We start from the raw sequence: 57,078 nt of genomic DNA on the forward strand, positions 1-57,078 counted from the left end.
AGCCCGACCACCCATCAACCCCGCAACCCTTGTCGCTGCTGCGTTTGCAGCGCGGTTTGTGTTGCGAGGGGGCGAATATTAAGGGAGCCAGCGCAGGCTGGCAAGGGGTTTGTCATCAAAACTTCAGATTTTTCTGGAAATGACGATCACGGCACCTCCTCGGCGCGATGTCGGCCCCCTATATATAGAATCATCAGTCCGGGACCGGTTCCCGCCCTCCCATCTCCTGAGGACAATCACCCATGACAATCGAAGCAACCTGGCTGGCCGCCTCGGGCGCGAGCGCCTGCGACCTGCGCAATGAGACCGCCACGTGGCGCGCGGACCTCGATGCCCCCGCAGGCGACCCGTCGCTGCCGAACCCCCACGATCTGCTCGACTCCGCGCTGGCAGCATGCACCACGCTCACGCTCCAGGTCTACGCCAAGCGCAAGGGCTATGACCTGCGCGAGGTACACGTCTCGGTCCGGCACGAGGAGGCACCAGGCACCTACAAGATGATCCGCACCGTCAGAATCGATGGCGAGCTGCCGCCGAACGTGCGCGAAGATCTGCTACGCGTGGCCAACAAGTGCCCGGTGCACAAATCGCTGTCCGCCCAGATTTCGATCGAGACCACGCTCACCGCCTGAAGGCGACGTCGTATTCATTGACCCGGCAAATGATAATGGTTATCATTTGAGTTCTCGGGTTTCTGACACGACCTGAGTCAGCAAATGGGTTACCGGACACGTTTCGTGTCCGGCCTTTTTTGCTGGCGGCTCCAGCGGCCGCTCCCCCCGTCATCATCCTGACCCAACCGTCGCGCAACGTTGTCCTACAGCGCGATCCACATCCCGCGATCCCCTCATACGTAGGGCCATCTGGTCTCATTGGTTCGCTCGCCAACCAAGCCTGTGTTGTAACGCGCTCCGGACGCCACTTGGGCGCTTTCTTAGCCATGTACCGCGGCTTAACATGAAGCCAAAACAAGACATGGCAGCAAGCAGCAGGGAAGCATTGGAGCGGGGACATCTTGGCGAACTACATCGAAGAGTATTGCGCGCGCATCCGGCGTGGCGGCGCGCGAGCCATTGCGGACAAACCCGTGATGGTGGATCAGGACGGGACGTACACCATGGCTTACGTGCCGTTCGAGCATCGGAACGCCGGTGCGCGCCTGGTGCTGGTGAGCACCACGCCGGGCCACACCCACGTGCGGCTCGCCGCGTCGGTCACGGAGGAACTGCTGCTCGCGCATACGCCCGGGCGGAGCATCCAGCGCGAGAACAAACGGCGCGTGGAACTGGGCGGCCGGCTCGTACGGCCCAACCTGATCCGCATGCTCGACCACTTCCGCGTGCCCGAGCTGATCGGGCAACCGCACGCGGCCGCCTTGTGGAACGATGGCTTCGACGCCATCCAGCCGCTTGCGCTCCTGCCCCATGCCACCACGCGGCGCGGGCTCGCGTTCGACGGCCCGCTCGACGAACTGCTCGATGTGCCCATGCTCCGCACCGTCTTCGAGTCGCTCTTCCTCGCGCGGCTCGGGCAGTGCCATCGACGCGCGCTCTATATTGGTCTCGGGCGTACGGCGTGGGCGGGACTGCGGCATGCCGCCGGGCTGGGTCTGATCGATCGGAGCCAGATGCTGGGCATGATGCCGGTGCCCGCGCGCGCCGGCAGCATGGTCCGGTATTTCCTGCGCGAGATTTCCGCCCACGATCTGTCACCTAACGACCCCGTGCGCCACCGCATCGCGTGGCTGGACGCCGCGCACGCGGAGATGGAAGCCGGCGTGCGGCGCGTGCGGGCCGCGACGGGGCCGGCCAATCATCCGGATCGGCTCATCGCCTGACAGAGGAAGGTCGTGTGACGCTGGCCCCACCTAAGTAGGGATTAGCGTCGCCCTGAGGTGCCGATAACACTTCTTGAGGATTCTGACCTCCTCGCATTCCCGATTTGCGGCCCCCCATGTTGGTGGAGGGCCGCTATTTTTTTGGGATAACCCGTAGCCTATGGGTGACAAAAAATGTGACGCGAACATGATCTGGATCTAGTGCGGCCCAATTGGGGAAATTTCACACAGCGATTGCGGAAACTTCCCACAAACGGAGCGGCGCTATCTCCATATACTGCCCAGTCAGTGATGACCCCTGGCCCGCCCGCGTGGCGCGGCCGCAAGGCAGTAACGCATGACAACCATCCTGATCGTTGACGATCACCCCGCGCTGCGGCTTGCCATGTGCGCCCGTCTCTCGCAGCTGCTGGGCGTGAATGTGCTGCTCGAAGCCGACAACGGCCAGAGCGCCATCGAGGCAGTGCGTCGACACAAACCCGACCTCGTTGTGCTGGATCTCGACATCCCCCGCATGAGCGGGCTAGATGCCACGCCGCGCATGCGCGCGCTCCACCCGGGCGTGCGCATCCTGATCCTGACCGCCCAGAACCCCACGCCGTTCGCCGCACGCGCCTACCAGGCCGGCGCGCAGGGCTTCATCAGCAAGACGCAGGACATGGACGCCATCGTCCGCTGCGTGGAAAGCGTGCTCGGCGGCTTTACCGTGTTCCCGAACGGCGCGAGCGCCAATCCCGCCACGGCCATCTCGTTCAGCGACTCCTCGCGCGAGTCCCGCATGGTCAGCGACGACGAAGGCCTGCGCAAGTTGTCGGACAAGGAAGTGGTCATCCTGCGCATGCTCGCGCGCGGTATGAGCAACAAGATCATCGGCAACGCGCTGTTCATCAGCAACAAGACCGTCAGCAGCTACAAGGCGCGCATCATGGCCAAGCTGCGCGCCGAATCCCTGGTCGATCTGGTCGACTTCGCCCGCCGTTGCCACCTGACGCCATGACTCGCGCCATGACCCACGCCGGGGCCCGCCGGGTTCTGCCCCGCGCCGAACGCGAGGCCATGGGCACGGCGGTGGCCAACGCGGCGCGGGACGACCCCGCGCTCTACCGGATGCTGCTCGCGCGGCTGATCGAGACCACCGAGGCAGACATGGCCAACCTGCAGCGGACGGTGGCAACGGGCGACTGGACCGGCGTGCAGCGCGCCGTGCACCGCACCAAGGGCAGCGCCGCGCTGGCCCGCTGCCCGACGCTCGTGGCGGCTGGCAAGTCGCTGGAGTCCGCCGCGCGCCAGGGCAAACGCGCCGTGATCGATGCGCTACTGCCGCGCTATGTCGCCATCGTGACCGAATTCAACGACGCGCTGATCGCCCTGCAAGCGGCCGCACCCGGCGCCCCCGCCCACGCCGGCAGCCCGGATCCGGGCGATGGCACGTCGCCGTCCAGCCACATTCAAGGAACTTGATGACCCTGTCCGCATCATGGCAGTGCACGCCGCCCGTGGCGCTGGCACACTGTGGGTCCATCCGGCCGCCCCCCTTCTTTTCGCGCCGGACCCCTTTTCTGGCGGGAGACATGTCGTGGGTGATTTGCAGGCCTTGCTGGACAGCCACGGGCTGTCCCTGGTGTTCCTGAGCGTGCTGGCCGAGCAGGCCGGCCTGCCGGTGCCGGCCTATCCGATGATGTTCGTGGCGGGTGCGCTGTCGATGCAGGAGTCTGGTCCGTCGATTGGCGCCGTGCTGTTCGCGGTGATCTCCGCCTGCCTGATCGCCGATACGGCGTGGTACTTCGCCGGCAAGCGGCTGGGCCAGCCGATGCTGCGCACGATCTGCCGCGTCTCCCTCTCCCCCGACACCTGCATCCGGCAGACCCAGTCGCTGTACCTGCGCGTGGGGCCCCGCTCGCTGGTCTTCGCCAAGCTGCTGCCCGGCGCCGGGGCGCTCTCCACGGCCATGGCCGGCATGACCTCCACGCCGTTCATGACCTTCCTGTTCTACGACGCCCTCGGCGCGCTGGTCTGGGCCGGCGGGGCCCTGCTGGCGGGCGTGGTGTTCAGTGATTTCGTCGATACGATCCTGGCCGCGTTCAGCACCTACGGCCATATCGCCGTGCTGGTCGCGGGCGGCGCGTTCGCGCTGTTCATTGCCTGGCGCTTCTGGCTGCGCTGGCGCCTGCTGCGCCGCACCGGCCGGATTCCGCGGATGACGGTGATGGAGCTGGAGTCGCGCCGCTCGGCGGGCGCGCCGCCACTGGTGGTGGACGTGCGCGCGCATGGCGTGGCCCCCATCGAGCGGATTCCCGGCGCGCTGGTCATGGAGCTGCACGCGCCGCTGGAAGCCCTGGGCGAACATTCGCCCGAACATGACATCGTGGTCTATTGCGCCTGCCCTCATGAGATGTCCGCCGCCGTACTGGCGGAGCGGCTGCGTGTGGCGGGATACCGCCGCACCTGGGCGCTGGCGGGCGGGTTCGACGAATGGAAGCGCCTGCAGGGCGCCTTGTCGACCCAGTCCGACGAGGCCAGCAACGACCCCACCAAGCAAGCCGCCGCGCACTAATCCACCCGCAGTCCCCCCGGATCAACCGCCGCTTCCTATACTTGGCCCAGGCCATTGTGCAGGGAGGGCGGCATGCCAGGCGAAGACCCGGGTTGGGACGATGAAGCCGCGCGCGTGGCGCACCGCCGGCGCATGCTCGAGATCCCCCGGCACAACGCCGGCCAGACCTACGCGCTCGCCCTCTCCGGCGGCGGCATCCGCAGCGCCACGTTCTGCCTCGGCGTCATGCAGGCGCTGGCCGAAGCGCCGAATCCTGCCCAGACTCCCGCCCGAACACCCCTCGACACCCCGCCCTCCCCCACCGTGGCCGGCACCCAATCGCTGCTGGCCCAGTTCGACTATCTCTCCACCGTCAGCGGCGGCGGCTACCTTGGCGCGTTCTTCGTCAGCCTGTTCGTGCCCGGCCGGCTGCGGCGCGGCACCGGCGCCGTGCAGGCCGCGCAGGACGCCTACCGGACGATGCAATACGAACCGCCGGGCCGCATCCACACCTCGGTCTCCTATGCCGAGACACCGGGCCGGGCCGCCGTGGCGTGGCTGCGCGAGAACGGCCGCTACCTCACCCCCACCGGCGCGGGCGACAACCTCTACGCCGCCGCCGTGGTGGTGCGCAACTGGCTGGCCATGCAATATGTGATTGGCAGCGCACTACTGGTGCTGCTGGCCGCGCTGGCGCTGGGCCTGCACCTGGCCACGGGCGCGTGGCACGGACTGGCCCGCAACGAGATGGACCTGCTCTACGCCGCACGCCAGGCGTTCTACAACGAACGGCTGGCCATCTGGTGGAGTCCCCTGCTGTGGCTGCCGGTGGCGTCGGCGCTGCTGTTCGCCGTGCCGCCCGGTATCGCGTTCTGGCTGGTCTACCCGCGTTCGGACGACCCGCGCCAGCCTGTACGGGTGCTGAACAACGCCGTGCTGCTCGCGGCGCTGATCGGCGCGGCCTTCCTGGCCACCGCATGGTGGTTCCAGCGCCTGCAGCCGTCGCCCCAACTGGCGTACGCCTGCTTCGCCATCGGCATCCTGGCCTGGCTGGGGGTGGCGGCTTGCCTGGTCATGGTGATGCCGGCCCCGCGCTCGGTGACCATGTTCCGCGTGCGCGCCACGCGGGCGCTGCGCACGGCGATGGGGGTCACCGGCGCGCTGGCCGCGCTGGGCCTTGCCGATACCGCCGCGCGCACCTGCTATCTCTATAGCTATCTGGCCGAGCACCCGTGGGGCGCGCTCGGCCCGGCCGGCTCGCTGGGCGTGCTGGTCTGGCTGGTCCGCTATGGCGCCAATCTGCTCGATAACGGCCACAAGGGCGCCGGCGATTCGTCCTGGCGCGCGATGCTGGGCCGCCTGCCCGTCTCGCTGCTGGCCGGGGCGCTGGCGGCGGTGCTGGCGCTGCTCGTCTTCGTGCTCTGGTCGTGGATCGTGCTCTGGGTGCGATGGGACGGCGGCGAGCCGGTCGACTGGCTCGTCTTCGGCAAGGCCTGGACCACGCCCGCACTGGCCGTGCTGACGGGGCTCGCGCTGGTCATGGCAATGGTGGTGGGGCGCTTCGCGGGCTTCCTGAACCTGTCCACGCTCCAGTCGTTCTATGCCTCCCGGCTCACGCGCGCGTACCTGGGCGCCTCCAACGGCAACCGCTTCACCGCCGCGGCGGACAGCCGGGAGACGCGCCAGCGCTTCAGCGTGGCCGAGCCCGCCCCGGACGACGCCCTGAGCCTCAACGACTATTACGATCCCCGCGTGCTGGCGCCGCTGCACCTGATCAACGTCACGCTGAACCTGACCGTCGATCCCGCCGAGCAGCTCGTGCAGCGCGACCGCAAGGGCAAGCCGCTCTGCGTCTCGCCGGGCCCCGCGCTGGCCCAGCCGGGCGCCCCGCAGCACCTGCCCGCCGACACCTACGTGCGATTCAGCGTCGATGGACGGCCTTGCTGCGCGATGTCGCAGGAACGCACCTTCCGCCGCCATCCCGGCGAGATGGCCCACGCGCGCACCGTGGGCGACTGGGTGGCGATCTCGGGCGCCGCCATCTCCACCGGCCTCGGCCGCGCCTCCACGCTGGGCACCTCGCTGCTGATGGGGTTCGCCAACCTGCGGCTCGGCGTCTGGTGGCCATCGCGGCTGGATAGCGGCGGCGCGCACGCCCCGATGCGCCGGCGCGGCACGGCAGGGCGCGCGCGGCCCACGCTCGGCGTGCTGACCGGGCTGTTCCGCACGCAGTACTACCTGGGGTGCGAACTCGCCGCGCGCTTCCACGGCACGCGCCGGGGCTGGCAGTACCTGTCCGATGGCGGCCATTTTGAGAACACCGCCGTCTATGAACTGCTGCGCCCGGAGCGGCGCGTGGCGCTGATCGTGCTGTGCGACTGCGGCTGCGACGCCGACTACCGCTTCAAGGATCTCGCCAACCTGATCCGGCTGGCCCGCATCGACTTCGGGCTCGAGATCGTCGTGGACACCGCCGCCGCGAGCGACCCGGTGCTCAAGACCGTGTTCGGCACCCTGGACGACTTTGCCGCCGATGCCAGCCCGGAAAGCCGGACGAAGGTCGGGCTGCTGCTCAATGCCTATGTGGCCGGCCAGGGTGGCGCGCCGGACGCCCCGCCGGTCACCCGCATCATCCTGCTCAAGCCGCGCCTCACGCCCACCGCGCCGGCCGATGTGCGCCAGTACGGCGCGGTCCATCGCGACTTCCCGCAGCAGGGCACCGCCGACCAGTTCTTCGACGAAGCGCAGTGGGAAAGCTACCGCGCGCTCGGGTTCGACATCGGCCGGCGCATTGCACAGGGGCCCATGGCGCAGCGGCTGTTCACCTAGCCCCCACGGTCAGCAGGGCTACTTGGCCGGCGCCAGCACGATTCGGCGCGCGTGACTACCATAGCCCCGTTTCCCTCTCCACATGGCGCGCCGGTCACCCCGGCCGCGTCCCGCATCCATGATTCCGTATTCCCTGCTCGACCTTTCACCGATCGTGGAAGGCAGCGATGCCGGCCAGGCCATGCGCAACACGCTGGACCTGGCGCAGCACGCCGAACGCCTTGGCTATCGCCGCTTCTGGCTGGCCGAACATCACAACATGCCCGGCATTGCCAGCGCCGCCACGTCCGTGCTGATCGGCTACGTGGCGAATGGCACGTCCACCATCCGCGTCGGCTCGGGCGGCGTGATGCTGCCGAACCACTCGCCGCTGGTGATTGCCGAGCAGTTCGGCACGCTGGCCGCGCTGTATCCGGGCCGCATCGACCTCGGGCTGGGCCGCGCGCCCGGCTCCGACCAGGCCACCGCGCGCGCGCTGCGCCGCCAGTTGAGCCACGACAGCGCCGACACCTTCCCGCAGGATGTAGAAGAACTGCAGGCCTATTTCGATGAGGTGCGCCCGGGCCAGCGCCTGCGCGCGGTGCCCGGCGCGGGCCTGAAGGTGCCGCTGTGGCTGCTCGGCTCGAGCCTGTTCAGCGCGCAGCTGTCCGCCGCGATGGGGCTGCCGTTCGCGTTCGCATCGCACTTTGCGCCCGGCTTCATGCGCCAGGCCGTGGACCTGTACCGGCGCACCTTCCGCCCGTCCGAACAGCTGGACCGCCCGCACGTGATGCTCGGCGTCAACGTATTCGCCGCCGATACCGGCGACGAGGCGCGCCGGCTGTTCTCGTCGCTCCAGCAGCAGTTCCTGGCGCTGGTGCGCGGCACGCCGGGCCAGCTCAAGCCGCCGGTGGACAACATGGACCCGCTCTGGGACGCCAGCGAGGCCGACCACATCCGCCGCTCGCTGGCGGTCTCGGTGGTGGGCGACCCCGCTGCCGTGCGCGAGGGCCTGCAACGTTTCGTGGACGACCTGCGCCCGGACGAACTGATGCTGACCGGCCAGATCTACGACCACGCGGCGCGGCTCAAGTCGTTCGAGATTGCCGCGAAGGCGGTGCGCGCCCTCTCGCTCTCGCCCGCGCAACTGGCCTGAACCGTCAGCGCCAGCGCCAGCGCCAGAAAGCAAAAACCGCGGCCCCGGCCGCGGTTTTTGTTTCAGTACGAGCCGGATCGATCAGGCCGTCGCCAGCCGGAACGCCGACACCGCGCGCATCATCGACTGCGCCTGCTCGGCCAGCGAATGGGCGGCGGCGGCCGCTTCCTCCACCAGTGCCGCGTTCTGCTGCGTCACCGAATCCATCTGCGTCACGGCCTGGCCCACCTGCTCGATGCCGGTGCTCTGCTCGGCGGAGGCCGCGCTGATCTCGCCCATGATGTCAGTCACGCGGCGCACCGCGCCCACCACCTCGTGCATGGTCTCGCCGGCCTTGGCCACCAGTACCGAGCCGTTGTCCACCTGCGCCACCGAGTTGTCGATCAGCGTCTTGATCTCCTTCGCGGCGTTGGCGCTGCGCTGGGCCAGGCTGCGCACCTCACCCGCCACCACGGCAAACCCCCGGCCCTGCTCGCCGGCCCGGGCCGCTTCCACGGCGGCGTTCAGCGCCAGGATATTGGTCTGGAAGGCGATGCCTTCGATCACGCCGATGATGTCGACGATCTGGCGCGAGGCGTTGTTGATCTCGCCCATCGTCGCCACCACCTCGCTGACCACGTCGCCGCCCCGGTTGGCGATATCCGAGGCGTTCACGGCCAGCGCGCTGGCCTGCCGCGCGTTGTCCGCGTTCTGGCGCACGATGCCGGTCAGCTCTTCCATGCTCGACGCGGTCTGCTCAAGTGCCGAAGCCTGCTCTTCGGTGCGCTGGGAGAGGTCGGTATTGCCCGCCGAGATCTGATCCGTGGCCGTGGCGATGGAGCCCGCCGCGCCGCGAATCTCGCCCAGCGTGCCCGCCAGGCGGGTCTGCATGCGCTGCATGGCGGCCAGCACGCTGTGCTCGTCGCCAGCGCGCACGACCACTGGCACGGTCAGGTCGCCGCCGGCGATGCGCGTGACCGCTTCCACCGCGTAGGCCGGCTCGCCGCCGAGGCTGCGTTTGACGGTGCGCATCAGCCAGAGCATCACCGCCGCGATCAGCGCGCCAATCAGCAGCGTGCTGACCAGGGCGTTGATCAGGTTGGCGCGGAACGCGTCTTCCACATCGACCAGGAACACGCCGGTGGCCACGAACCAGTCCCAGTCCGCCACGTGGCGGCCATAGGTAAGCTTGCGCTGCGGGTTCTCGGTGCCGGGCAGACGGCCACGGTAGGTCGAGAAGCCGGCCTCGGGGCCGGTGGTGCGGCGCGCGCCCTCCAGGATGGCGCGGTAGACGTAGACGCCATCCGGGTCCTTGAACTCGCCGACCATGTTGCCCTCGGTCTGCGGCAGGCCCGGGTTCAGGATCACCTGCGGCTTGGAATCGACGATGAACAGGTAGCCGTTCTGGCCGAAGCGCATCGCGCGCAGCGCGTCCTTGGCGGCGGTCTGGGCGTCTTCCTTCGACATCTGGCCCTTGGCGGCGCGCGCCGCGTACATCTTGACGATGCCTTCGCCGGTGGCGACCAGCGACTGCAGGCTCTCGCGCCGCTCGCCCATCATCACGGACCTGGCGTGGAAGGCGTTCCAGGTACCCAGCGCGAGCAGCAGCAGCCACATGACGGCAAGCGCCGCCCAGAGTTTGGTGTTCAGTGTGAGACGGTTCATGGTCGGGAGTCTGTTGGGAATTCCCTGGGATTAACGACGCCACATCCCCATTCCCTTAGCTTCCGTTAGCAACGGGTGGCCAATATGCGCGATGATCGGGAAAATTGCGCAGCACTGTCCACCTGGAGCCCCTGCCATGACCGCTCAGCCGTCCGCCTTCTCCTTCATCGATCCAGACCCGACCGAGGCCGATCCGCTGCAGGGCGAACTGGCGCTGCTGGACCACGCCGCCCTGCGCGGCCCGGTGGCGCAGCTGTGGGAGGCGCCGCTGTCGCTGGTGATTCCGCGCAGCTACCTGCGCCAGCCCGGCATCGAGGCCGCCCGCGCGGACTTTGCCGCCCGGGGCTGCCCGGTCTGGCTGCGCATGTCGGGCGGCGGGCTGGTGCCGCAGGGGCCGGGCATCCTGAACGTGAGCCTGGCCTACGCGGTGCCGAAGGGGGCGGCTACGTGGATGGAGCCCGTCTATATCCACCTGTGCGATGTGCTGGCGGACGGGCTGCGCCAGCTGGGCGTGGAGACGCACTGGCAGGCGGTGGAGGGGTCGTTCTGCGACGGGCGCTACAACCTGGCCTGGGGGCCGGGCGGGGGGATGAGCGTTCTCGCGCGCAAGATCGCCGGCACCGCGCAGTACTGGCGCCGCGCGCCGGCCGCCGCGCAGTCGGCCGATGGCCAGCGCCATCTGGTGCTGGCGCACGCCATCCTGCTGGTGAGCGCGGACCCGGTCGAGATCAATGCCCGCGCCAATGCGTTCGAGGACGCCATCGGAAGCGGCCGGCACTACGACCCGGCCAAGGTGGTCAGCGTGCGCGAGGCCGCCGGCATCGAGGATGATCCGCAGCTGGCCCCGCAACTGACCGTGCGCGTGGCCGAGGCGATCCGCGCCGCCATCGCGCGCACGCCGCCGCCCGGCATCTAGCGCGCGGTAAAGCGGATGTCGCCGTACCAGGCGCGCGCGTTGGCGCCGGTGTTGTCGGTATCGGTCATCAGGCCATAACCCAGCAGCTTGCCCGGCTTCTCGCGGAAGACTTTCTGGAAGTCCGCACTCACATTGCGGCGCAGCTTCTGCCATTTGCCGGCATCGGCCGCCCCGCCCACCACAATCATCTGCACCCGGTTGGTATGCGGATTGGCGATGACCGTGCCGACCGGGGCGCTGTTGGTCCAGATATACATCAGCGTGGCGTAGGGCAGCTTGTCGCCGACCGCGCCCGAGATGGCCATGCCGGCGCGCTCGCCAATCGACAGGTTGCTGCTTTCGCCGTCGAAGAAGAACACCAGCCGCGCGGGGGCGTCTTCGCGCTTGGCGTCGCGGTTGTCGGCATCCGGGATCGGGCCGGCCACCTTCCAGCGCCATTGCACGACCGGCGTGGCGGCGAGGTCGACATCGCCCGCGTGGATCAGGCCGGAGGCCGCGCCGGCGGCGTCGGCCTCGAGCACCGTCGTACCTTGGTCGGCCACCAGCGTGTAGCGCGTGAGGGTTTTGCCGCTGACCACGGGCTTGTTCTGCCAGCCCTCCGGCAGCGCGCCGCCGGGCCGGCTGGCCGAGAAGGCAACGCCGGGGCCGTCGGCACGGGCCGCCGTGGCGAAGGTCATGCCCGTGGACGCCACCATGGCGGCCAGCATCAGCAATATGGGACGAGTAAGACGAAGGACCGGGGCGCGCATCGTGACCGCCTTTTTGTTGTGGTAACGGGGGAAGAACGGGTGAAATTCAGACTATTCGCATGGACAAGCCAGTCCATTGTAGAAAGCGCCGCTGCCACGCACCGTGCGGCGTAAGCCGAAATCGGCTTCGGACGGACACTGACAGGATCGGGCGCACGCCCGCCATAAGTACCGCATTCACCACTTCACATACCTGCTTACAAAGTGGGCCACGGCCGGGCCGCAGGCCGGTGGTATCGTGCTGCCTCGCGCGGTGCGGGTCTGGCCGCGCGCTGTCGTCTCCGCTCCCCTGATTCCCGCATGCGTGCTGCTGTCGTTCGATCCTTGTTGTCCGCCGCCCTGTTCCTGGCCGCGCCCGTGTCCGGGTTTGCCGATTGGGCCTTCCCCGTGGCCGAGGCCCCGGAGCCGCCCGCCAGCGCCACGCCGGTGGCGTTCGCCAAGCCTGCCGCCAGGCTGCCGCCGCTGCGCTTCCTGCTGACGTTCGACGATGGCCCCGACGCCGGCCCGGACGGCAGCACGCCGCTGATCCTGCGCCAGCTGGCCGACAACCCGATCACGCCCGGCATCAAGGCCATCTTCTTCGTCCAGACGGCGCATCCGCGCCGGGGCGGCGGCCCGGCCGGGCGCGCCCAGATGCGCGAGACCTGCGCCGCCGGCCACCTGCTCGCCGTGCACAGCGGCCTGGTGGAGGGCCATGTCTCCCACACCAAGCTGGCGCCAACCGCGCTGGCGGCGTCGCTGCGCGCGGGCGAGGCGGACATCGCCGCCCAGTGCCGCCACGTGGCGCAACTGGTACGGCCGCCCAACTGGGCCTATAACGATGAGACGCGGGGCGTCTACCAGGGACTGGGCCTGGGCATGCTCATGGCCGACGCCAACGCGCGCGACGGCAAGATCTACGGCTGGCACATCAGCCTGCGGCGGCGCTCCCATATGGTGAGCGAGCTGGAGCAGGTGCGCGCGGCCATCGGCGCGCGGCGGCTCCAGCCGGTGAACGGCGTGGTGCCGGTGGTGGTGAGTTTTCATGACACCAACGACTACACGGCGTCGCACATGACCGAGTACCTCCAGATCCTCGTCGATGCCGCGCGCGAGAACGGCCTGCCGCTGGCCGATCCGCCGTTCTATACCGATGCGCGCGCCGCAGAACGCGCCGCTTTGGTGCGTGCCAGGGACGGCGACTACGCGCGGCAAAGCTGGCCCTGACCGGCGCCTGATCCGGCCGGGCCCGGTCGGCCATGCGGCACTGCACGAGGAATTCGTAGAAGTGCTACGCTAACGGCCCGTGGTGCCCTAACCGGAGAATCACCGTGCCCCGCAAGACCCCCATCGAACGCTATCGCAACATCGGCATCAGCGCGCATATCGACGCCGGCAAGACGACGACGACCGAGCGCATCCTGTTCTACACCGGCGTGAACCACAAGCTGGGCGAGGTGCACGACGGGGCCGCCACCATGGATTGGATGGAGCAGGAGCAGGAGCGCGGCATCACCATCACGTCGGCCGCCACCACGGCCTTCTGGAAGGGGATGGCCGGGAATTATCCCGAGCATCGCATCAACATCATCGACACCCCCGGCCACGTGGACTTCACCATCGAGGTGGAACGCTCCATGCGCGTGCTCGACGGCGCCTGCATGGTCTATGACGCCGTGGGCGGCGTGCAGCCGCAGTCGGAAACCGTCTGGCGCCAGGCCAACAAGTACAAGGTGCCGCGCATCGCGTTCGTCAACAAGATGGACCGCGTGGGCGCCGACTTCTTCCGCGTGCAATCCCAGATCGCCGACCGCCTGAAGGGCAACGCCGTGCTGATCCAGATTCCGGTTGGCGCCGAGGATCATTTCCAGGGCGTGGTCGATCTCGTGAAAATGCGAGCCATCGTCTGGGACGATGCGAGCCAGGGCGTGCGCTTCGAGTACACCGAGATCCCGGCCGCGCTGCAGGCCACCGCGCAGACATGGCGCGAGAAGATGGTCGAGGCCGCCGCCGAAGCCAGCGAGGACCTGCTGGAGCGCTACCTGAGCGGCGAGCCGCTGACCGAGGAAGAGATCAAGGCCGGGCTGCGCAAGCGCACCATCGCCGGTGAAATCGTACCGATGCTATGCGGCAGCGCGTTCAAGAACAAGGGCGTGCAGGCGATGCTGGACGCGGTGATCGACTACCTGCCGTCGCCGGCGGACGTGCCCGCCATCCTCGGCCACACCGAGGACGACAAGGAGGCCGAGCGCCACCCGAACGACGAGGAGCCGTTCTCTGCGCTCGCCTTCAAGATCATGACCGACCCGTTCGTCGGCCAGCTGATCTTCTTCCGCGTGTATTCGGGCGTGGTGAATTCGGGCGACACGGTCTACAACCCGGTCAAGTCCAAGCGCGAGCGGCTGGGGCGCATCCTGCAGATGCACGCCAACGTCCGCAACGAGATCAAGGAAGTGCGCGCCGGCGATATCGCCGCGGCCGTGGGCCTCAAGGAGGCCACCACGGGCGACACCCTGTGCGACCCCGACAAGGTCATCATCCTCGAACGCATGACCTTCCCGGAACCGGTGATCTCGCAGGCCGTGGAGCCGAAGACCAAGGCCGACCAGGAGAAGATGGGCATCGCCCTGAACCGGCTGGCCCAGGAAGACCCGTCGTTCCGCGTGGCAACCGACGAGGAGTCCGGCCAGACCATCATCTCGGGCATGGGCGAGCTGCACCTGGAAATCCTGGTGGACCGGATGAAGCGCGAGTTTGGCGTGGAAGCCTCGGTCGGCAAGCCGCAGGTGGCCTACCGCGAGACCATCAAGGGTGCGGCCAAGGACGTGGAAGGCAAGTTCATCAAGCAGTCGGGCGGGCGCGGCCAGTACGGCCACGTGGTGCTCAACCTCGAGCCGATGCCGCAGGGCGGCGGCTATGCCTTCGTCGACGCCATCAAGGGCGGCGTGGTGCCGCGCGAGTTCATCCCGGCGGTGGACAAGGGCATCAAGGAGACGCTGGAGGCTGGCGTGCTGGCCGGCTACCCGGTGGTGGACGTCAAGGCGACGCTGGTGTTCGGCTCGTACCACGATGTGGATTCGAACGAAAACGCGTTCCGCATGGCGGGCTCCATGGCGTTCAAGGAAGGCATGCGCCGCGCCAAGCCGGTGCTGCTGGAGCCGATGATGTCCGTGGAGGTGGAAACGCCCGAGGAATTCACCGGCAACGTGATGGGCGACCTCTCCTCGCGGCGCGGCATGGTGCACGGCATGGAAGACATCGCGGGCGGCGGCGGCAAGATCGTGCGCGCCGAGGTGCCGCTGGCGACGATGTTCGGCTACTCCACCTCGCTGCGCTCCCTCACCCAGGGCCGCGCCACCTTCACGATGGAGTTCAAGCACTACGCCGAAGCCCCGGCCAACGTGGCCGAGGCGGTGATCAGCTCGCGCAAGCACTGAGCACGGGTGTTCTCCCCTTCCCGGAGGGAGCGGGGAGAACACCATGCGCCACCCGTCATCGATTCATGGCATGATGCTCCGGCGGCCACACGCCGCCTCATCCACTGCTACGGGAGCGCACCATGATGGCATTCCTCGGTACTGTGCTGGTTGGACTTGTCGTGGGGCTCATCGCCCGCGCCATCAAACCTGGCGACGACAAGATGGGCTGGATCATGACCATCCTGCTTGGCGTGCTCGGCGCGCTGGCGGCCAGCTACATCGGCCGGTCGATGGGGTACTACCAGCCGGGCGAGGCCGCCGGATGGATTGCCTCGGTCATCGGTGCCATCGTGCTACTGGTGATATACGACCTGGTTCGCCGTAAGAACTGAACCCTCCTCCTTGCCGCAACGCTGCAGCGCAGTGGTGCTGCCCGGGGCGGCCATCGCCGCGACCTGCGGCGCCACCGAGCGCAGCACGCGTACGGCCAGCGCGCTCGTGAACGCGTAGCGCGCCGCGTACGGTTCGCGCACGTGGATCGTCACCGTGCCGAAATAGCGGTCTCCCAGCAGGAACACGAAGGTGGCCGACCGATTGACCGAGCGCGACGAAATCACCCGCCCGCCCGGGCCATAGGTCTGGAAGCGCTGGTCGCCCGTGCCGGTCTTGCCGCCAATCATCAGCGGCGCGCCGGGCTGCCCCGGCCGGCTGACCGGCGTGAAGGCCCCGCGGATCGACTTGGCCGTGCCGCTCTCCACCACATCGAACATCGAGCGCCGCACCAGCGCGGCAATCTCCGGCGCAATCAGCACCTTGCCCTGCCCCGGGCGCAGGGTGTACGTGGTGGCGTAGGGGGTGTCGGCGGCAAAAGCGAACGTACGGATCGTCGATGGCTGGGCATCCACGCCATTGCCGAGGATGATGCCGGCCAGCTCCGACAGCGCCGCCGGGCGGTCACCCGAAGCGCCAATGGCCGTGGCGTACGACGGCGTCAGCGAATCGAACGGATAGCCGAGCCGCTGCCAGCGCTTGGCCACCTTGTCGAACGCCTCTTTCTCCAGCAGCGTGCGGATGCGGGCGTCCTGCCCCAGCTTGCTGCGGGTCTTGAACAGCCACTTGTAGACGAATTGCCGCTCGTCCGCGCTGGCCTTGAGCACCTCGCTCAACGTGGCGTCGGGGTGGTCGCCCAGGTATTCCACCATCCACAGCTCCAGCGGATGGATGCGTGACAGGTAGCCCCTGTCGTTCAGGTCGAACTTGTCCTTGCCGTACTTTTCGTAAAGCTTGCGCAGATCCTCCTCGGATGGCTGCTTCTGCTTGGGCAGCCGCGCACGCACGGCGGCGGCGTAGGAGTCGAAGTCGGTGGCAGGCCGGGCACTCAGCAGCGTCACCGAGAGGCGCACGGCTCCCAGGTGCGGCGTCGGCTGCTTCACGCGGCCTAGCAGGATGTTCAGTCGCTCATCCGAGGTCTTGCCGCGATAGCGCTGCCAGAACGCCGTCATATAGGAACTGCCTTCCTCGTCGGCAAAACGCTCCAGGTACGGGCGGCGGCCCGGGTCGTTGCGGTCCTCCATCAGCGCGGTGGCTTCCGGGTGGGCCTGGTGGACTTCGTACTTCACGATGTCGCGCATCATCCGGATAAAGATGAGATTCACCGAATGCTGGAAGGCCATGCGCACCGTCATCTGGCGCTCGCCCTCCCATTTCTCGAAGTTCGTGAAGCTCTGCATGCCGCCGCCGGTGTAGAACGCCTCGCCGGCATTGCCCGAATACTTGCGCTCCATCGCGGCTTCGAGGATGGCCCCGCGTGACCGCTCGGCCGGCGTCCTGGCCTTGATCAGCGTGTCGATCACCCAGCGGGTCAGCGCGTCCTGGCGTGGCACCTGGATCGCGGCCAGCTCGGTCCGGCCCAGGTTGGCGTGGCGGTCGTAGATCTCGTTGATGACCTCCAGATAGGTGACCAGCGTGCGCAGCTTGGCGGTGGAGCCCAGGTTCAGCCGCGCCCCGGCGTTGATATCGAACGGCTGGTCGACGTTATCGGCCTGCACCCGCACCAGGCTGGCGTTGCCCACGCGCTCGAACAGCGTGAAACTGGCCACCAGCCGCGACGGATCGTCGCCCTCGCGCAGCAGGTTCTTGCCGTACAGGCCCATCTCGCGGGCATCGGCCTTGTTGCGGATGCGCAGCAGCGTGTCCGTGACCATGCGTTGCACTTCACGGTTGATGGTGCTGTCCACGGTCAGGTCGAGGCGATCCAGCGCGTAGCGGTTGTCCACGCCGAGCAGTTGCGACACATCGTTGCGCACCTGGTTGACCGCCTTGCGCGTCACCCAGGGCGCCGGATCGGGCCGCTGCGGCGGGGCTGCCTTGTCCAGCGACTGCGCCAGCGCCGCGTCGCGCAACTCCGGCGTGATGGTGTTGGCCGCCGCCAGCAGCCGCAGGTAGCTGCCGGTCAGTGCGTCCAGGTTGGTATCGTCGCGCCGCAGGTGATACGAGGGCCGGCGCTGCGAGACGATCAGCGCCAACGCGCGCTTGTATGCCTGGGCCTCGCGCGGGGTGGGGCGGCGCGGGTCCATGTTGCGGATCAGCGCGTTGACTTCGCCGAAGTCCTCGCCGTACCAGACGTACAGCCCGTCACCAATGCCGTTGACCTCGCCATGTCCCACGCGCGCGGAGAGCGGCACCGTGTTCAGGTAGTCGAGCACGATGTTTTCGCGGGCGCGCTGGGTATCGGGGCCGTTGACATAGGCGCGCAGCGAGGCCGAGGTCATCTGGCGGAACTTGTCCGGAATTGACTGGGTCCGCCCCTCGGGCGAATGGCGGAATTTCTCGATCTGGGTGGCCAGCGTGCTGCCGCCGGCGGAGTCGTGGTGACGGTCGGCCAGCTTCACGGCCTGGTCGAGCACCGCGCGCGAGAACCGGCGCCAGTCCACGGCCGGATTCATCATCGGATACTCGGGATTGAGCAGGTTCTGGTTCTCGACGTAGAGCAGCGACGCCACCAGCACCTTCGGCACCCCGTCGAAACTATCGTACTGGCGTTGGGGATAGCGTTCGAAGGCCAGCGTCAGCGCGTTGCAGTCGCGCACGATCAGGCCCGCCTGGTTCTTCTCGCGGTAGGGCGGGAAGATGCCCTCGTCCATCAGCCGCACCAGGTCGGGCGACATGCGCACCTGCGCGGTGGTGGCAAACCCGTGCCGCAGCAGGCGCTCGCCGAACTCGGGCAGGCGCTCGTAGCCCAGGCGCTCGTCGTACGGACCGGAATGGGGATAACGGATGCTGTCGCTCGCGCCGGGCTGGAGTTCGTAGGTCAACGACTTGCCCAGCCGGCTCATGTACCGGGCCTGCCATTGCGACGTGCGAACCTCGTGCGTGACGAGGGTCACAACCAAGTAGGCGCCGCCACATACGGCAACCGCCAAGCCAGCGAGAATCCAGCGACGACGTGACACGTTTCGGCATCCGGTTGCGCTTGCGCCCACCCGTTCCGGGGCGCCACCAGCTTATACATTGCAGGCTGCCGCGCCAGCATCTGACGGGCGGCGGCCTGTATTGATATTACTAGCAACCAGCGTGGAGTGGCATGCCGAAGTGGGCTGGCGCACGCTTTCAAACGCGGAATTTCTTGCGGCGCCGTGCCCGGCGCGCAACAACGGCACCGCGAGCCGCCCGCGCGTCACACGCGGGCGGTGCGGGCCTTGTACTTCTTGCGCTGAGCGGCTTATGCGGATGCCACCGGACGGCCGCCGAACGGATAGTTCGGATCGGTATAGCCATGCGTGGAAGCATGGCCGCGCGGCACGAGCCCATCGACCAGTGCCTCTTCCTGCGCCGAGATCGCGACGTTCACCGCGCCGAAGTAGTCCTCGAACTGCGCCAGCGTGCGCGGCCCGGCAATGACGCTGCTGATGATCGGGTTGGCCAGCACCCAGGCCGTGGCGAACTGGCCCGGCGTGAGGCCGCGCCCTTCGGCATGCGCCTTGAGCTGCTGGGCGATGACCAGCGACTCCTCGCGGAACTCGGTCTCCATCATGCGGCGGTCGGCCCGGCCGGCGCGGCTGTCCGCGTCCGGCTTCTGGCCCGGCAGATACTTGCCGGTCAGCACGCCGCGCGCGATCGGGCTGTAGGGCACCACGCCCAGGCCGAAATGCTCACAGGCGGGCAGGATCTCCACTTCCGGCATCCGGTTCAGCAGGTTGTAGTACGGCTGGCAGGCCACCGGGCGCGGCACGCCCAGGCGGTCGCACAGGCTGGCGATCTCGGCAATGCGCCAGCCACGGAAGTTCGACACGGCCCAGTAGCGGATCTTGCCGGCGCGGATCAGGTCGCCCATGGCGCGCACCGGCTCCTCGAGGTTGGCGCCGGTGAAGTCGCGGTGCAGGTAGAGGATGTCCACATAGTCGGTAGCCAGCCGGCGCAGGCTGTCTTCCACCTCGCGCAGGATCCACGTGCGCGAATAGTTCGACTGGTTCGGACCGCTGCCCATCGGGTTGCCGAGCTTGGTGGCGAGCACCCAGTCGTGGCGGTCGGCAATCAGCAGGCGGCCCACCATCTGCTCGGAGCCGCCCTTGCTGTAGACATCGGCGGTGTCGATGAAATTGACGCCGTGGTCACGGGCGCTGGCCACGATGCGGGCGGCCTCGGCCTCGTCGGTCTGGTCCGCGAACATCATGGTGCCCAGGCACAGGGTGGAAACGTTCAGGTTGCTGGCGCCGAGGCGGCGGTACTGCATGGTGAAATCTGGCATGGCGAATTCCCAGGGTAGTCGAGGCCGAAGCAAGGGGTCTGGCGGCGTCTGCGCGACCGCCAGCGCGCATTGTGCGCCGATGTGGCGCGGCTTGCAGGCGACGCGGCGCTTGCGGCGCTTACGGGTGGCTTCGGGCGCTCTCGGGCGGCTTCGCGGTCGAGTCAGGCTTCCACGGGGTGGAATCCGGGCAACGCCGGCACGCGCTCGGCCAGGAAGGCCAGCAGCGCCCGTGTGCGCGCCGGCTGGTGGCGGCGCGACGGATAAACCAGGTAGGCGTCCTGCGCCGGGCCCTGCCAGCCGGGCAGCACCGGGGTCAGCGCGCCGGTGTCGAGCAGGTCCTGCACGAGCCAGGCCGGCGTCAGGCCAAACCCGGCGCCCGCCAGGAAGCTCTCGCGCATGGCCAGCGAATTGTTGGCGCGATAGCGGCACGGCGCGTCCACTTGGGCGACGTTGCCGTGGGCATCGGTCAGCACGATCTCATCGCCGGCGGCGAGCCAGGTGAAACGGAGCAGGTCGAGGTCGGCAAGGTCGGCCGGCTGCCGCACCGGGGCATGGCGCGCGAGGTAGTCCGGGGCGGCCACAAGGCCGCGTGGCGACACCGCGATGCGCCGCGCCACCACATTGGGCGGCAGCGACGCACCGAGCCGCAACGCCACGTCCACGCCCGCCTCCACCAGATCGACAAAACGGTCGTCGAAGATCAGTTCGACATCCACCTCCGGATACCGGGCAAGGAAATCGAGGATCAGCGCATTGAGCCGCAGCACGCCAAAGCTGACCGGCGCGCTGAGGCGCACCTTGCCCACGGGACGATCGGTCCGGCCGCGCGCATCGGCGGCGGCTTCGGCATAGGCATCGAGCACGGTCAGCGCATGGGCGTAGAAGCGACGGCCGGCCTCGGTCGGCTGCAGGTGGGTGGTACTGCGCTCGAGCAGCCGCACGCCAAGGTCCGCCTCCAGCGCCGCCACGGTCTTGCTGATGGTCGGCTGGGTGCTGTCCAGCTCACGCGCCACGGCGGAGAGGCTGCCCAGCTCTACCGCGCGCGTAAAGACGCGCATCGCCTTGAGGGTGTCCATGTCATTCTTTAATGGAATGAGTGATAGGCGATTTTGCCGCGTTCCCGCGTAAAGCGGAATGGGCGACAGTCAGGCCGTTCCAACTTTGACGAGAATTTTCTGATGCCTGCCCACTCGCTGCTTCGCATGATTGCCCTGGCGGGCTGGATCGCCGCCGCCCCCGCCGTGGCCGCCCCGCAATGGGTGCCGACCTGGGTGGCCAGCCAGCAGCCGGTCTGGCGACCCGACGAACTGCCTTTGCCTACCGGCCTGCCAGCCCGGCTCGAAGACCGCACGGTGCGGCAGGTCGCTCGCGTCAGCATCGGCGGAAGTCGGCTGCGCGTGGTGCTGTCCAACCAGTACGGCCGGGTGCCGCTCACAGTGGAGGCCGTCCGGCTCGCCCGCCATGCCGGCGGCGGCAGGATCGACCGCGCCTCCAACCACGCGGTGACCTTCGCCGGGCAACCCGCCGTCAGCATCCCGCCCGGCGCCACGGCGACCAGTGATCCGGTACCGCTGTCGTCACCGTTGCCGGCTCTGGCCGAGGTAGCGGTCAGCCTCCACCTGCCCGGACCGATGCGGATCGACACCTTTCACTGGGATGGCCGGCAGACGGCCTATATCGCCGATGGCCACCACGTTGCGGACACCGCCCTGCCCCGGGCCGAGCCTTTCCAGGCAAGGCTGCTACTGTCCGCCATCGAGGTGGAAGCCCGCCAGCCGGCGCCGGTGGTTGTGGCACTCGGCGATTCGATCACCGAAGGCAATGGCGCCACGCCCGACGCCAACCGGCGCTGGCCCGATGTGCTCGCCGCCCGGCTGGCCGGGGACGGCATCGCGGTGCTCAATGCGGGCATCTCGGGCGGGCAACTGCTGCGCGCCGGCATGGGCGAGGCGGGCCGGGCGCGCTTCGAGCGCGACGTGCTCGATGTGCCCGGCGTGCAGGCGGTGATCGTGGCGCTGGGCATCAACGACATCGGCTGGCCCGGCTCGACCTTCCTGCCGACGACCCGCCTGCCCGCCGCCGCCGACCTGATCGCCGGCTACCAGTCCCTGATCGACCGTGCGCACCGGCGCGGGGTGCGCGTGATCGGCGCGACAATCACGCCGTTCGCGGGCGCGCTGGCCGTGGAGGGATCGCCGATCCACGGCTACGCCAGCCCGCAGAAGGATGCGCTGCGCCAGCAGGTGAACTACTGGGTCCGCACCAGCGGCGCCTTCGATGCCGTGGCGGACTTCGACACCGCCCTGCGCGACCCCGCCCACCCGGACGCCCTGCACCCCGCCTTCGACAGCGGCGACCACCTCCACCCGGGCGACCGCGGCTACGCGGCGATGGCCGGTGCCATCGACCCCGCCACGCTGCTACCCGCGCGCCAGCCATGAAAAAAGCCGGCAAGGTTGCCCTTGCCGGCTCTTCAGGTGATGCCTGCCCGCGCTCAGTCTTCGAGCTTCGGCAGCGCCGCGCTGGTCTTGGTCGACAGCAGGCCGCTCTTCGCGTACGTCTGGAGCTTCTCGCGGGTGTCCACGATGTCCAGCGTGCGCATGGTCAGCTGGCCGATGCGGTCCAGCGGCGTGAACATCGATTCGCCCTTTTCCATCGTCAGCCGTTCCGGCTTGTAGGTCAGGTTCGGCGACGTGGTGTTCAGGATCGAGTAATCGTTGCCACGGCGCAGTTCGATGGTCACCTCGCCGGTCACGGCGCCCGCCACCCAGCGCTGGGCGGTTTCGCGCAGCATGATGGCCTGCGGGTCGAACCAGCGGCCCTGGTACAGCAGGCGGCCCAGGCGGCGGCCGTTGTCGCGGTACTGCTCGATGGTGTCTTCGTTGTGGATGCCGGTGATCAGGCGCTCGTAGGCGATGAACAGCAGCGCGAGGCCCGGGGCTTCGTAGATGCCGCGGCTCTTGGCCTCGATGATCCGGTTCTCGATCTGGTCGCTCATGCCCAGGCCGTGGCGGCCGCCGATGGCATTGGCTTCCATGAACAGGTCCACGCTGTTGGCAAAGGTCTTGCCGTTCAGCGCCACGGGCTGGCCTTCCTCGAAGCGCACGGTCACTTCCTCGCGCTTCACTTCCACTTCATCGCGCCAGAACTGCACGCCCATGATCGGCTGGACGATGCGGATGCCCGAGTCCAGGTGCTCGAGATCCTTGGCCTCGTGCGTGGCGCCAAGCATGTTCGAGTCCGTCGAATACGCCTTTTCGGCCGACATCTTGTAGTCATGGCCGCTCTGGCGCATGAACTCGGACATTTCGGCCCGGCCGCCCAGTTCGTCGATGAACTGCTGGTCCAGCCACGGCTTGTAGATCTGCAGGCCCGGGTTGGTCAGCAGGCCGTAGCGGTAGAAACGCTCGATGTCGTTGCCCTTGAACGTGCTGCCATCGCCCCAGATATTGACGCCATCGTCCTTCATCGCGGCCACCAGCATCGTGCCGGTCACGGCACGGCCGATCGGCGTGGTGTTGAAGTACGTCACGCCGGCCGTGGAAATGTGGAATGCACCGCACTGCAGCGCGGCGATGCCTTCGGACACCAGTTGCGCGCGGCAATCCACCAGACGGGCTTCCTCGGCGCCATACGCCTTGGCGCGGCGGGGAATATCGTCGTAGTCCGGCTCGTCGGGCTGACCCAGGTTGGCCGTGTAGGCGTAGGGAATGGCGCCCTTCTGGCGCATCCAGAGGAGCGCGGCGCTGGTGTCGAGTCCGCCCGAGAAGGCGATTCCGACGCGCTGGCCGGAAGGAATGTGCTGCAGGATGGTAGTCATCGCCAGAAATCTAGGTGAATTTGTCGGCTCTTGGGGCGCTCCCGCGTGAAACCACCACGCGGCAGCCGATGCGGCGCCCGAACTCGTAACCTTGAATTGTGACACGCCCGGGCGGTAGCGCCAAACTGCGGGGCGTGTCGTCTATGCTAGCTCGGCCGGGCCACGAAAACGTGTCCGTCTGTGACGGACACGAAAAGTAACAATGTGGACGTTGTCCATTTTATTTGCTAGTCTCTTGTGGACGGCGTACACAAATCGCCGGCCAACGCCAACCAGGAGATGTCGATGTCCAAGAAAGTCCAGTCCTATCTGTTCTTCGATGGCCGCGCAGAGGAAGCGGCCGAGTTCTACAAGACCGCGCTCGGCGCCAAGGTGGAAATGCTGCTGCGCTTCCGTGACAACCCCGAGCCGCAGGACGCCAGCCCCGGTTGCGGGCCCGGTGCCGGCCATGACGACAAGGTCATGCACATGGCGCTGCAGATCGGGGACACCACGATCATGGCGTCCGATGGCGACTGCAAGGGCCAGGCCGCCTTCCAGGGCTTTGCGCTCTCCATCACCGTGCCGGACGCGGCAACGGTCGACAAGACGATCGCCGCGCTGGGCGCAGGCGGCAACGTGGTCATGCCGGCGATGAAGACCTTCTTCTCCGAGCGCTTCGGCATGGTGGCGGACAAGTTCGGTGTGACCTGGATGGTCCTGGTGGCGGGCGAATAAGCGCCGATGGCAGGGTCCCGGCATGGCCGTGCCGTAAAATGCGCGGCCAACCGGAGACATGCCATGGAATCCCGCCTGACCGACCTCGAGATCAAGGTCGCCTTCCAGGAAGACCTGATCGAGACGCTGAACCTGGCCGTCGCGCGCCAGCAGCAGCAGCTGGACCTGCTCCAGGCCCAGTTCCGGGCGCTGTACCAGCAGGTCCGGACCAGTGCCTCGACCGCCGCCGAGAGCAATCCGCAGCATGAGATTCCGCCGCACTATTGATGCGGCGCCCGTCGTGCGGCGTACTCATCACACAGGAACGATGCCCCCCGGGCCCGGTCTGACCGGCAACGATGCCAACCAAACCGAGCCCATGGCCCGTCCCTTGATCAATCGCGTCTTCCCCACCCGGCGCGCGCTGCTGGCCACCGCCGCAGTCGCCGCGCTGGGCAGCTTCGCCCTCGCCCATGCCGCCTATAACGTCTGGACCGGCGAATACACCTTCACCAAGGCCGAGTTGCAGAGTGCCGTCGAGAAGCGCTTTCCCGCCACGCTGCGCTATGGCGAACTGGTGAGCGTGCAGCTGTCGCACCCGCGCCTGGTGCTGGACGAGGCCACCAACCGCATCACCACGCAGATGGATGCGGCCGTCAGCAACACCATCCTGCCGTCGCCGCCGGTCAACGGCACGCTGGCGCTGAACAGCGGCGTGCGCTACGACGCCACGCAGCGCGCCGTGCTGCTGGACAATCCCACGGTCCAGCAGGTCCAGGTGCAGGGCATGAGCCAGTACAACGAGCAGCTCAATGCCATTGGCGCGGTGGTGGCCCAGCAGTTGCTGAAGGACTATCCGCTCTATACGTTCAAGCCCGAGGAGTTGCGCTTCAACGGCAAGGACGTGCAGCCGGGCGCGATCACCGTGGCGGCGGACGGCATCCGCGTGAAGCTGGATCTGCGCTGATCCGACCTAACCCGCGCCGGGTTCCAGCCCCAGCGCGGCGGCAAGCCCCGCCAGCGTCGGCCCGATCGGGGCGAGCACCTTGAGCGTCAGCAACGGATCGGCACGCGTGGTGCCCAGGTTCAGGGCGGCAATCGGCAAGCCATGCTCGTGCGCCCAGACGCAGAAGCGATACCCCGAGAACACCGTCAGCGACGAGCCGATCACCAGCACGGCGTCCGCTGCATCGAGCGCCAGCCGCCCGGCCGCCACGCGCTCGCGCGGCACCGATTCGCCGAAGAACACCACATCGGGCTTGAGCAGCCCTTCGCAGCGCTCGCACACGGGCACCGCGAAGTTGTCGAACAGCGGCGATTCCAGATGGGCGTCGCCATCGGCCGCCGGCAGCGCCGACACATCGCGGAATTCGGGATTGTGCTGCCACAGCCAGCGCTGGATGTCCGCGCGCGGGTAGCGCGTGGCGCAGGACAGGCAGATGACCTGGCCAATACTGCCGTGCAGTTCGATCACCCCTTGGCTGCCGGCGCGCTGGTGCAGGCCATCCACGTTCTGCGTGACCAACCCGGTCACGCGCCCGGCATCGCCCAGCTCCGCTACCACGCGATGGCTCACATTCGGCTGCGCGCCGGCCGCCACGGGCCAGCCCACCATGCTGCGCGCCCAGTAGCGCTGGCGCGCCGCGTGGCCGCTCAGGAAGGCGGTGATGGTCATCGGCGCGGAGCGCTGCCACCGGCCCTGCTCGTCGCGGTAGCCCGGAATGCCGGAATCCGTGCTGATGCCCGCACCGGTCAACACGAACAGGCGCGGATGGCGCCGCACGAAGTCGAGAAGGTCTTCCACCGGCTGCAGGCTACGAAGTGGACGATGTGGAGGCGGATGGCGCCTCGGCGTGCGCCCCCTGGCGAGACTCCCACGCCCTCAGTTCCTGCCGGTAGCGCTCCATTTCGTCGTTGTAGTAGTCAAAGATGCACGGATCGCAGCCGCTCTGGCAGCACTCGTTGTCGCCAGGGCGCTCGGGCGGGAGCGGACGCGGATCGTCGGAAACTGGGGAAGACACGGCTCAAGACCTGAAGGAAATGTTACGGCGCCAGTATATGCCGCCTGCCAGGTTCGGGCCGGCGGCGGCAGGCGGACAGCCGCCCTCCCGGCGCCGCCCTGATCTGCATCGTTCCAATCCGATATTGAATTGTTTCGAAGGTGTTCCATCGCGCACACGGTTGCGGCGGCAGGCTGCTAGCCTTGTGGCAAGGTTGCCGCCGGCCACCTGTGAGGCGTGGATGATCGGATACGCTGCCATGCGCGTTGCGACGCGACTCCCTTTCCTGTGCAGCCTGCTCGCCGCGATGCTGGCGATGCTGGCGGTCGCGCCGGGCCCGGCCATGGCCGAGGAGCCGCCGCCGCAGGGCGGCACCCTCCGCCTGCCCTCCTACACTCCCAGCAACATCGTCCCGGCGCCGAATCCGCCGTTCCCCGCGCCCGCCCTCCTCGCCCCGGCCACGCCCGGCGGCTCGGTCGAAGGGGCCGCGGCCAAGGCCCACCCGGTGGGCCGCCCCAAGATCTGCCTGGTATTGTCCGGCGGCGGCGCGCGCGGTGCGGCCCATATCGGCGTGCTGAAGGTGCTCGAGGAACTTCGCGTGCCCGTGGACTGCATCGCCGGCACCAGCATGGGCTCGCTGGTCGGCGGTGCGTATGCCAGCGGCATGAGCATCCCGGACATGGAGGAACTGGTCGGCGGGCTGTCCACCAGCGCCATCTTCAAGGAACGGCCGCCGCGCCAGGACCTGGCCATCCGCCGCAAGCTCGATGACCACACCAACCTGTTCACGCCCGAGATTGGTGTGCGCTCGGACGGGCTGCTGCTGCCCAAGGGCGCGGTGTCCGGCGTGCAACTGGAGACGGTGCTGCGCAAGCTGGCCAACACCCCCGGCTATCGGAATTTCGATACCTTGCCGATTCCTTACCGCGCCGTGGCCACCGACCTTGTCGCCGGCACCGCCGTGGTGTTCACCGAGGGCGAGCTGGCGAACGTGATGCGCGCCAGCATGTCCGTGCCCGGCGCCGTGGCGCCCACCGAGTACCAGGGCAAGCTGCTCGTCGATGGCGGCCTGACCGACAACCTGCCCGTGGATGTGGCGCGCGCCATGGGCGCCGACATCGTCATCGCGGTCAACCTCGGCACGCCGCTGATGAAGCGCGAGGACCTGACCTCGCTGATCGGCGTGACCAGCCAGATGCTGAACATCCTGACCGAGCAGAATGTGCGCGCCTCGCTGGCGTCGCTGCGGCCCTCGGACATCCTGATCCTGCCCGAACTCGGCGAGTTCTCGGCCGGCGACTTCGACCACCTGCCCAAGACCATTCCGATTGGCGAGGAAGCCGCCCGGCGCCAGCACGCCCGGCTCGCCGAGCTGTCGATTCCGCCCGACGAATACGCCACCCTGCGCGCTGCGCAGCGCAATCTGTCACCGCCCGACCTGCGACCCGTGGACGAAATCCGCTTCGCGCCGATGGAGCGCGTGAGCCCCGCATTTGCCGCCGCGACGATGGAAACCCACCCCGGCGAGCCGATCTCGCAGGCTACGCTGGACCGCGACATGCGCCGGCTGTTCGGCACCGGCGACTTCGAGCACGTGAACTACCGCTTCCTCGAGGAACCGGGCAAGCGGGTGCTCGGCGTAGAAGCCATCGAGAAATCGTACGGGCCCAACTATCTGCGCTTCGGGCTCGGCCTCAGTTCCGACTTCCGGGGCGACGCCTACTTCAACCTGCTGGCCAGCTACCGCCGCACGTGGATCAACTCGCTCGGCGCCGAATGGCGCACGGACGCCCAGGTGGGCCAGACCTCGAGCCTGACCAGCGAGTTCTACCAGCCGCTGGATACCCGCCAGCGGTTCTTCATCGCCCCGCGCTTCGAACTCGAACGCCGCCCCGTCAACGTCTTCAGCGGCAGCCAGCGGATCGCCCAGTACGACCTGCGCCGCACGGACCTGGCGCTGGACGTGGGCACGCAGATCACCAAATATGGCGAGGGGCGCCTGGGCTTCGTGCTCGGCCACCAGAACGCGTCGCTCTCCACCGGGCCGGCGTTCCTCTCTCCGGGCAATGAAAGCACCGAGCGCCGCGCCTTCACGGCCCGGGTGCTGGTGGATCAGGTCGACAGCATCAACTTCCCGCGCTTCGGCTACGGGGCGACGATGAACGTCTACTCGTCGCAAGGCGCCCTGGGCGCCACCGACACCTATACCAAGGGCGACCTGACGGCCACCTATGCCCACTCCTTCGGCAACAACACCATCAACCTGGGGGTGCGGGCCGGCTCCAACCTGGGCGGGCCGGCACTGCCGCCGTATGCGATGTTCCAGTGGGGCGGCTTCCTGCAGCAATCCGGCTACTCCACCGGGCAGCTGATCGGCGGCAATATCCAGTTCGCGCGGTTGGTCTATTACAACAAGCTCGTGCGGCAGACCTTCCTCGAAGGGGTCTACGCCGGGTTTTCGCTGGAGGTCGGCCGCGTGGGCGCACCGCTGGTGCCGGGCAACCCCACCGGGCTGCTCAAGTCGGGGGCCGCCTTCCTCGGCCTGGACAGCCCGATCGGGCCGTTCTATCTCGCCTATGGCCGCGCGGCAGGCGGCAGCTACGCGTTCTACCTGTTCCTGGGCAAGCCCTAGGACCAATCCGACGAATTCCGGCGCAGCCGATGTGATGCCACTAGCGCAAAGTGCGCTACGGCCAACCCCCACCGAGGTGGCATGTCGGCAGGAAGTGCTGCTGCCTATACTGGCCTCGTCGTTGGGACCCCCGTCCCGGGCGACACCCCTTACCCAGTCGCCGCCCCAATCGGCGACATTTTTTTGGGCGAATCCCGGCAGGCCCCGCCGTGGGACGTTAAGATGCGCGATTATCGAACGCCCCCGCATCGCATTTCCTGCCGATTCCCCTATGGACGCCCCCGCTCCCATCAGTCTCAAGCCCGCACAGGCCGACTCCGTCCGCGCCGCCCGGCCGCCGGCCGACATCCTGTCCAGCTTTGCCGGCGATCCGAATTTCATGCTGTCGCTGGCGCGCGGCCTGACGGTGCTCGAGGCTTTCTCCGAGCGCAAGCGCCCACTCACTATCTCGCAGGTGGCACAGCGCACGCAGCTGTCGCGCGCCTCGGTGCGGCGCTGTCTCTATACGCTGGAGCAACTGGGCTACGTGAGCCAGCAGGACGGCCACTTCGCGCTGCGGCCGCGCGTGCTGCATCTGGGCCACGCCTATTTCTCCTCGACGTCGCTGGTCTCGGCGGCGCAACCCATCCTCGACAACCTCAGCACGCGCATCCACGAGACCTCGGCCCTGGCCATTCTCGACGGCACGGACATCCTTTACCTGGTGCGCTCGGAAGTGCAGCGTGTGCTGACTCATGCACTTGGAATGGGGAGCCGGCTGCCGGCCTATTGCACGTCCACAGGCCGGCTGCTGCTGGCCCACCAGCCCGAGGCGGTGCTCGAAGCCTTCTTCGAACATGCCGAGCTGCGCCCGCGCACCTTGCAGACCAAGATCTCGCGCCCGGAGCTGGAAGCGGCCTTCCGGCGCGCGCGGGAGCTGGAATATGTGCTGATCGACGAGGAACTGGAACCGGGTTTGCGGGCGATTGCCGTGCCGGTGCGGTCGCTCTCGGGCACCGTGGTGGCGGCCATCAGCGTCAGCGTGAAGGCCACCCGGGTGTCCGAGGCGGAGATGGTGGCGCGGCTGTTGACCCCCATGCGGGAGGCCGCCGCTGCCATCGGGAAGTTGATTGGGACCTGAGCGGGACCTGAGCGGTCCCGATCAGGGGGCTCAATCCCGAAAAATCAGCCCCGGTGTGCCAGTTCGAGCTGGAACACCAGCCGCTGGAGGAAGTTCTCCATGCGGCCATCCGGATTCAGGAAGGCGCAGCCGTAGTGGTGCACGGTGTTGTCGTCGAAGCCGACCAGCCAGTGGCCCACCACCTGCATGTCCAGTTCCAGCCGGCCCAGTTCGGCAAAATCCAGCACACACTTCTTGATGACCGTGCCCACCGGCAGCTGGTCAGCGCCCACCGTACGCGAGCGCAGGCCCGCGCCGGACAGCGACAGATCGGCGATATCGAGGTGCAGCGTGCGCTTGTCGGGCGTCTCCGGCAGATGGATCTGGCAGCGGTAACCCTTGGTCAGCAGCGTGCGCGCGCGGAAATGGCGGCGGCGCTGGAAGTGGTAGAGCTTGTCCGGGAAATCGGCGATGAAGGCCGGCCCGCCCTCGAAGCGCGTGGCGCCGGGCACGCCGACCACGAAGTTCACCGGCACGCCGCGCAGCAGCCCCGAGAACGCATTCTTGTCCGAAGCCATCAGCGCCTGGCGCTCCGCATCTGCGCGGCACCAGTCGAAGATAAAGGTGCGGTTGGCCGGATCCACGTGCAGGATCGACGTCACGATCTCGGAGCCCCGCGCCGAACGCACGTTCAGCAGGCACTTCTGCCAGGCCAGGTCGCGCAGCACCGTGCCGATCTGCGAGCTGTGGGTCAGGCGGTAGCGTTCATCCGACTGCGCGCCTTCCTGCTCGTCAGGTTCGCCCTCGATCTGGGACCGGTTTTGGGCCTGCTCGGACCCTCGGGAATCTTGGACACTCATGGGGAATACGCTACGTCGAAAGTGGTCACTCGCCGTCTTGCCTGGGGCGGGCAACGCTTTGTGGATCTGGCTGCGGCCAGCGCCGCATGGTAAGCGCCGCCCGGGGATGGCGCAAGGTCATGCCTTGGCCTTCGGCAAAATACGACGTAACTTTAGCAACCGACTTCCGGGGGGTAGCGGTTGCAGCGCCTTTTCAGCCGGATTCCATCTCCGTGCGTAGCCAGCCGTGCAGCGCCGCCAGCCGGGCATCCTGGGCGAACGGCGCCGGAGCAATCAGATAGTAGGACGACCCGTCCGCCACAAACCCCAGCGGCGCGGCCAGCCGGCCATCGGCCAGTTCATCGGCCGCCATCAGCCGCGACGCCATGGCCCAGCCCAGGCCCGCCGAAGCCGCCTGCAGGCTCAGGTAGAAGTGTTCATACCACTGGTCTGACCGGCCAATCTGGACGGCGGGACCGGCTTTTTCGCCCGCTTCAAACTGTTGCCAGCGCTGCCAGGCATCGGGCCGGGTGCGGGTGTGGAGGCGCGTGACCGCCGCCGGGTCAGCCGTGGCCAAATCCGGCCGGCAGACTGGCCCGACACACTCCTGCGCCAGTTCGCGCGTATGCCAGCGTGTATCGAACGGGAAATCGTTGCGGCGCAGCGCCACATCCACTCCGCTTTTCCGGAAATCTATCGGCCCGCCGGCCGCCATCAGGTGCAACGCGATGTCCGGATAGGCGGCGGCAAAGCGCGACAGCCGTGGAATCAGCCAGCGCATGGCGATGGTCGGCTCGCACGACAGCACCAGCGCGGCACGCGGCGCCGGCGCGCGGATCCGGGCGACCGCCTCGGCCAGCCCCGCCAGAGACTGCGTGGCGGCGGCGTGGAGCGTGCGGCCCGCCTCGGTCAGGAAGACGGCCCGGTTACGGCGCTCGAAGAGCGGCACACCGAGCGCCTCTTCCAGTTGGCGGATCTGACGGCTGATGGCGCCGTGGGTCAGGTGGAGTTCGTCGGCCGCGCGCACAAAGCTGCCAAGCCGTGCGGCGGCCTCGAAGAACCGGATCGCGCCCAGCCAGTGCATCGGCGGCAAATCGCTCATCTGTCAGGTTTCCTCACAGTTTTCGGCGAGTATATATCGGTTGTCTGGCCCTATCCTGTCTGGCGAGAATAGCGGCGCCATCCCACCTCTATCGAACCAGAAAACTCACTGATATGTCGCCCCTTGCCGAAGCGCTGGCCGTCGCCAGCATCACCCTCCTCGCCGTGATCAGCCCCGGGCCCGACTTCGCCATGGTCACGCGCAACAGCTACCTGTTCGGCCGCCGCACCGGGCTGCTGTGCGCGCTGGGCATCGCGCTCGGGGTGCAGGTGCACGTGTGCTACACCATGTTCGGCGTGGCGATGCTGATCGAGCACGCGCACGGCTGGCTGACGGCGGTGAAGCTGCTCGGCGCGGCCTATTTGATCTGGATCGGCATCAAGACGCTGCGCAACCGCACGCCCCTGACGGTGGATACACGCGAGGCGCCGGCGTTATCCAACTGGGCCTCGCTGCGGATGGGATTCCTGACCAATGCGCTCAATCCCAAGACCACGCTGTTCGTGGTCAGCACCTACACGCAGGTGGTGGATGCCCATACGCCGTGGGCGGTGCAACTGGGCTACGGGCTGTTCATGTCCGTGGCGCACTGGGCGTGGTTCAGCCTCGTGGCGTGGGGGTTCGGCGCGGCGCCGCTGCGCGCTGCCATGCTGCGCCGGCAGGGTTTGATCGACAAGACGCTCGGCTCGGCGCTGTGCGGGCTCGGGGTGGCGCTGGGGCTCAGCAACCTCGGGCGCTAGCGGCTACGACTAGCGACTAGCGGATAGCCGGCACGCGGCTCGTGGCGCGCGCCGTCCGGGCTCAGAAAACTCTCAAAGAGGACGAAGCGCTCGGCGGTCCACGCCGGCAGGGTCAGGTCGTGCTGCGCGGCGAGCCAGTCGCGCATCACCGCCTCCGGCAAGCCCGGACGGCAACGCGCCACGGTCAGGTGCGGATGAAAGCGACGGCGCTCGCGCGCGATGCCGATGTCGGCCAACGCAGCCTCGATGGTGTCGAACAGCGCGGTCAGGCGGTCATCGTGGGCCAGGCCGGCCCACAGCACGGCGCCCTGACCGCCCCGGAAGCGTCCGACGCCCTGAACCTGCATCGTCAACAGCGGCGCCCGGATGCCCTCCAGCGCCTTGCCGATGCGCGCGGCGCTGTCTTCGTCCTGATCGCCAAGAAAACGCAGCGTCAGGTGCAACTGCCCGGCTGGCACGGGCCGCACGCCGCGATGCACGGGCAGCGTATGCAGCAGGCCCGCCGCCACGGCGGGCGGCGTGTCGATGGCGATGAACAGCCGGGGCAAAGCGAGAAATCGGCCGACAGGTCAGCCGAACGCCAGCGCCGACTGCAACCCCTGCGCGCGCGGCGCCGGGACGTCGAGATCCACGCCCCGTACCCCCTCCAGCCGCAGCAGCGCCCGCTTGCGGTCCACGCCGCCGGCGTAGCCGGTCAGCGCGCCCGACGCGCCGAGCACGCGATGGCAAGGCACGATGACCGAAAGCGGATTGCGCCCCACGGCGCCCCCCACCGCGCGCGAGTGCGCAGGGGGCAGGCCGAGACCGGCGCCAAGCTGCCCGTAGGTCGAAGTTTCGCCAAATTCGATGTCGCGCAGCGCCTGCCAGATGCGCTGCTGAAAGGCGCTGCCGACAAAGCGGATGGGCACCGCGAAAGTCTGCAGCGTCCCATCGAAATAGGCGACCAGCTCTTGCGCCGCCTGCTCCAGCACGCGCTGGTCGGCCGCCGATGCGAGGCGCGTCGCCGGCGCGCCGGCGGGGTAATACTTCTGCCCGGAGAAGAACATGCCGGTCAGCGCGCCTTCGTCGGCCCGCAATAGCATTTCCCCGAGAGGACTGTCGATGATCTGATAGCTGGTCATGCTGCCTGCTCCTTGCTGTGATCTTCGGATCGATCTGCTGATGGATCCGCCATCGGCTCGCCGGACGCCGGGGGCGTGCCATAGCGATGCCAGAGATGAATGGCCGCGTAGGCGCGCCACGGCGCCCACTGCGCGGTGCGGTCATGCATCGCCCGCACCGTGCTTACGGCGAGCACCTTGCGCAGCGCGTAGTCGGTGGCCGGAAAGGCGTCTGGCCAGCCCAGCGCGCGCATGGCGATGTACTGCGCGGTCCAGTCGCCGATGCCATCGACCTCGCGCAGCCGGGCCACGGTCTCCTCGGGCGGCGCGAGCGGATCGAGCGCGATCTCGCCTGAGACAATTCTTAACGCCAGCGCGCGGATCGTGCGCAGCTTGCCCGGCGTCACGCCGGCCTCGCGGTACACCGCGTCGGGCAGGTCGGCCAGCGCCTGCGCGGTCGGGAACACGTGGGTCAGCGGCGGCTGGCCGGCCATGGGGGGCAGTCCCGCGAGCGCCTTCGGCGGCAGGGGCTCGCCGGCCAGCGAGACCAGCCGCGTGAGAATCCGCCGCGCCTGGATCACGGAAATCACCTGGCCGACGATCGCCCGCACGGCAATCTCGAAACCATCGAACGTGCCCGGCAGGCGCATGCCCGGCACATCGGCGGCGAGGTCGCCCAGATGGCGGTCCACCACGTCCGGCCGGCAGCCCAGGTCGCATAGCCGCCGCACCTTGCCCAGCGATTGCGGAATCGCGTGGGCCAGCGTGCCGGAGAGTGTCACGCGCAGCACGGTGCGCTTCGGCACGTGCTCCAGCCGCACCCAGCCGAGGTGGCGCTGCGCGCCCACGTCCACGGCCAGCGTGCGGAGGTAGACATCGCCTCGTACTTGTTCGATGCCATCCACAACGCGCACGCCGAGGAAGGCGAGCAGCGCGGACCACGCCAGCGGCGGGCGGTAGCCCAACTCGAACACGAGCTGGTCGGCCATGCCTTCGGCGGCGCGGCGGCGCATGGCGAGCGGGGTCAGGCCATAGCGCTGGCGCAGCACGTCGTTGAAGCGTCGCACACTGCCAAAACCCGCCGCCAGCGCCACCTGCGTGACGGGCAGCGTGGTGTCGGTCAGCAGCCGCTTGGCGAGCAGCAGCTTCTGCGTCTGGGCGTATTCGAGCACCGAGACACCGAACTGCGCATCGAACAGGCGCCGCAAGTGACGTTCCGTCACACCGATGCGCTTGGCGAGTTGCGCCACGCCGGCCTCGGCCATGAAGCCTTCGTCGATCAGCGTGGCCGCCGCCTGCGCGAGCCGCCCGGAAATATCGGCCAGCCCGTGCCCGGGCGCCAGTTCCGGCCGGCAGCGCAGGCAGGGGCGGAAGCCATGCTTCTCGGCCGAGGCGGCGGTGTCGTAGAACGTGCAGTTCTCGCGCCGGGGCGTGCGCACCGCGCAGATCGGCCGGCAATAGATGCCCGTGGACGACACGCCTACGAAAAAGCGTCCGTCGAAGCGCCGGTCGTGCGAGGCGACTGCCTTGTAGCAGGTGTCGGGATCGAGGTTCATGGGAAGCATCCTACCGCTTCCTGCGCCGGGAAATGCGCTGGAATCGGACATTCGCCTGAGACAAATGTCCCCGATTCTGAAAGTGCGGCCCCACGCGTTCCGGGACGGTGCGACGGGGCTAGAATCGCATCACTCTTCATCGTCCGAGGACGTCATGCTTCGCCGTCGTGCTGCCTTTGCCGCCTTTGTCGCGGTTGCTGTCTCGCTGGCCGCCGCCCTGCCGGCCCCGCCAGCCCTTGCCGCGCCTGCCCGCAGCGCCGCGCGTGCGCAGTCGCCTGCACCCGCCACCGTGCCGGGTGCCTCCCCCCTGATCCAGGCTACGCGCGTGGCCACCGTGGAGGGCATCACCGAATACCGGCTGCCGAACGGCCTGCGCATCCTGCTGGCGCCGGACGCCGCGCAGCCCACCACCACGGTCAACATGACCTATCTGGTGGGCAGCCGGCACGAGAACTACGGCGAAACCGGCATGGCGCACCTGCTGGAGCACATGCTGTTCAAGGGCACGCCGTCGCTGCCGGGCCGGACCATTCCCACGGAATTCGCGCGGCGCGGCATGCAGTACAACGGCACCACGTCGCAGGACCGTACCAATTACTTCCAGACCTTTGCCGCCAGCGAGGACAACCTCGACTGGGCGCTGAAGATGGAGGCGGACCGCATGGTCAACAGCTTCGTCTCGCGCACGGATCTGGACAGCGAGATGTCCGTGGTGCGCAACGAGATGGAGATCGGCGAGAACAATCCGATGCGGATGCTGCTCCAGCAGATGAACGCGGCGTCCTACCGGTGGCACAACTACAGCAAGGCGCCGATCGGCGCGCGCAGCGACGTGGAGCATGTGGGCATTGAGAACCTGCAGGCGTTCTACCGCCGCTACTACCAGCCGGACAACGCCGTGCTGGTGGTAACGGGGCAGTTTGACCCCACCACCACGCTGGCACGCATCGAACAGGCTTTCGGGCCGATTCCGCGCCCCACGCGCGTGTTGCCCTCCGAGTACACGGTGGAACCGCCGCAGGAGGGCGCGCGCGAACTGACACTGACGCGCCCCGGCGACAGCAGCATCGTCGCCGTGCAGTACCACGTGGCGCCCGGCGCCCACCCGGACACCGCCGCGCTGACCCTGCTGTCCCTGGTCCTCTCCGATACGCCCGGCGGGCGGCTGCATCGCGCGCTGGTGGACACCCACAAGGCCGCGTGGCAATCGAGCCGGTTCGAAGGCATGAAGGACCCCGGGCTGATCGTGTTCGCGGCGGGCACGAGCAAGGACCGCCCGCTCGACGCCGTGCGGGCCGCCCTGCTGGCCGAGGTGGAAGGGCTGGCGACGCGGCCAGTCACCCAGGAGGAACTCGACCGCGCGCGCCTGCGGGTGCGCAACGGCTACGAGCAGGTGCTGAACAATCCGGCGCAGTACGGCGTGCTGCTGTCCGAGGCCATCGCCAAGGGTGACTGGCGGCTGTTCCTGCTCGACCGCGACCGCGTGGAGGCCGCCACGCTGGCGGACGTGCAACGCGTGGCCGATCTTTACCTGCGGCCGACCAATCGCACCGTCGGGCAATTCCTGCCCGGCGACAAGCCGCAGCTTGCCAACGTACCGCAGGCGCCCGACGTGGCCGCGCTGGTGCGCGACTACGCAGGCCGCCCGACCGCCGCGCCGGTGCCGACGTTCGACCCGAGCCCGGCCAATATCGACGCCCACACGGTCCGCCAGACGCTGCCCAACGGCATGCAGTTGGCGCTGCTGTCCAAGCCCACGCGCGGGGAGGCCGTCAATGGCACGCTGATCCTGCGCTTTGGCAACACGCAGGCGCTGCAGGGTCAGACCTCGGTGGGATCGCTCGCGGCGGGCATGCTCGACCGTGGCGCGGGCGCGTTCGACCGCCAGCGCATTGCCGACCGCTTCGAGGCGCTCAAGGCCAGTGTGTCGATCTCGGGCAATGCCGAGCGGCTGACGGTGAGCTTCGTGACGCGCCGCCAGTACCTGCCTGACCTGATGGCGCTGCTCCGCACGGTGCTGCGCATGCCGACCTTCCCGGCCAGCGAGTTCGAGACGCTGCGCGCGAGCAGCGTCGCCGGTATCGAGAGCCAGCAACGCCAGCCCAATGCGCTCGCGCCGAACGCGCTGGGCCGCCATGGCAATCCCTACCCGCCGGACGACCCGCGCTACACCCCCACATTCGACGAAAGCGTGGCCGCGCTGCGCGCCGTCACGCCGGCGCAGATCCGCACGTTCCACGCGCGCTTCTACGGCGCCGAACACGCGCAGTTGGCGCTGGTCGGGGATTTCGACGCGGATGAGGCCGTGCGGCAGGCCACCTACCTGTTCGGCGACTGGCGGGCGCAGGTGCCGTACGAACGCGTGGACCGCCCCTTCTACGCGATTCCTGCCGCCAGCTTCACGCTGGACACGCCGGGGAAGGCCAACGCGGTCTATCTGGCCTCCCTGCCGATCGACCTCGTCAATGATTCCCCCGACTACCCGCTGCTGCTGATTGCCAGCCGGGTGCTGGGCGGCACCGGCATGCGCAGCCGGCTGGCGGACCGCCTGCGCCAGCAGGAAGGCATCAGCTACGGGGCGTCGAGTTCGATCTCGGTGGGTGCGCTGGACCGGGCCGGGCGCTTCGGCCTGTGGGCGGCCTACGCCCCCCAGAACCAGGCCCGGCTGCGCAAGGCCATCGACGAGGAAATGGCACGCTTTGCGCGTGACGGCATTTCCGACGCCGAACTGGCGGAGGCGGTCAGCGGCCTGCTCCAGCAAGGCATGATGAGCCGCACGCGCGACGGCGCGCTGGCCGGTGCGCTGGCCAACCTGCTGTTCCTGGACCGTACCATGGCCCATACCGCCGAAGTGGAGGCTCGCATTCGCGCCGCCACGCCTGCCGCCGTGAACGATGCCATTCGCCGCTACCTGACGCCAGCCGGGCTGACGCAGGCCTTCGCGGGCGACTTTGGCGCCACCACGGCGGCGACGGCGCCGGCCGGCATGCCGCCTCCGGGGGCGGCAATCGAGCCGCCAGACGCATCAAAGCCCTAGGAAGCTGGTATAAGGAAGAACGCCAATTCTGGCGAGACTGGCCCGGGGCCGGGGTTGTGGGCGGAAACGCCCGCGACTACCCCTTCCGCGTCCTTGTGACGGCCGGTCAATCACTGTATATTCGTACAGTATTCGTTGAGACAAGAGGTGTGGATGTCAATCGTGCGAGCTGGCAGCAAGTCGGAAGCGCTTCGGCTTCTGGCCTCCGAGCAGGTGCTGGCGCTTGAGCTGGATTACGAAACCGGATGGCAGGACGCCGTCGAGTTGGGCCGGCTCGGAGAAAAGCGCGGCATCAAAGTGCAATACCGCGGACAGGAAAGCATTGCTGTCCGCTCCCGCGAGGCCCTGATCGAAGGGCTCGCCAAACCTAAAGGCACGTTCCGGCAACGGAATCTCTATTGCCAGTTCGACCTCGGCACGCTTGCCGATCATGAATTGCTGGATCTGGAAGCCAAGGCGACCCGCCTGGGCGACTACATTCTCGCCGGCCATCTGCTGCGCGACGTGGACGGCGTGTGGCCGTGACGGGCAATTGACGGCCAAGCGGCCCATCGCGGCCGCACATGGCAAATGACGGCCTCGCGGGCCGTCATTTGCATTGAATCGACGTGGAAACCTGGCGGGACGCTACTGCCAGACGCGCGTCGCCCCAGCCCAGCGCGCGGCTGCGGAGGCGTGCATCACGGTGTGATCGGCTTCGGCGCCCGATGCCAGCCCCGTCTGCGCCGTGTCGATCGAGGTCCGGCACAGCACCGCCGTGACAAGCGTCTTGATATGGCCGCGCGAGCCACCGGCCAGGGCGGCGAGGTGCGCGTGCCCGTCGAGCACGATCAGGCCGTCTCCGGCCTGCGGACGCAGCTCCAGTGCGTAGAGATGATCACATTCGCATTGCATGCGGCCACCCGATACCGCCACCACGATGGCATTCGGCAGCGCCAGTCCGCTCTCGCGCACGGTATCGCGCAGGCGGTCCAGATGCGCCTGCGCGCGGTAGTCACGTGCCGAGTGCGCGGGCGCGGGACCGTTGCTCAAGGCCATGAGGTCGTCGGGCGACACCATCAGCGTGTACGCCTGCAATGCGGTGCGGTAGGTAGCCACCACGGCGCGCAGCCGGTGCACATCGGCCGATTGGGTGGCCGCCACTGACGCCGCAGCCGTTACGGACACTCCCGGTGCCATCGGCACCGTTGCCTGGAACTTGCTCATCCTGCCTCCCCCTGCTTGTCGTCGCGCGCTTCTGTCGCGGGTTGCATGGCACCCGGCCCGGAGGCCGGGCGCTGGCCATCAGTCGCGCAGCAGTTGCTTGGCGATGATCAGCTGCTGGATCTGCGTGGTGCCTTCGTACAGGCGCAGCAGGCGCACGTCGCGGTAGAAACGTTCGGCCTTGTATTCGGCAATGTAGCCGGCGCCGCCGTGGATCTGCACGGCGCGGTCCGCCACGCGACCCACCATTTCGGTACAGAACATCTTCGTGCACGAAGCCAGCATGCTGACCTCGGGGTCGCTCTTGCCGGCAGGCTTGGCGTCGTAGCGCTGCGCGCAGTCGCGCACCATCGACAGGCCCGCGTACAGCTCGGCCTGGCTGTCGGCCAGCATGCCCTGAATCAGCTGGAAGTCGCCGATGGGCTTGCCGAACTGCTTGCGCTCCTTCGCATAGGCCACGGCGTCGGTAATCAGCCGGTGCGCCATGCCGCAGGCCAGCGCGGAGATATGCAGGCGGCCACGGTCGAGCACCTTCATCGCGGTCTTGAAGCCCACGCCCGGTACGCCGCCGATGATGTTGGCCGCGGGCACGCGCACGTTTTCCAGCACCACGTCGCAGGTCTTGGTGCCGCGCTGACCCATCTTCTTGTCCGGCTTGCCGAGCGAGATCCCCGGCGTATCGGCGGGCACGATGAACGACGAGATGCCCGACGCGCCCGGGCCGCCGGTGCGCGCCATCAGCGTGAAGGCGCCGGCACGCGGCGCGTTGGTGATGAAGCGCTTGGTGCCGTTGATGACGTAGTGGTCGCCATCCAGCTCGGCGCGCGTTTGCAGCGAGGCGGCGTCGGAGCCGGCGTTCGGCTCGGTCAGCGCGAACGAGATGATCAGCTCGCCGCTGGCGATCTTCGGCAGGTATTCCTGCTTCTGCGCCTCGGTGCCGTCCATCAGGATGCCCTGCGAGCCGATGCCAACGTTGGTGCCGAACACCGAGCGGAACGCAAACGCCGTATGGCCGAGGTCATAGACCACATCGCATTCCTGCGACATCGCCAGGCCAATACCACCGTAGTTCTCGGGAATGGAGATGCCGAACAGGCCCATCTCCTTCATGTCGGAGACGATCTCGGCTGGCACTTCGTCCAGTTCTTCCAGCGTGTCTTCCGCCGGCTTCAGCCGTTCGTCGATAAAACGCTGCACCGAGGCGCGCAGCAGGGAAAACGATTCGGCGTCGAGGGCCATGGCAAATCTCCGGGTCAATCCAGTACAGACAGTACCAACACAATGGGCGTCAATGGTACGCCGCCTGACCGATTTGACAATCCACGCGGGCTTGTACAGAAGGGATAAAACAATTTGACAATGAGTGGCCGCCATGCCGGCCATTTGATGCCACGCCTAGTGCGGCATGCAGAACAAACAATCCACCCTGCAGAACAATCGGCCGGAAACCCAATGCCGGCAAGTGGTGACGCATTCACCACGTGACTTATTCGCCGCTATCGACTGGGCAACCTCTGCGCGTTCGGAGTACGCTTGCCGGGCACAACCCACGGGTGGGTCCCGCGCGTCTGGCCCCCGCTTGCCAGCCTGCCGCCCGGCTCCGCCCGCGCCCCGTTCCCAGCGGCGCCCCTCGCCGCCAAGAAAGAGAAGGTCCATGACTCAAATCGCCTCAACCGCCGATACCTCCACGGCACCCTCCCCAGAGGAGACCAGGAAACGCGTCTTCGCGATTGTTGCCGCTTCGTCCGGCAACCTCGTCGAATGGTTCGATTTCTATATCTACGCGTTCTGCGCCATCTATTTCGCGCCGTCGTTCTTCCCGAAAGCCGACCCGACCGCCCAGTTGCTGAACACTGCGGGCGTGTTTGCCGCCGGCTTCCTGATGCGACCGATCGGCGGCTGGCTGTTCGGCCGCATCGCGGACCGCAACGGGCGCAAGAACTCGATGCTGATCTCGGTGGTGATGATGTGCTTCGGCTCGCTGCTGATTGCCTGCCTGCCGACCTACGCCACCATCGGCACCCTCGCCCCGGCGCTGCTGCTGCTGGCGCGACTGCTGCAAGGCCTGTCCGTAGGTGGCGAATACGGCACAACTGCCACCTATATGAGTGAAGTGGCGCTCAAGGGCCGGCGTGGATTCTTCTCGTCTTTCCAATACGTGACGCTGATCGGCGGCCAGTTGCTGGCGGTGCTGGTGGTGGTGGTGCTTCAGCAATTGCTCGACGAGGCCGAACTCCGGGCCTGGGGCTGGCGCATTCCGTTCGTGATTGGCGCGATTACCGCCGTGGTGGCGCTGCTGCTGCGCCGCACGCTGCACGAGACCTCGTCGGCGCAAAGCCGCAACAGCAAGGAAGCCGGCAGCGTGGCGGAACTGTTCCGCAACCACAAGGCGGCGTTCTTCACCGTGCTGGGCTATACCGCCGGCGGTTCGCTGATTTTCTATACGTTCACCACGTATATGCAGAAGTACCTGGTCAACTCGGCCGGCATGTCGATCAAGACCGCCAGCTATGTCATGACGGGCTGCCTGTTCCTGTACATGTGCATGCAGCCGATCTTCGGCGCCTTGTCTGACCGCATCGGCCGCCGCAACAACATGCTGATGTTCGGCGCGCTGGGCGCGCTGGCCACGGTGCCGATCCTGACCGCGCTGCGCACCGTGTCGAGCCCGGAACTCGCTCTTGTACTGATCTCCGTGGCGCTGGCGATCGTCAGTTTCTACACCTCGATCAGCGGCATTGTGAAGGCCGAAATGTTCCCGCCCGAAGTGCGCGCGCTGGGCGTGGGCCTGGCCTACGCCGTGGCCAACGCCATCTTCGGCGGCTCGGCCGAGTATGTGGCGCTGGGCCTGAAGTCGATGGGCCATGAGACCACGTTCTACTGGTACGTCACGGGCATGATGGTGCTGGCGTTCTTCGTCAGCCTGCGCCTGCCGCGCCAGGCCAAGTACCTGCATCACGAGCACTGACCGTTTCCGCCCCTCCGGGGGTGGGCATGGCAAACTAAGGGGCCTCCGGGCCCCTTTTTCATTGGCGGGGCTTCGGGCCTCCTTCTCATCTCCGCCACCCCGCCGCCATGGATCTCAACGCCTTGCGCCTGTTCGTCGACATCGTCGATGCCGGCAACCTCAGCGCCGCCGCGCGCAAGCTCAAGATGACGCGCGCCAACGTCAGCTACCACCTGAAGGCGCTCGAAGAGGAGCTCGGCGTGCAACTGCTGCGGCGCACCACGCGGCACGTGGAACCCACGCCCGTGGGCGCCGGCCTGTACGAGCACGGGCGCAATATCCTGGGCGAGGTGGCCGCCGCCAACGCACTCATCAGCAGCATGGGCAAGAGCCTGCAGGGCCATGTGCGGCTGTCGGTGCCCACTGGCCTGGGCCACAGCCTGCTGTCACCGCTGCTGGTGCAGTTCAAGCAACGTTACCCGGACATCACGCTCGACGTGGTGTTCGACAACCGCATCCACAACCTTGTGTCCGAAGACGTGGAAGTGGCGCTGCGGATCATTTCCACGCCGCCAGACTCCGTGGTGGCCACCGAGATCGGCGAGGTGAACTGGGTGGTGTGCGCCGCGCCGTCCTACCTGGCGGGCCGCGCGGCGCCGGCGACACTGGGCGACCTGACCGCGCACGCCATCGTGTGCGCCTCCCCGATCGGCCAGAAACTCAAGGCCTCCGGCACGCGCGGCGAGGACAGCGCCCGGGAGCAGGTGGTGCTCGCCCCGACACTAAGTTCCGAGAACTTCGCGTTTCTCAAGGACGCCGTGGTCGGCGGGCTCGGTATTGGCATTTTTCCGATGTACGCCATCGGTGACGAACTGTCGCAGGGCACCCTCGTGCCGCTGCTGGACGGGTACCGCATCAGCGTCTTCGGCAGCAAGCTGTACCTGCTGACCATGCCGAACCGCTACCAGACCATGGCCACGCGCTACCTGCTGACCTTCCTGAAGACCGAACTCCAGGCGATCTGGCCCCGCATGCGCGACGCCAGAGCCTATATTGAAAAGACCTAGAACAACCGGCGCGTGCTGGCGCAGGAGGCAGGCAATCATGGCAATCGCAAACACCCTGGCTGGCCGGCTCAGCCGCATGAACAGCCAGTTCGAAATCATCCGTCACCCCTACAGCCTGAGCAGCATGGCCACTGCGCAGGCCGCCCATGTACCCGGCAACCGACTGGCCAAAACCGTCCTGCTCGAGGATCAGGCCGGCTATGTGGCCGCCGTGATTCCTTCGAACCACCATCTCCGCCTTTCGGAAATCTGCGAGCAAACCGGCCGCGACCTGGTACTGGCCCACGAAGACGAGATCCGCGAGGTTTTCAAGGATTGTGACCTCGGCGCCATCCCGCCGGTGGCCATGTCCTACGGCATGCCGACCTATGTGGACGAATGCCTGATGGAAGAACCCGAAATCTGGTTCGAAGCGGGCGACCACGAGGAACTGGTGCACATGCAGCGCGACCAGTTCATGGCGCTGATGTCGGATGCACAACGGGGCAGGTTCTCGCATCGGATGATGTGAGGGGGTTGGGAACCGGCGTAGCCGCAGGGGGTCGCGCCGGGTCCTGTTCCTCCGGCGTCAGGGAACCCGAATTTGCCAGTTGCAGCCGGCCGGAAATCTCCCCCCCCAGATTCACCGGGAATGGCGCGAACACCGCGCGCATCCGCGAGTGGATATAGGACTGGATGACCTCGACAAGCCGGCACCACAATCGCCCTTCTCCGAAAATCTGTATCGAATGTGCTCAGCGCCGCCAGCTTACGGCGCCGGGAGCAATTCGCCCCCCTCACTGTCATCCTTCAACTCCACCCCCGACCGCCCCAGCGCCACCGCCCCACGCATCAAAAACACCAGCCGGTCTGCCGCTGTTTCGTACAGCAGCCCTTCCGGTCTCACGTTGGAGATGCAGTTCCGCTGCGCATCGGTCCGCCCGGGCTTCGGGTCGTAGGTCAGATAAATCCCAAGGCTGTCCGGCGAGCTGAGGCCGGGCCGTTCGCCGATCAGCATCACGATCTGGCGGGCGCCTAGGAGATCTCCGATTTCGTCGCCGAGGGCCACGCGGGACTGGCGGGCCACCACGACCGGGCCGATGTGCCAGTCGGCCAGCCGGGCCAGCACGGCGCGCAGCAGTGGCACGGCGTGGCGTTGGGCGGCCAGCGCGGAGAGGCCGTCGGCGATCACGAACACGGCGTCAGGGGTCTGGGCGGGCCGCGCGCGGGCCAGCGCTTCGTGGCTTTCGGCGTCCAGCCGGCCCCCGAGGTCGGGGCGGCGCAGATACTGGTCGCGGTCCGGCGCGGCGCTGTGCACGTGCCGTGCGGCTAGTCCGGCTTCCTGCAAGGCGATGTCGATGGCCGTGACGTCGAGCGGCAGGTGCACCGCGTCGCGCGCCTGCGCGTGAGCGAGGCCGAAGGCGAGCACGTCCCCTGTCTTCTGCGCATGGCCGGCACGGCCCAGCGCCACGCGCGCCCGCGTGTACTGGCGCAGCTGGGTCCAGGGGTCAATGTCGGCGGGCGGCTTCGGCATGATCGGCTCCAATTTAGGCTACAGCGTGCGCGCCAGATCCAGCAACGGCGCGCGCGCGGCCGGCTCCAGCACGCGGCCGGCATCGTCGAGGATGCCCATCCGTTGCAGCCATGCCTCGAACTCGGGGGCAGGGCGCAGGCCGAGCACCTCGCGCAGGTACAGCGCATCGTGGAACGACGTGCTCTGGTAATTGAGCATGATGTCGTCCGCGCCCGGCACGCCCATGATGAAGTTGATGCCAGCCACGCCAAACAGCGTCAGCAGCGTGTCCATGTCGTCCTGGTCGGCCTCGGCGTGGTTGGTGTAGCAGACGTCGCAACCCATCGGCACGCCCAGCAGTTTTCCGCAAAAATGGTCCTCCAGCCCGGCGCGGATGATCTGCTTGCCGTCGTACAGATACTCGGGGCCGATAAAGCCGACCACGGTGTTCACCAGCAGCGGCTCGAACGCGCGCGCCACGGCGTAGGCGCGCGCCTCCATGGTCTGCTGGTCCACGCCATGGTGTGCGTTGGCGGACAGCGCGCTGCCCTGGCCGGTCTCGAAGTACATCACGTTGTTACCCACGGTGCCGCGCTGCAGCGCCAGCGCCGCCTGGCGGGCTTCGTCGAGCAGGGCCAGCGAGATGCCGAATGCCTCGTTGGCGCGCTGGCTGCCGGCCACCGACTGGAACACGAGGTCCACCGGCGCGCCCAGTTCCATCGCCCGCAGTGTATTGGTCACGTGGGTCAGCACGCAGGACTGGGTCGGCACGTCGTAGCGCGTGCGGGCGTCGTCGATCAGCCGCAGCAGCTTGACGATGGCGGCGAGGTTGTCGCCAGCCGGGTTCACGCCGATGGTGGCGTCGCCGCAGCCGTAGAGCAGGCCATCGATGATGGAGGCGGCGATGCCGCGCGGGTCGTCGGTCGGATGATTGGGCTGCAGGCGCACGGCCAGCCTGCCTGGCAGGCCGATGGTGCTGCGCAGCCGCGTGACCACGCGGCACTTGCGCGCTACGGCGATCAGGTCCTGGTTGCGCATGAGCTTGCTGACCGCCGCCGCCATCTCGGGCGTGATGCCCGGCGCCACGCGGCGCAGCGTGGCCTCGTCGGTCTCGTGGCGCAGCAGCCAGTCCCGGAAGCCGCCCACGGTCAGGGCGCCGATCTCCGCGAAGGCGGCGGCATCGTGGCGATCGACGATCAACCGCGTGACCTCGTCGTCCTCATAAGGAATCAGCGCTTCGGAGAGGAACTGCGCCAGCGGCACGTCCGCCAGCGCCACGCGCGCGGCCATGCGCTCCTCCTCATCCCCGGCGGCGATGCCAGCCAGCGCGTCGCCCGAGCGCGCCGGGCTGGCCCGCGCCAGCAGCGTGCGCAAGTCGGCAAAGACATGCCGGCGCGTGCCGACGGTGTGGGTGAAGGGCATGGCGTCAGATCTCCGGGAGGAAAGCGTGCGCAACGTGACATCAATATACGCGAGCTGGCACGCAAGTTTCACGCCCGATGTGACTTGCTATTGGCGCGCCGCGCGCCGACAATCGATGCGCCCAACCCCTCAACCCAACGCAAACGCGACAGCCGAGACATGCCGCAGGTGGAACAAGACCGCACGCCAGGCCGCCCCCAGACCGGAGACGGCACGCCCAACCCCGATCCGCTCCACCCCGCCCGGCGCCTGACGCCGGCCAGCTGGTTCAGTGTCACGGCGGCGTCATATGCGCTGACCGGCGGCGCGCTGCTGCTGGTGATGCAAGCCAACCTCGTTGCGGCACTGCTGTCCGGGCTGCTGCTGTATTCACTGGTCGAAGTGCTCGCCCCGCGCCTCACGCGCCATTCCCGGCGGGACGCGCTGGCGGTGCTGATCCTCTCCGCCATCATCCTCTTCGCCCTGAGCGGCGGCATCTGGGCGCTCGTGCGCTTTGTCAGCGGCGATGGCAATACGCTCGAACGGCTGATGGATCACGCCGCCGACATCCTCGACCGCTCGCGCAACCAGTTGCCGGGCTGGCTCAGCGACTACCTGCCACGCGGCGTCGATGAACTCGCGTCCACGCTGATTTCCACCTTGCGCGAACATGCGCAGATGGCCCAGCGCCTCGGCGCGGACATCCTGCGCACGCTGCTCCATATCCTGATCGGCTTCGTCATCGGCGCGATGGTGGCGCTGTACCGGGCTATCTCGCGCCCCAATCGCCGTCCGTTGGCCAGCGCACTGATCGCCCGCGCGACCACGCTGCAAGTGGCGTTCTCGCAGTTCATCTTCGCTCAGATCCAGATCTCGCTGATCAACACCATCCTGACGGCGATCTACCTGCTGGTGGTGCTGCCGCTGTTCGGCCAGCACCTGCCGCTCTCGAAGACGCTGGTGGCCATCACCTTCATTGCGGGGCTGCTGCCGGTGCTCGGCAATCTGATCTCGAACACGGCGATCTTCGTGGCGTCGCTGTCGGTGTCGCTGCCGATTGCCGTGGTGTCACTGGTCTACCTGGTGGTGATCCACAAGCTCGAATATTTCCTAAACGCGCGGATCATCGGCGCGCGTATACAGGCGGCCGCTTGGGAGCTGCTGACGGTGATGCTGGTGATGGAGACGCTCTACGGTATACCCGGCGTGATTGCGGGGCCGATTTTCTATGCCTACGTGAAGCGCGAACTGTCCACGGCGGCGCTGGTGTAAGCCGCTTGTTAACTCGTTGAATGCATTGGCATTCAATGCGCAGCAACGGGTACGCTCCCGTTGCTGCGCGATGGCAGCGCGCCTGATCAGCCCTCGTTCGCGGCCTCGCGCGGCAGGAACTGGTTGCCTTCGGCAAGCGGCGCGTAGCGGTACGTGGCCGGCGTGCGGCTCAGCTTGACCGGCGCGCCGAGGCCCTTGTAGCCGCCGGGCATCTCCACCACCATCTCGCGGTGCGCGGTGTGCGGATGCTGGAGGGCATCCGGCACGGACAGCACCGGCGCGCACGGCACCCCGGCCGCCGCCAGGGCATCGGCCAGCGCCTTGCCGTCATGCGTGCCCATGCGGGCTTCCAGTTCCACTTTCAGAGAATTCCGATTGACAGAGCGTGCGCCGGCGGTGGCGTAGCGTTCGTCATCGGCCAGCACGGGCATGCCAAGGTGCTCGCACAGGATGCGGAACTGGCGATCGTTGCCCACGGCCAGGAAGATCGGGGCCGTGGCCGTGGCCACCGTGTCGTACGGGTAGATATTGGGATGGGCGTTGCCGGTGCGTGTGGGCGTCTTGCCGCTCATGAACCAGTTGGCCGCGTGCGGATGCAGCAGCGAGAGCCCCGAGTCGTACAGCGCTGCCTCGACGAACTGGCCGCGCCCGCTGCGCGCGCGCTCCTGCAGCGCCAGCAGCACGCCCAGCGCCGCATTCAGGCCGGTGACCATGTCCACCACCGGCAGGCCGGCGCGCAGCGGGTCGCCATCGGCCTCGCCGTTGATGCTCATGATGCCGGCCATGGCCTGGATGGCGGCGTCGTAGCCGGGCAGGCCGCCCAGCGGGCCATCGGCGCCAAACCCGGACACGCGGCAGTGCACCAGGCGCGGAAAGCGTTGCGACAGCACGTCGTAGCCCAGCCCCCATTTCTCGAGCGTGCCGGTCTTGAAGTTCTCGACCATCACATCGGCCTCGGCCAGCAGCGACAGCAGCACCTCGCGGTCTGCATCGGCGGTGAGGTCCAGCCGCATCACCCGCTTGTTGCGGTTCAGGCCGAAGTAGTACGACGCCACGCCGTCGCGGAACGGCGGGCCCCAGGTGCGCGTGTCGTCGCCCTGCGGGGGCTCGATCTTGAGCACGTCGGCGCCGTGGTCGCCCAGGATCTGGCCGCAGAACGGCCCGCCCAGGATGCGCGACAAGTCAACCACGCGGATGCCGGCCAGCGCGCCGGGAGTGGGGGGCGTCGTCATGATGGTGTCTACCTCGCTATCGTATTTTTTGGATGGCTTGCACGCGTCAGTCGAGCTGCGCACCCGACTTTTGTACCACGGCGCGCCACTTGGTGACTTCCGACTTCACAAACCCGCCAAGCTGCTCGGGCGAGGTGGACGGCGCGAACTCCAGCCCCTGCGCCACCAGCGTCTGGCGGACTTCGGGCTGCTTGAGCGCGTCGGCAAAGGCGACGTTGAGCTTGCGGATCACCTCCGGCGGCGTGCCGGCAGGCGCCACCACGCCGAAGAACACCGATACGTCGAAGCCGGGCACGCCCTGCTCGGCCACGGTCGGCACGTCAGGCAGCGCCTGCGAGCGGCCGCGCGTGGTCACGCCCAGCGCGCGCACCTTGCCGCTCTTGATGAACGGCAGCGCGGTCAGCACGTCCGTGAAAGTCATGCTGACCTGTCCGCCCAGCAGGTCATTGAGCGCCGGGCCGGTGCCCTTGTACGGAATATGCTGGAAGTCCGTGCCGGCGAGGTTGTTGAACAGCACCCCGGCCAGGTGCGACGACGCGCCATTGCCCGAAGACGCATAGGTCAGCTTGCCCGGATGGGCCTTGCCGTATGCAATCAGCTCCTGCACGTTCCTGGCGGGCACGTTCGCGTTCACCACCAGCACGTTCGGCAGATGGCCGATCTGGATCACCGGCGCGAAGCTCTTCACCGGGTCGTAGTTGATCTTCCGATACAGGCTCACATTGATCGCCAGCGGCGCCGAGGTGCCGAACATCAGCGTGTAGCCGTCCGGCTCGGCGCGCGCCACCGCCTCCGCGCCAATATTGCCGCCGGCGCCGGCGCGGTTCTCCACCACCACGGGCTGGCCCAGGCTGCTCTTGAGCGCGGCGGCCAGCGTGCGGGCCATCGCATCGGTGGGGCCGCCCGGCGGGTAGGTCACCACCATCATGATCGGCTTGGTCGGAAAGTCCTTCTGGGCGAAGGCAGGCGCGGCGGCAAGGCCGAGCGTGGCGGCGGCGAGCGCCGTGAAGGCCGCCAGGGCCGCGCGGCGGTGCCAATGAAGCTGGGGGGGCATGGTGTTGTCTCCGGATGAGGCTTTTCTTGTCTATTTGGAACAAATCAGAACACGTCAGAACACGTTGATTTCGTCGAGTTGGCCGGCGGGGCGCATGGCACCGTCCTCGGGTGGCGCGACGGTCTCGGCCAGCCATGCCGGCTCGGCGCCGCCGGCCAGCGGGTCCTGCGGCAGCACGCGGTGCACGAGCACCAGCTGCGCCAGCCGCATGCGGCGGACCGAGCCAATCTGGCCCGCTTCCCACGCCATCGCCACGGCGCTGGTCACGTGGTACAGCGCGGAGGCGGCCTGCCGGGCCAGCACGTCGCCCTCGGCACCGGCCTCGGCGGCGCGGGCGGCCAGCGCGGCGGCGCGGGCGATGGCCTGCTCGAAGGTGGCGCGCGCCGTGGCATGCATCGGCGTATCGGCCAGCAGGCCGGCCAGATGCGCCTGGAGCACGGGCAGCGAGCCCTCGCGGCGGATGGCGCGCAGCACATCCAGCGCGACGATATTGCTCGTGCCCTCCCAGATCGACCCCAGGTGCGCATCGCGCACGAGGCGCGGGTCGCTCCATTCCTCGATATAGCCACAGCCGCCGCGGATCTCCATGGCGTCGCCGGTGACCTTGCGCGCGTCACGGCAGGCGCGGAATTTGATCAGCGGCGTCAGCACGCGCATCAGCGGGTAGGCATCGGCCTCGCCGGCGTCGGCCCGGCGCAGCGCCTCGGCGGTCTGGAACACCATGGTGCGGGCCTGCTCGGTGGGCAGCGTGAGCTTGAGCAGCTGGCGGCGCATCAGCGGCATGTCCACCAGCCGCTTGCCGAACGCGCGCCGTTCCCGGGCGATGAACTGCCCCTCGGTGAGCGCGCGGCGCATCAGCCCGGCCGCCCGCACGCCGTTGGAGAGCCGCGAGTTGTTGATCATGTCCGCCATCTGCACGAAACCCCGGCCCGGCTCGCCCACCAGCCACGCGTGCGCGCCTTCGAGCCGGATCTCGCCGCTGGCCATCGAACGCGTGCCGAGCTTGTCCTTGAGACGGATGATCCGATAGTGGTTGGCGCTGCCATCGGCCAGCGTGCGCGGCAGCAGGAACAGCGAGACACCCTTGATGCCCGGTGTGGCCGTGCCGTCCGGCTCCTCCATGCGGGCCAGCACCATGGCCAGCGCGGCGTCGGGGTTGGAGCAGAACCACTTGTCGCCTACCAGCCGCCAGCCGCCCTCCACGCTGTCGTCCCGAATCGCACGCGTGGCGGTGGCCGCCACGTCGGAGCCGGCGCCCTGCTCGGTCATGAACATCGCACCCTGGTACAGGTCGTCGAAAACCTGCGTGGTCAGGTTGGGCAGGTAGCGTTCCACCAGCGCCGGGTCGCCAAACTTGCGCAGCGTGCGGGTCAGCGAGTCCGTCATCGACAACGGGCAGCACAGTCCGAACTCGGCCTGGACGAAGAGGTAAGTCAGTGCGTACTTCGCCGCAGGCGGCATAGGCTTGTCCCAGCCGAGCACGCCGCCGCGATGAGAGGCCGCCGCGAGGCCGAAGTCCGCGAACGCCACTTTCTCCAGTTCTATATAGGCAGGGTGCTTGTGGATCGCCTGGGCATCGAGGCCGGTGCGGGTACGATGAGAAAGCGTCGGAGGTGCGTGATCCGCCACATTGGCGAGTTCATCGAGCACGCCCCCTGCCAGCGCGCCCATGCGCTCGAGGTGCGGCAGCAGGTGATTGAACAGGTCGGCCGGCAGGTAGAGCGGCAGCAGCGCGCGCAGGTCCGGGTCAGCCGTGAACAGGCTCGTGCCGTGCCGGTCGGGCACCGGATGGGCGATGTCTCGGGACGAATCCTGCGCATCGGTCAAAGAAGCGGACGGAATCCGGGCGGCGCTGGTCGGCATGGCTGTCTCCTTGTTTGGGGTCCATTATTCGAACGCCGACGATTCGTGTCTAATTCTAAAATTGGCTTGATCCATACAAAATTCATATCGCCATGGAATTCCGTCACCTGCGCTATTTCCTCGTGCTGGCCGAGGAACTGCACTTCGGCCGCGCCGCGCGGCGGCTGTCGATCTCCCAGCCGCCGCTTTCGCTCAATATCCAGCAGCTGGAGGCATCGGTGGGGGCGCGGCTGTTCGAGCGCGACAGCCGGGGCGTGCGGCTGACGGCGGCGGGGCGGGCGTTCAGGGAGTCGGCCACGGCGCTGCTGGCGCAGGCGGAGTCGGCACGCCAGCTCGCCCGGGAGATCGAGGCGGGCGCGGTGGGCCGGCTGCGCGTCGGCTTTGTCGGCTCGATGCTGTACCGGGGCCTGCCCCAGCGCCTGCACGAGTTCCAGCACCGCTACCCCGGCATCCAGGTGGCGTTGACGGAACTCAACTCGCAGGAGCAGATCGACGCCCTGCTACACGGCGAACTCGACGCGGGCTTCATCCACACCAGCCGGGTGCCTGATGAACTGGCCACCGAGCTGGCCCATCGCGAGCCCTTTGTCTGCTGCATGCCGGAAGGCCACCCGCTGGCCGCGCGGGCCGAGGTGGCGCTGACCGATCTGCGCGGCGAGCCCTTCGTGCTGTTCTCGCGCAAGGCGTCGCCCGACTACTACAACCGGATCTTCGAGATGTGCGCGGCGCAGGGCTTCTATCCGCAGGTGCGGCACGAGATGCGCCACTGGCTGTCCGTGGTGTCGCTGGTGTCGCAGGGGATGGGCGTGGCTGTGGTGCCGGCGGCACTTGCGCGCTCGGGCATGGCGGGGGCGACCTTCCGGCCGTTGGCCGATGCCACGGTGCCGTCCGAGGTCTATTGCGTGTGGAAGCGGGCGCCTGATCATCCGGCGCGCGACCATTTCGTCGACACCATCCGGCTGGCCGCCGCGCAGGCCGGCGTTTAGAATCCGGTGCGCAATGTGCGCCAAAGAAAAAGCCACCGGTCCAAGGACCAGTGGCTCTGAAGTACGCGTGGAACGGGGTGTTCAGCGTGTCTGGAGCATAGCGCCCCCCTCCCGGCGGACCAATACCACAAATGCGGTATTCGATGGAATGCCGGCGCCCGGGCCCCAGATTAGTGCGAATACTGGCGTAATCCCTAGCCCGCGCGCGGACGTGGAGGAAACGCCCCCGCGTACGAAAACGGACGGCTTCTGCCGCGATCCGGTATGGCTTCGGCGCCGAAGTTGCGCGAATGCTATACAATCGAGAACGATTTTTATTTACCTACGCGGGGCGGTGATCCTGCCTGCGCACTGGAAACCTATGCGGTTGTCTGAACTGCCCCGGCGCACGGCCGCCGTTGTGAAATCGGTGGACGATGCCACCCAGAACGATCCCATCGCGCGCCGCCTGCGCGATCTCGGTTTTGTGCCGGGCGAAGCGGTGCAGATCATCGCATTCGGCCCCTTCGGCAAAGACCCGCTGGTGGCGCAGGTCGGCTTCACGCGCTTTGCGCTGCGCCGCGCCGAAGCGGCCCGCATTACCGTGGATGTGGTAAGCGCCACCGTCTCAAGCATCGCCCCGGCGGCCCAGCCCGACGCCCCCGCCGCCCAGCGTATCGCCTGAGGGCGTTGCCCCAGGCCGATCAGGACCCCCTGCCAACATGTCCGTCGCACAACCTCCTTCCGCCCTGCGCATTGCGCTGGTGGGCAATCCCAATTGCGGCAAGACCGCACTGTTCAACCGCCTGACCGGCAGCCGCCAGAAGGTGGCCAACTACGCCGGCGTGACCGTCGAGCGCAAGGAAGGCCATTTCGTCTCGCCGGCCGGCCGCAGCGTACGCATCCTCGACCTGCCGGGCGCGTACAGCCTGCACGCGGCCAGCCTGGACGAGGCGATCACGCGCGAGGTCTGCATGGGCCAGCGCCCCGGCGAGCCGCGTCCGGACCTGATCGTCTCGGTGGTAGATGCCACCAACCTGCGCCTGCACCTGCGCTTCGTGCTGGAACTGCGCCGGCTGGGCGTGCCGATGGTGGTGGTGCTCAATATGAGCGATGCCGCGGCGAAACGCGGCATCCTGATCGACCGCGACGCGCTGTCGCAGGCGCTTGGCGTGCCGGTGGTGCAGACCGTGGCCGTGAAGCGCGATGGCGCCGCGGCGCTGATCGACCTGCTCGACGGCGTGCTGCCGCCGGCCCCGCCCGTGCCGCCGCAGTCCGTGGAGGCGATGTCCGAGCTGGACACGCACGCCGAGGTCAAGCGCCTGCTGGACACCGCCGTGACCATGCCGACGCGCACCGCCCGGCTCGATGACGCACTCGACCGCGTGATCCTGCATCCGGTGGCCGGCCTCGTCATCCTGGCCGTGCTGCTGTTCTTCATGTTCCAGGCCGTGTTCTCGTGGGCGGAGCCGCTCATGGACGGCATCGAGGCCGGCGTGCACCTGGCCGGCGAAGTCGTGGGCGGCTGGCTGCCCGCAGGCCTGCTGCACAGCCTGATCGTCGATGGCCTGATCGCCGGCCTGGGCAGCGTGATCGTGTTCCTGCCGCAGATCCTGATCCTGTTCCTCTTCATTCTCACGCTGGAGGAGTCGGGCTACCTGCCGCGCGCCGCGTTCCTGCTGGACCGCCTGATGATGGGCGCGGGGCTCTCGGGGCGCTCGTTCATCCCGCTGCTGTCGAGCTTCGCCTGCGCGATTCCGGGGATCATGGCCACGCGGACCATCCAGGACCCGCGCGACCGGCTGACCACCATCCTGGTGGCGCCGCTGATGACCTGCTCGGCGCGGCTACCCGTGTATGCGCTGCTGATCGGCGCATTCATCCCCGAACGCACCGTGGCGGGCCTGTTCAACCTGCAGGGCCTGGTGCTGTTCGCGCTGTACGTGGCGGGCATCGTCAGCGCGCTGGTGGTGGCCTATGTGCTCAAGTTCTTCCGCCGTGACCGCACCGACCATCCGCTGCTGATGGAACTGCCGTCGTACCGGATTCCGAATCCGCGCGACATCGCCATTGGCCTGTGGGAGCGTGCCCGGATCTTCCTGTCGCGCGTGGGCAAGGTGATCCTGACGCTGACCGTGTTGCTGTGGTTCCTGGCCACGTTCCCGTCGCCGCCGGAAGGCGCCACGCTGCCTGCCATTGACTACAGCTTCGCCGGCATGCTGGGGCGCGCGCTGGAGCACGTGTTCGCGCCGATCGGCTTCAACTGGCAGATCTGCATCGCGCTGGTACCGGGTCTGGCCGCACGCGAAGTGGCGGTTGGCGCACTCGCCACGGTCTATGCGCTCTCGGGCAGCGATGACGCGGTAGCCGTGCAGCTGGCGCCGATGATTGCCGCGCAGTGGTCGCTGGCCACGGCGCTGTCCCTGCTGGCGTGGTACGTGTTTGCGCCGCAGTGCATTTCCACGCTGGCGGTGATCCGGCGCGAGACCAATTCCTGGGCGGTGATGGCGGCTTCTGCGGCCTACCTGACCGGGCTGGCCTACCTCGCGTCGTTCGTCACATATCGCGCGGCGCTGGCATTTGGTTGAGACGAGGTTGAAACTGGCGGCACCGACTTGGGTCCAACGGCCATGACGCTCTATCACGCCTTCGAAATCCTGGTGGTCGCGCTGATCGTGACGGCTTGCGCGGTCCACGTGACGGGCCGCTACATGCCGCGCACGCGCGAACGCGTGAAGGCGACCCTGGCCGTGCGCCTGGGCGGCGCCGCCGCAACGGGCTGGCGCGGATGGCTGGCGCGGCGCCTGGCGCCGCAGGCGGCGGCGGGTTGCGCCTCCGGATGCGAGACGAACAGCGGCTGCGGCACGTGCGGGTCGAATACGTCATCTGCGGCCTCGGCCCCGCCGGACAACGAGCAGATCATCCGGTTCGTGCGCAAATCCTGACGGCACGGCGAACATCCCGACAAAGAACGGCGGTCCTGGCGACCGCCGTTTTTGCTTTCCAGGCCCGGATCTCTGCACGCAGAAACGGGTACGCTCGCCCTTCCCAGCCCGCCCGATCCACGCAGAAACGGGTACGCCCACACTCATCCCGCATCGGCAACGGGCAAAGAAAAACCCGCCGCGCGGGAAGCGCGGCGGGTTTCGTCGTCCAGCCGATTTACTGCACCACGCCGGCCAGCGTGATCGACACGGGCATCGCCTCGGGCCCAGCCGTGCAGCGCGCGGTAACCGTGAACGGCCCGTTGGCGAGCGGCGTGATCGATGCCGAGTTCGGCGCGATGACCACCTGGTTCAGGATGATATTGCTGCTGGCGGTGGACCACGCCCAGCTGCCGAAGCACGGCGAGATGCCTTCGTCGATGCCGCGATGGAGCAGATGCACCGCGATCGTGGCCCCGATACCCGGCGGCACCACCAGCGGCTGCGGGCCGTTGTAGACCAGCGCCCAGGTCGGCTGCTCGGTGACGAGCAGGGTGGCGCGCGGCGTGGCGGCCAGCGTCAGGCTGCTGGCGAACTCGGCGAGCACGCTTTGCAGCGGCGACGCACCATTCGGCCGGCTTGTGCTGACCGTGGTCAGGCGCGTGGCGCCATCCGGCAGCACCGCCAGCGACGGCGAGGTCGTGGTGAAGGTCCAGAGCCCGTTGAAGTCCGGCGTGACATCGCTCTCGTCATTGCGCACCACCTTCGACGCATAGACCTGCGGATAGCCGTTCAGCACGTTCAGCGCATTGATCTGGGCGCCGTTCTGCGACAGCACCAACCGGTAGCTGGCCACGCCGGCCTTGGCCACCGACACCAGGAAGGCGCCGGTCAGCACCGAGTTGTCCGGCGCCGTGACCGAGACCGAGACCACCGATTGCGCGACGGTATCGGACGCATTCACTCCGCGCAGCATGCCCACGTTGACCGCGCCGGTGACCTGCACGGCCGCCGTGCTGCTGCTCCAGTTCCAGCCGCTGCCGGCCGTGGAGCGGTCCGCGCCGTCACTGTCGATCAGGGACGCGGTGACGGGCAGCACCTGGCCGTCAGTCATCGACAACACCGGGTACGGCAGCGCCAGGCTGTAGGTACGTGTGCCGGGCGCGACCACCGTGATGATGGCCGAGACCTGCGGCAACGCCGTGGTGGCGTTGCTGGCGCCGGTAACGGTGGCCAGCAGGCTGATGGT

The 57,078-nt window shown here is 67.9% G+C and carries 49 protein-coding genes (1 of these 49 only partly in view); 28 read left to right on the top strand and 21 right to left on the bottom strand.

What is annotated here, in order from left to right:
• Positions 1-242 precede the first annotated feature (242 nt).
• From KHO18_RS16555 to KHO18_RS16585, 7 genes are all read left to right on the top strand, one after another.
• On the top strand, positions 243-632 hold the full coding sequence (locus tag KHO18_RS16555) for an OsmC family protein (protein ID WP_144203306.1): 390 nt from the start codon (positions 243-245) through the stop codon (positions 630-632).
• 383 nt (positions 633-1,015) lie between these two features.
• Positions 1,016-1,837 (top strand): hypothetical protein, encoded by an 822-nt coding sequence (locus KHO18_RS16560; RefSeq protein ID WP_144203304.1) that lies wholly within the window; start codon positions 1,016-1,018, stop codon positions 1,835-1,837.
• 337 nt (positions 1,838-2,174) lie between these two features.
• Positions 2,175-2,834 (top strand): response regulator transcription factor, encoded by a 660-nt coding sequence (locus tag KHO18_RS16565; RefSeq protein WP_144203302.1) that lies wholly within the window; start codon positions 2,175-2,177, stop codon positions 2,832-2,834.
• Between the two features lie 8 nt (positions 2,835-2,842).
• Positions 2,843-3,298: an Hpt domain-containing protein gene (locus tag KHO18_RS16570; RefSeq protein WP_211943572.1), complete on the top strand. Its 456-nt coding sequence runs from the start codon at positions 2,843-2,845 to the stop codon at positions 3,296-3,298.
• Positions 3,299-3,413: 115 nt separating this feature from the next.
• Positions 3,414-4,391, top strand: coding sequence for a DedA family protein/thiosulfate sulfurtransferase GlpE (locus KHO18_RS16575; protein ID WP_211943573.1), 978 nt, complete (start codon positions 3,414-3,416; stop codon positions 4,389-4,391).
• Positions 4,392-4,463: 72 nt separating this feature from the next.
• Complete coding sequence (locus KHO18_RS16580) at positions 4,464-7,199, top strand: patatin-like phospholipase domain-containing protein (protein ID WP_211943574.1); 2,736 nt, start codon at positions 4,464-4,466, stop codon at positions 7,197-7,199.
• 118 nt (positions 7,200-7,317) lie between these two features.
• Complete coding sequence (locus KHO18_RS16585; protein ID WP_144203294.1) at positions 7,318-8,334, top strand: LLM class flavin-dependent oxidoreductase; 1,017 nt, start codon at positions 7,318-7,320, stop codon at positions 8,332-8,334.
• Positions 8,335-8,415: 81 nt separating this feature from the next.
• Here the strand turns inward: KHO18_RS16585 and KHO18_RS16590 are convergent, their stop codons facing one another.
• Complete coding sequence (locus tag KHO18_RS16590) at positions 8,416-9,978, bottom strand: methyl-accepting chemotaxis protein (RefSeq protein WP_144203293.1); 1,563 nt, start codon at positions 9,976-9,978, stop codon at positions 8,416-8,418.
• A 136-nt stretch (positions 9,979-10,114) separates the two neighbouring features.
• On the opposite strand from KHO18_RS16590, the gene KHO18_RS16595 reads away from it, so the two are divergent.
• The gene (locus KHO18_RS16595; RefSeq protein WP_211943575.1) at positions 10,115-10,894 is read left to right on the top strand and encodes a lipoate--protein ligase family protein; all 780 of its coding nucleotides are present in this window, start codon (positions 10,115-10,117) and stop codon (positions 10,892-10,894) included.
• On the opposite strand, the gene KHO18_RS16600 is transcribed toward KHO18_RS16595, so the two are convergent.
• A complete protein-coding gene (locus KHO18_RS16600) occupies positions 10,891-11,601 on the bottom strand; it encodes a DUF3047 domain-containing protein (RefSeq protein WP_244844862.1) in 711 nt (236 codons plus the stop codon). The two genes, KHO18_RS16595 and KHO18_RS16600, sit on opposite strands and share 4 nt — an antisense overlap.
• 342 nt (positions 11,602-11,943) lie before the next feature.
• Here KHO18_RS16600 and KHO18_RS16605 point away from each other — a divergent pair, with 342 nt between their 5' ends.
• From KHO18_RS16605 to KHO18_RS16615, 3 genes are all read left to right on the top strand, one after another.
• Positions 11,944-12,849 carry a polysaccharide deacetylase family protein gene (locus KHO18_RS16605; protein WP_144203289.1) on the top strand — a complete coding sequence of 302 codons (906 nt, stop codon included), beginning with the start codon at positions 11,944-11,946 and terminating at the stop codon, positions 12,847-12,849.
• Between the two features lie 104 nt (positions 12,850-12,953).
• The gene (fusA, locus tag KHO18_RS16610; protein ID WP_144203287.1) at positions 12,954-15,059 is read left to right on the top strand and encodes an elongation factor G; all 2,106 of its coding nucleotides are present in this window, start codon (positions 12,954-12,956) and stop codon (positions 15,057-15,059) included.
• A gap of 122 nt (positions 15,060-15,181) precedes the next feature.
• A complete protein-coding gene (locus KHO18_RS16615; RefSeq protein ID WP_144203285.1) occupies positions 15,182-15,433 on the top strand; it encodes a GlsB/YeaQ/YmgE family stress response membrane protein in 252 nt (83 codons plus the stop codon).
• Here KHO18_RS16615 and KHO18_RS16620 read toward each other — a convergent pair.
• The 3 genes from KHO18_RS16620 to KHO18_RS16630 form a co-directional block, all read right to left on the bottom strand.
• Positions 15,395-18,493 carry a transglycosylase domain-containing protein gene (locus KHO18_RS16620; protein ID WP_211943576.1) on the bottom strand — a complete coding sequence of 1,033 codons (3,099 nt, stop codon included), beginning with the start codon at positions 18,491-18,493 and terminating at the stop codon, positions 15,395-15,397. The genes KHO18_RS16615 and KHO18_RS16620 overlap by 39 nt on opposite strands.
• A gap of 269 nt (positions 18,494-18,762) precedes the next feature.
• Positions 18,763-19,788, bottom strand: a complete 1,026-nt coding sequence (locus KHO18_RS16625; RefSeq protein ID WP_144203281.1) for an aldo/keto reductase — start codon at positions 19,786-19,788, stop codon at positions 18,763-18,765.
• 161 nt (positions 19,789-19,949) lie between these two features.
• Complete coding sequence (locus tag KHO18_RS16630; RefSeq protein ID WP_144203279.1) at positions 19,950-20,864, bottom strand: LysR family transcriptional regulator; 915 nt, start codon at positions 20,862-20,864, stop codon at positions 19,950-19,952.
• A gap of 102 nt (positions 20,865-20,966) precedes the next feature.
• On the opposite strand from KHO18_RS16630, the gene KHO18_RS16635 reads away from it, so the two are divergent.
• A complete protein-coding gene (locus tag KHO18_RS16635; RefSeq protein WP_211943577.1) occupies positions 20,967-22,229 on the top strand; it encodes an SGNH/GDSL hydrolase family protein in 1,263 nt (420 codons plus the stop codon).
• A gap of 53 nt (positions 22,230-22,282) precedes the next feature.
• On the opposite strand, the gene argG is transcribed toward KHO18_RS16635, so the two are convergent.
• Complete coding sequence (gene argG, locus KHO18_RS16640) at positions 22,283-23,608, bottom strand: argininosuccinate synthase (protein WP_144203275.1); 1,326 nt, start codon at positions 23,606-23,608, stop codon at positions 22,283-22,285.
• Positions 23,609-23,893: 285 nt separating this feature from the next.
• Here argG and KHO18_RS16645 point away from each other — a divergent pair, with 285 nt between their 5' ends.
• The 3 genes from KHO18_RS16645 to KHO18_RS16655 all read left to right on the top strand — a co-directional run bounded on the left by KHO18_RS16645 (position 23,894) and on the right by KHO18_RS16655 (position 25,271).
• A complete protein-coding gene (locus KHO18_RS16645) occupies positions 23,894-24,325 on the top strand; it encodes a VOC family protein (RefSeq protein WP_144203273.1) in 432 nt (143 codons plus the stop codon).
• Between the two features lie 63 nt (positions 24,326-24,388).
• Positions 24,389-24,592: a SlyX family protein gene (locus tag KHO18_RS16650; RefSeq protein WP_144203271.1), complete on the top strand. Its 204-nt coding sequence runs from the start codon at positions 24,389-24,391 to the stop codon at positions 24,590-24,592.
• Positions 24,593-24,683: 91 nt separating this feature from the next.
• Positions 24,684-25,271: a DUF1439 domain-containing protein gene (locus tag KHO18_RS16655; RefSeq protein WP_144203269.1), complete on the top strand. Its 588-nt coding sequence runs from the start codon at positions 24,684-24,686 to the stop codon at positions 25,269-25,271.
• Between the two features lie 6 nt (positions 25,272-25,277).
• On the opposite strand, the gene KHO18_RS16660 is transcribed toward KHO18_RS16655, so the two are convergent.
• The gene (locus tag KHO18_RS16660) at positions 25,278-26,108 is read right to left on the bottom strand and encodes an NAD-dependent protein deacetylase (RefSeq protein WP_144203267.1); all 831 of its coding nucleotides are present in this window, start codon (positions 26,106-26,108) and stop codon (positions 25,278-25,280) included.
• 10 nt (positions 26,109-26,118) lie between these two features.
• Positions 26,119-26,325, bottom strand: a complete 207-nt coding sequence (locus tag KHO18_RS16665; protein ID WP_144203265.1) for an oxidoreductase-like domain-containing protein — start codon at positions 26,323-26,325, stop codon at positions 26,119-26,121.
• A gap of 238 nt (positions 26,326-26,563) precedes the next feature.
• Between KHO18_RS16665 and KHO18_RS16670 the strand changes: the two genes are divergently transcribed.
• Together KHO18_RS16670 and KHO18_RS16675 are read left to right on the top strand one after the other, a co-directional pair.
• Entirely contained in the window at positions 26,564-28,936 is a 2,373-nt protein-coding gene (locus KHO18_RS16670; protein WP_244844864.1) for a patatin-like phospholipase family protein, read from the top strand.
• 271 nt (positions 28,937-29,207) lie between these two features.
• Entirely contained in the window at positions 29,208-30,056 is an 849-nt protein-coding gene (locus tag KHO18_RS16675) for an IclR family transcriptional regulator domain-containing protein (protein WP_144203263.1), read from the top strand.
• 44 nt (positions 30,057-30,100) lie between these two features.
• On the opposite strand, the gene KHO18_RS16680 is transcribed toward KHO18_RS16675, so the two are convergent.
• Both KHO18_RS16680 and KHO18_RS16685 read right to left on the bottom strand, forming a co-directional pair.
• Positions 30,101-30,895 carry a flagellar brake protein gene (locus tag KHO18_RS16680; protein WP_144203261.1) on the bottom strand — a complete coding sequence of 265 codons (795 nt, stop codon included), beginning with the start codon at positions 30,893-30,895 and terminating at the stop codon, positions 30,101-30,103.
• A 193-nt stretch (positions 30,896-31,088) separates the two neighbouring features.
• Positions 31,089-31,958, bottom strand: coding sequence for a LysR substrate-binding domain-containing protein (locus KHO18_RS16685; RefSeq protein WP_211943591.1), 870 nt, complete (start codon positions 31,956-31,958; stop codon positions 31,089-31,091).
• 131 nt (positions 31,959-32,089) lie between these two features.
• Between KHO18_RS16685 and KHO18_RS16690 the strand changes: the two genes are divergently transcribed.
• Entirely contained in the window at positions 32,090-32,716 is a 627-nt protein-coding gene (locus KHO18_RS16690) for a LysE family translocator (RefSeq protein WP_144203259.1), read from the top strand.
• On the opposite strand, the gene thpR is transcribed toward KHO18_RS16690, so the two are convergent.
• From thpR to KHO18_RS16705, 3 genes are read right to left on the bottom strand one after another with little or no spacing between them, the layout of a single operon-like run.
• Entirely contained in the window at positions 32,713-33,264 is a 552-nt protein-coding gene (gene thpR / locus KHO18_RS16695; RefSeq protein ID WP_211943578.1) for an RNA 2',3'-cyclic phosphodiesterase, read from the bottom strand. The genes KHO18_RS16690 and thpR overlap by 4 nt on opposite strands.
• Positions 33,265-33,285: 21 nt before the next feature.
• Complete coding sequence (locus KHO18_RS16700; protein ID WP_211943579.1) at positions 33,286-33,837, bottom strand: methylated-DNA--[protein]-cysteine S-methyltransferase; 552 nt, start codon at positions 33,835-33,837, stop codon at positions 33,286-33,288.
• Entirely contained in the window at positions 33,834-35,372 is a 1,539-nt protein-coding gene (locus tag KHO18_RS16705; RefSeq protein ID WP_144203253.1) for a DNA-3-methyladenine glycosylase 2 family protein, read from the bottom strand. Before KHO18_RS16705 ends, KHO18_RS16700 begins: the two co-directional genes overlap by 4 nt.
• A gap of 154 nt (positions 35,373-35,526) precedes the next feature.
• Here KHO18_RS16705 and KHO18_RS16710 point away from each other — a divergent pair, with 154 nt between their 5' ends.
• On the top strand, positions 35,527-38,409 hold the full coding sequence (locus KHO18_RS16710) for a M16 family metallopeptidase (RefSeq protein WP_211943580.1): 2,883 nt from the start codon (positions 35,527-35,529) through the stop codon (positions 38,407-38,409).
• A 153-nt stretch (positions 38,410-38,562) separates the two neighbouring features.
• Complete coding sequence (locus KHO18_RS16715) at positions 38,563-38,934, top strand: PHA-granule associated protein 4 (protein WP_144203249.1); 372 nt, start codon at positions 38,563-38,565, stop codon at positions 38,932-38,934.
• Between the two features lie 102 nt (positions 38,935-39,036).
• On the opposite strand, the gene KHO18_RS16720 is transcribed toward KHO18_RS16715, so the two are convergent.
• Positions 39,037-39,615, bottom strand: coding sequence for a hypothetical protein (locus KHO18_RS16720; RefSeq protein WP_211943581.1), 579 nt, complete (start codon positions 39,613-39,615; stop codon positions 39,037-39,039).
• 78 nt (positions 39,616-39,693) lie between these two features.
• Positions 39,694-40,851 carry an acyl-CoA dehydrogenase family protein gene (locus KHO18_RS16725; protein ID WP_144203245.1) on the bottom strand — a complete coding sequence of 386 codons (1,158 nt, stop codon included), beginning with the start codon at positions 40,849-40,851 and terminating at the stop codon, positions 39,694-39,696.
• Positions 40,852-41,266: 415 nt separating this feature from the next.
• Between KHO18_RS16725 and KHO18_RS16730 the strand changes: the two genes are divergently transcribed.
• The 3 genes from KHO18_RS16730 to KHO18_RS16740 all read left to right on the top strand — a co-directional run bounded on the left by KHO18_RS16730 (position 41,267) and on the right by KHO18_RS16740 (position 44,137).
• Positions 41,267-42,580 (top strand): MFS family transporter, encoded by a 1,314-nt coding sequence (locus KHO18_RS16730; protein ID WP_144203243.1) that lies wholly within the window; start codon positions 41,267-41,269, stop codon positions 42,578-42,580.
• A 107-nt stretch (positions 42,581-42,687) separates the two neighbouring features.
• Entirely contained in the window at positions 42,688-43,626 is a 939-nt protein-coding gene (locus tag KHO18_RS16735) for a LysR family transcriptional regulator (protein WP_144203241.1), read from the top strand.
• 37 nt (positions 43,627-43,663) lie between these two features.
• Positions 43,664-44,137: an aminoacyl-tRNA deacylase gene (locus KHO18_RS16740; RefSeq protein WP_144203239.1), complete on the top strand. Its 474-nt coding sequence runs from the start codon at positions 43,664-43,666 to the stop codon at positions 44,135-44,137.
• 237 nt (positions 44,138-44,374) lie between these two features.
• Here KHO18_RS16740 and eutC read toward each other — a convergent pair whose 3' ends face one another.
• Both eutC and KHO18_RS16750 read right to left on the bottom strand, forming a co-directional pair.
• Positions 44,375-45,139, bottom strand: coding sequence for an ethanolamine ammonia-lyase subunit EutC (eutC, locus tag KHO18_RS16745; protein WP_211943582.1), 765 nt, complete (start codon positions 45,137-45,139; stop codon positions 44,375-44,377).
• Positions 45,140-45,157: 18 nt separating this feature from the next.
• Complete coding sequence (locus tag KHO18_RS16750; RefSeq protein ID WP_144201180.1) at positions 45,158-46,540, bottom strand: ethanolamine ammonia-lyase subunit EutB; 1,383 nt, start codon at positions 46,538-46,540, stop codon at positions 45,158-45,160.
• Between the two features lie 159 nt (positions 46,541-46,699).
• Between KHO18_RS16750 and KHO18_RS16755 the strand changes: the two genes are divergently transcribed.
• On the top strand, positions 46,700-47,791 hold the full coding sequence (locus KHO18_RS16755; RefSeq protein ID WP_144201178.1) for an AI-2E family transporter: 1,092 nt from the start codon (positions 46,700-46,702) through the stop codon (positions 47,789-47,791).
• A gap of 86 nt (positions 47,792-47,877) precedes the next feature.
• On the opposite strand, the gene KHO18_RS16760 is transcribed toward KHO18_RS16755, so the two are convergent.
• Genes KHO18_RS16760 through KHO18_RS16770 form a run of 3 tightly spaced genes read right to left on the bottom strand, consistent with a single transcriptional unit; the run spans position 47,878 to position 51,940 of the window.
• Positions 47,878-49,023: a CaiB/BaiF CoA transferase family protein gene (locus KHO18_RS16760; protein WP_144201176.1), complete on the bottom strand. Its 1,146-nt coding sequence runs from the start codon at positions 49,021-49,023 to the stop codon at positions 47,878-47,880.
• 46 nt (positions 49,024-49,069) lie between these two features.
• Positions 49,070-50,077, bottom strand: coding sequence for a Bug family tripartite tricarboxylate transporter substrate binding protein (locus KHO18_RS16765; protein ID WP_211943583.1), 1,008 nt, complete (start codon positions 50,075-50,077; stop codon positions 49,070-49,072).
• Positions 50,078-50,131: 54 nt separating this feature from the next.
• On the bottom strand, positions 50,132-51,940 hold the full coding sequence (locus tag KHO18_RS16770) for an acyl-CoA dehydrogenase family protein (RefSeq protein ID WP_211943584.1): 1,809 nt from the start codon (positions 51,938-51,940) through the stop codon (positions 50,132-50,134).
• A gap of 92 nt (positions 51,941-52,032) precedes the next feature.
• On the opposite strand from KHO18_RS16770, the gene KHO18_RS16775 reads away from it, so the two are divergent.
• The 4 genes from KHO18_RS16775 to KHO18_RS16790 all read left to right on the top strand — a co-directional run bounded on the left by KHO18_RS16775 (position 52,033) and on the right by KHO18_RS16790 (position 55,850).
• Positions 52,033-52,926 (top strand): LysR substrate-binding domain-containing protein, encoded by an 894-nt coding sequence (locus tag KHO18_RS16775; protein ID WP_211943585.1) that lies wholly within the window; start codon positions 52,033-52,035, stop codon positions 52,924-52,926.
• Positions 52,927-53,287: 361 nt separating this feature from the next.
• Positions 53,288-53,590, top strand: a complete 303-nt coding sequence (locus KHO18_RS16780; RefSeq protein ID WP_144201167.1) for a FeoA family protein — start codon at positions 53,288-53,290, stop codon at positions 53,588-53,590.
• Between the two features lie 37 nt (positions 53,591-53,627).
• Complete coding sequence (feoB, locus tag KHO18_RS16785; RefSeq protein WP_211943586.1) at positions 53,628-55,493, top strand: ferrous iron transport protein B; 1,866 nt, start codon at positions 53,628-53,630, stop codon at positions 55,491-55,493.
• Positions 55,494-55,535: 42 nt separating this feature from the next.
• A complete protein-coding gene (locus KHO18_RS16790; protein ID WP_144201163.1) occupies positions 55,536-55,850 on the top strand; it encodes a DUF6587 family protein in 315 nt (104 codons plus the stop codon).
• Positions 55,851-56,067: 217 nt separating this feature from the next.
• On the opposite strand, the gene KHO18_RS16795 is transcribed toward KHO18_RS16790, so the two are convergent.
• A protein-coding gene (locus tag KHO18_RS16795) for a hypothetical protein (RefSeq protein ID WP_144201161.1) crosses the window boundary here: on the bottom strand, positions 56,068-57,078 show its 3' portion. Its footprint extends 387 nt past the window's final position; 1,011 of the gene's 1,398 nt are visible here — the last part of the coding sequence; its start codon lies beyond the right edge, outside the window; its stop codon occupies positions 56,068-56,070.

The sequence above is a fragment of the Cupriavidus campinensis genome (genome assembly GCF_905397395.1).
GTDB lineage: Bacteria > Pseudomonadota > Gammaproteobacteria > Burkholderiales > Burkholderiaceae > Cupriavidus > Cupriavidus campinensis.

Bases quoted from the DNA above. Each gene is read 5' to 3' on its own strand.
- KHO18_RS16555 (WP_144203306.1), top strand. From the start codon at position 243: ATGACAATCGAAGCAACCTGGCTGGCCGCCTCGGGCGCGAGCGCCTGC.
- KHO18_RS16565 (WP_144203302.1), top strand. From the start codon at position 2,175: ATGACAACCATCCTGATCGTTGACGATCACCCCGCGCTGCGGCTTGCC.
- KHO18_RS16570 (WP_211943572.1), top strand. From the start codon at position 2,843: ATGACCCACGCCGGGGCCCGCCGGGTTCTGCCCCGCGCCGAACGCGAG.
- KHO18_RS16580 (WP_211943574.1), top strand. From the start codon at position 4,464: ATGCCAGGCGAAGACCCGGGTTGGGACGATGAAGCCGCGCGCGTGGCG.
- KHO18_RS16585 (WP_144203294.1), top strand. From the start codon at position 7,318: ATGATTCCGTATTCCCTGCTCGACCTTTCACCGATCGTGGAAGGCAGC.
- KHO18_RS16590 (WP_144203293.1), bottom strand. From the start codon at position 9,978: ATGAACCGTCTCACACTGAACACCAAACTCTGGGCGGCGCTTGCCGTC.
- KHO18_RS16595 (WP_211943575.1), top strand. From the start codon at position 10,115: ATGACCGCTCAGCCGTCCGCCTTCTCCTTCATCGATCCAGACCCGACC.
- KHO18_RS16600 (WP_244844862.1), bottom strand. From the start codon at position 11,601: ATGCTGGCCGCCATGGTGGCGTCCACGGGCATGACCTTCGCCACGGCG.
- KHO18_RS16605 (WP_144203289.1), top strand. From the start codon at position 11,944: ATGCGTGCTGCTGTCGTTCGATCCTTGTTGTCCGCCGCCCTGTTCCTG.
- KHO18_RS16615 (WP_144203285.1), top strand. From the start codon at position 15,182: ATGATGGCATTCCTCGGTACTGTGCTGGTTGGACTTGTCGTGGGGCTC.
- KHO18_RS16625 (WP_144203281.1), bottom strand. From the start codon at position 19,788: ATGCCAGATTTCACCATGCAGTACCGCCGCCTCGGCGCCAGCAACCTG.
- KHO18_RS16630 (WP_144203279.1), bottom strand. From the start codon at position 20,864: ATGGACACCCTCAAGGCGATGCGCGTCTTTACGCGCGCGGTAGAGCTG.
- KHO18_RS16635 (WP_211943577.1), top strand. From the start codon at position 20,967: ATGCCTGCCCACTCGCTGCTTCGCATGATTGCCCTGGCGGGCTGGATC.
- argG (WP_144203275.1), bottom strand. From the start codon at position 23,608: ATGACTACCATCCTGCAGCACATTCCTTCCGGCCAGCGCGTCGGAATC.
- KHO18_RS16645 (WP_144203273.1), top strand. From the start codon at position 23,894: ATGTCCAAGAAAGTCCAGTCCTATCTGTTCTTCGATGGCCGCGCAGAG.
- KHO18_RS16650 (WP_144203271.1), top strand. From the start codon at position 24,389: ATGGAATCCCGCCTGACCGACCTCGAGATCAAGGTCGCCTTCCAGGAA.
- KHO18_RS16655 (WP_144203269.1), top strand. From the start codon at position 24,684: ATGGCCCGTCCCTTGATCAATCGCGTCTTCCCCACCCGGCGCGCGCTG.
- KHO18_RS16670 (WP_244844864.1), top strand. From the start codon at position 26,564: ATGCGCGTTGCGACGCGACTCCCTTTCCTGTGCAGCCTGCTCGCCGCG.
- KHO18_RS16675 (WP_144203263.1), top strand. From the start codon at position 29,208: ATGGACGCCCCCGCTCCCATCAGTCTCAAGCCCGCACAGGCCGACTCC.
- KHO18_RS16680 (WP_144203261.1), bottom strand. From the start codon at position 30,895: ATGAGTGTCCAAGATTCCCGAGGGTCCGAGCAGGCCCAAAACCGGTCC.
- KHO18_RS16685 (WP_211943591.1), bottom strand. From the start codon at position 31,958: ATGCACTGGCTGGGCGCGATCCGGTTCTTCGAGGCCGCCGCACGGCTT.
- KHO18_RS16690 (WP_144203259.1), top strand. From the start codon at position 32,090: ATGTCGCCCCTTGCCGAAGCGCTGGCCGTCGCCAGCATCACCCTCCTC.
- KHO18_RS16700 (WP_211943579.1), bottom strand. From the start codon at position 33,837: ATGACCAGCTATCAGATCATCGACAGTCCTCTCGGGGAAATGCTATTG.
- KHO18_RS16705 (WP_144203253.1), bottom strand. From the start codon at position 35,372: ATGAACCTCGATCCCGACACCTGCTACAAGGCAGTCGCCTCGCACGAC.
- KHO18_RS16710 (WP_211943580.1), top strand. From the start codon at position 35,527: ATGCTTCGCCGTCGTGCTGCCTTTGCCGCCTTTGTCGCGGTTGCTGTC.
- KHO18_RS16715 (WP_144203249.1), top strand. From the start codon at position 38,563: ATGTCAATCGTGCGAGCTGGCAGCAAGTCGGAAGCGCTTCGGCTTCTG.
- KHO18_RS16720 (WP_211943581.1), bottom strand. From the start codon at position 39,615: ATGAGCAAGTTCCAGGCAACGGTGCCGATGGCACCGGGAGTGTCCGTA.
- KHO18_RS16725 (WP_144203245.1), bottom strand. From the start codon at position 40,851: ATGGCCCTCGACGCCGAATCGTTTTCCCTGCTGCGCGCCTCGGTGCAG.
- KHO18_RS16730 (WP_144203243.1), top strand. From the start codon at position 41,267: ATGACTCAAATCGCCTCAACCGCCGATACCTCCACGGCACCCTCCCCA.
- KHO18_RS16735 (WP_144203241.1), top strand. From the start codon at position 42,688: ATGGATCTCAACGCCTTGCGCCTGTTCGTCGACATCGTCGATGCCGGC.
- KHO18_RS16740 (WP_144203239.1), top strand. From the start codon at position 43,664: ATGGCAATCGCAAACACCCTGGCTGGCCGGCTCAGCCGCATGAACAGC.
- eutC (WP_211943582.1), bottom strand. From the start codon at position 45,139: ATGCCGAAGCCGCCCGCCGACATTGACCCCTGGACCCAGCTGCGCCAG.
- KHO18_RS16750 (WP_144201180.1), bottom strand. From the start codon at position 46,540: ATGCCCTTCACCCACACCGTCGGCACGCGCCGGCATGTCTTTGCCGAC.
- KHO18_RS16755 (WP_144201178.1), top strand. From the start codon at position 46,700: ATGCCGCAGGTGGAACAAGACCGCACGCCAGGCCGCCCCCAGACCGGA.
- KHO18_RS16760 (WP_144201176.1), bottom strand. From the start codon at position 49,023: ATGACGACGCCCCCCACTCCCGGCGCGCTGGCCGGCATCCGCGTGGTT.
- KHO18_RS16765 (WP_211943583.1), bottom strand. From the start codon at position 50,077: ATGCCCCCCCAGCTTCATTGGCACCGCCGCGCGGCCCTGGCGGCCTTC.
- KHO18_RS16770 (WP_211943584.1), bottom strand. From the start codon at position 51,940: ATGCCGACCAGCGCCGCCCGGATTCCGTCCGCTTCTTTGACCGATGCG.
- KHO18_RS16775 (WP_211943585.1), top strand. From the start codon at position 52,033: ATGGAATTCCGTCACCTGCGCTATTTCCTCGTGCTGGCCGAGGAACTG.
- KHO18_RS16780 (WP_144201167.1), top strand. From the start codon at position 53,288: ATGCGGTTGTCTGAACTGCCCCGGCGCACGGCCGCCGTTGTGAAATCG.
- feoB (WP_211943586.1), top strand. From the start codon at position 53,628: ATGTCCGTCGCACAACCTCCTTCCGCCCTGCGCATTGCGCTGGTGGGC.
- KHO18_RS16790 (WP_144201163.1), top strand. From the start codon at position 55,536: ATGACGCTCTATCACGCCTTCGAAATCCTGGTGGTCGCGCTGATCGTG.